The following is a 56514-nucleotide window of genomic DNA, read 5'->3' on the forward strand; positions in this document are numbered from 1 at the left end:
TGGGCCCGCTGGGGGGGTGGGGGGGGGGGGCGCGGCCGCAAGTGCGGCCCGCCCCCCCTCCCGGGCACGCCCCGGGCCGGGGCGGTGACGGGCCGCGCGGAGCGCCCGCGACGGGCGGGCGGCGTGCCCCCTTGCCGAACCCGCCGGTGGCAGGGTGAACAATGGGGGCGTGACCCGAGCCTCTCTGGACAAGCAGCCGCACGAAGTCGCCGCCATGTTCGACGACGTCGCGGCCAAGTACGACCGCACCAACGACGTGCTTTCCCTCGGCCAGGCCCGCGCCTGGCGCCGGGCGGTGGCCGAGGCGGTGGCCGCCGGTCCGGGCGACGTCGTGCTCGACCTCGGGGCCGGTACCGGCACCTCCTCGCTGCCCTTCGCCGAGGCGGGCGCCACGGTCGTCCCGTGCGACTTCTCGGTCGGCATGCTCGCGGAGGGCAAGCGCCGCCACCCCGAACTGCCGCTCACCGCGGGGGACGCGACCAGGCTGCCGTTCGCCGACGGCACCTTCGACTCGGTGACGATCTCCTTCGCGCTGCGCAACGTGCAGGACACCGACGCGGCGCTGAGCGAGATGTTCCGGGTCACCAAGCCCGGCGGCAAGCTGGTGATCTGCGAGTTCTCGACGCCGACCTGGACGCCGCTGCGGACGGTCTACACCGAGTACCTGATGCGCGCGCTGCCGCCGGTGGCCACCGCGGTCAGCAGCAACCCGGACGCCTACGTCTACCTCGCCGAGTCCATCCGGGAGTGGCCGGACCAGCCGGAGCTGGCCGCGAAGCTCCAGGAGGCCGGCTGGTCCAAGGTCGCCTGGCGCAACCTGACCGGCGGGATCGTCGCCCTGCACCGGGCGTACAAGGTCTCCTAGGGCCCGGTCCGACGGTCCGCGCGCTGGTGCGGCGCGAACGGTCGACCGGCCACGGCCTGCGCCGTTCGATGGTGGCGGCCGGGCTCCGCAGGGACACCACCGGGGACGCCACCGGGGTCGCCGCGCGGCTGACGCCGCGGACGCCGCCCTCGGGCCCCGCCCCGGGGGCGGCAACTAGACTGCCGGGGTCAACGCCTCCGTCCCCAGCCGTAGCTCCAGGAGAGTGCCCACCGTGTCCGAGACCGCAGCCGACCTGACGAAGCCGGACAGCCCCGTGGAGAGCACCGCGGACGTCATCGTGGTCGGCGCGGGCCCGGCCGGCGCCACCACCGCGTACTACCTCGCCCAGGCCGGGCTGGACGTGCTGCTGCTGGAGAAGACGTCGTTCCCCCGCGAGAAGGTCTGCGGCGACGGTCTGACGCCCCGTGCCACCAAGCAGCTGGTCGACATGGGGATCGACGTGTCGACCGGGAACGGCTGGCTGCACAACAAGGGCCTGCGGATCATCGGCGGCGGGGTCCGGCTGGAGCTGGACTGGCCGGAGCTGTCCGCGTTCCCCGACTACGGGCTGGTCCGCAAGCGCGCCGACTTCGACGAGCTGCTCGCCCGTCAGGCGGAGAAGGCCGGCGCCCGGCTGTACGAACGGTGCAACGTCAGCGGTCCGGTGCTGGACGACCGGACCGGCCGGATCGTCGGCGTCACCGCCCGGCTCGGCGACGAGAAGCGTGCGGTGACCTTCCGCGCCCCGCTGGTCGTCGCGGCCGACGGCAACTCCACCCGGCTCTCGCTGGCCATGGGCCTGCACCGCCGGGAGGACCGTCCGATGGGCGTCGCCTACCGGACGTACTTCAACTCCCCGCGCCACGACGACGACTACCTGGAGTCCTGGCTGGAGCTGTGGGACACCCGCGCAGGGGAGCGCAAGCTGCTGCCCGGCTACGGCTGGATCTTCGGCATGGGCGACGGCACCTCCAACGTCGGCCTCGGCATCCTCAACTCCTCGCCCGCCTTCGGCGAGCTGGACTGGCGCGACGTGCTCAAGGCCTGGTGCGCGAGCATGCCGGCGGAGTGGGGCTACACCCCCGAGAACATGACCGACCCGATCCGCGGCGCCGCCCTGCCGATGGCCTTCAACCGGCAGCCGCACTACACCCGCGGCCTGCTGCTGGTCGGTGACGCGGGCGGCATGGTCAACCCGTTCAACGGCGAGGGCATCGCCTATGCGATGGAATCCGGCCAGATCGCGGCCGGCGTCATCGTCCAGGCCAACGCCCGGGTGACGGAGGGCGGCCGCGAGCGCGCCCTCCAGGCGTACCCGCGCATCCTCAAGGACGTCTACGGCGGCTACTACACCCTCGGCCGCGCCTTCGTGAAGCTCATCGGCAACCCCAAGGTGATGCAGCTCGCCACCCAGCGCGGCCTGACCCACCCGATGCTGATGAAGTTCGTGCTCAAGATGCTGGCCAACCTGACGGACCCGCAGGGCGGCGACGCCATGGACCGCATCATCAACGGCCTCGCCCGGGTCGCCCCGAACGCCTGATCCGCCGCCGCCCGGAGCCGCCGGCGCTCCGGGCGGCCCGGGGTGGAGCCGCCGCTCCCGTACGGCTCGGTGACGCCGGCCGCCGTACGGGAGCGGGGTTCAGCGGGCGCTGATCCGCACGTTCCGGAACTTCACCGGGAGGGTCGGGAAGCCGTCGCCGGGGCCGTTCTGGTCGTCCTCGCCGCCCGCCGCGATCTTCTGCAGGACGTCCAGGCCGGCGGTCACCCGGCCGAACGGGGTGTAGGCGGGGGAGAGCTTGGTGTCCTTCCAGACGATGAAGAACTGGCTGCCGTTGGTGTTCGGCCCGGCGTTGGCCATGGCCACGGTGCCGGCGGGGTAGGTGGCACCGGTGAGGTTCTCGTCGGGGAACGAGTAGCCCGGGCCGCCGCTGCCGGTGCCGGTCGGGTCGCCGCACTGCAGGACGAAGATCCGCTGGGTGGTGAGCCGGTGGCAGTGGCTCCTGTCGAAGTAGTCGTGCTCGGCGAGGAAGCGGAACGAGAACGTCGTGCAGGGCGCCTCGGCGGTCAGGGCCCGGAAGGTGATCGCGCCCTGGCCGGTCTTCAGGGTCGCCTGGTAGGGCTTGGCGGCCTTCTTGGCGTCGAAGACCGGGATGCCCTTGAAGTTGTCGGCGGGCACGGCCGGGGTGTACGCGCAGCCGGGGGCCGCGGGCGGGGCCGGCGCGGGGTCCGCCGCGGCGGTGCCGGTGGTCGCGGCCAGCAGGAGGACGGTGGCGGCGGCGGGCAGCGCCCAGTGCTTGCGCCTCATGTGACGGGCCTTCCGGGGGGTGGTGGACGGCTGGATTGTCATGGCGACATCATCCATGGTCGGGCGGGGATCCGGTAGACGTCGGGGGCCGGTGGTGGGCGGTGGGCGGCAGGGGCGGGTGGCGCCCCCGTCGCCGTGGGCGTCCGGAGGGGAGGAGCGCGCCGAAAGCCGTTGATCGCGGGCGGTGCGGTGCGCGAGGATGGCGGACCTTGGCGCGGGTCCGTCCGAGCGGGCCCGCGGTGCTCCGAGATCCGTCCGACGCCGTACGGGAGTCTCCTCGTCCGCCCCGTTCGCTTTCGGAGAGGTCCCGCCCATGCGCCCGTCACCCGCCCTGCTCCGTGATGTACCCGTGCTGCTGGTGGCGGTGGTGTGGGGGTCGAGCTTCCTCGCGGTGCAGCAGGTGGCCGGGCCGGGGACGGTGGTGGCGATGCTGGTGCTGCGCTTCGGGCTGGTGCTGCCGCTGCTGGGGGTCCTCGCCCGGCGGGCGCTGCGGGGGATGGGCCGGGCCGAGTGGCTGGGCGGGGCGGTGCTGGGCCTGGTGCTCGGCGGGGTCTTCCTGCTGGAGACCTACGGCGCGGTGCACACCTCCGCGACCAACGCCGGGCTGGTCATCAGCCTCACGATGGTGTTCACCCCGCTCGCGGAGAGCGCGCTCACCCGGACACCGCTGCCGCGGGCCTTCCTCGCGGCGGCCGGGCTGGCCGTGCTGGGCGTCGCCCTGCTCACCGGCGGCGGCGGGCTGAAGGCGCCCACCTCCGGTGACCTGCTGGTGCTCGGCGCCGCCGTGGTGCGGACGGCGCACGTCCTGGCGATGTCCCGGGTCCGGGCCATCCGGAACACCGACAACCTGGGTCTCACCTGGGTCCAACTCGCCACCGCCACGGTGGTGTTCGCCATTGCCGCGCCGTTCGCCGGGCCGCTGCCGTGGACCGTCGCCGCCTCGTACGGGCCGACCGAGTGGGCCTGGCTGCTGCATCTGGCGCTGCTCTGCACGCTGTTCGCCTTCCTGGTGCAGATGTGGGCGGTCCGGGCCACCTCGCCGTCCCGGGTCGGCCTGCTGCTCGGCACCGAGCCGCTCTGGGCCGCCGTCTTCGGGATCGCCCTGGCCGGCAACCACTTGGGCCCGGTGGCGCTGGCCGGGGGCGCGCTCGTCCTGGTCGCCACCGAGTGGGGGCGCCGCACAGCCGTCGGCGCCGCGCGGCCCGAACCCCGGCCGGTGGAGCCGGCCCCGGCGTCGGTCTGACCGACTGCCCGCGACCGCCCGGCGCCGCAGCTGTGCGACGGCCCTGTGCGACGGCCCGGGCGGCAGCCCTGTGTGGCGGCCCTGTGCGGCAGTTCGTCGAGCCTTGGTCCCGGGGCGTGGAAACGGATGCTCGCGCGCTTGTGAACGAAGGGTCAAGCGGGTGTTCGGAGCCCCGCCACCCCTGCGGGTGAGACGCTATAACACGTCAACATGACGCCCGGAAATTTGCTCTTGGAGCTGCGTAGTTGATATAGGAGCGAAGCTCTGACCTGCCAGTTCGCAGATGAATGCGACGTGTTGTGACCATTTGACTGCTTTGCGTCGACAACTCTGGTCATGTTCACTTTCGGCAGCATTCCAGGGGTGGCGTAGATCACAAAGATCGCCCTGAACTGCGTGTCGCAGATCACAAGCCGACGGGCATAGGATGCGCTCGTTCCAGGCTTTGTGAACTGCCTCACATGGGGTGGATCTCGGGAACTGGAACGCGGGCCACCACAGCGTGACCCGGCGGTTCCGATCTGCAGTCAAGGACGACTGGACGGAGGGAGCGGGGGCTATGAATGCCTACGCGCCGATCCTCGTACTCGGTGCCATCGCGGCGGCGTTCGCGGTCGGCTCCGTCGTGATGGCCTCACTGACCGGGCCCAAGCGGTACAACCGGGCCAAGTTGGAGGCGTACGAGTGCGGCATCGAGCCGACCCCGCAGCCCGTGGGCGGTGGTCGGTTCCCGATCAAGTACTACCTGACGGCGATGCTCTTCATCGTCTTCGACATCGAGATCGTCTTCCTTTATCCGTGGGCGGTGAGCTTCGACGCCCTGGGGATCTTCGGGCTGGTCGAGATGCTCCTGTTCATCGCCACCGTCTTCGTCGCGTACGCCTACGTCTGGCGCCGCGGCGGTCTGGAGTGGGACTGAGGGCGGGGCGGCCGCTGACTTTGTGAACGGGCGGACAAGCCCGGGCGCGTGCAGAGGCCCGAACCAGCGTACGGACCACCGGACTTGAGGGCACTGAGGGCATTGAGAGGGATCTGATGGGAATCGAGGAGAAGCTGCCGAGCGGCTTTCTGCTCACGAGTGTGGAGACGGCCGCGGGCTGGGTGCGCAAGGCGTCGCTCTTCCCGGCCACCTTCGGACTCGCCTGCTGCGCGATCGAGATGATGACCACCGGGGCCGGCCGCTACGACCTGGCCCGGTTCGGGATGGAGGTCTTCCGGGGCTCCCCCCGGCAGGCCGACCTGATGATCGTGGCAGGCCGGGTGAGCCAGAAGATGGCGCCGGTGCTGCGCCAGGTGTACGACCAGATGCCCAACCCGAAGTGGGTCATCTCGATGGGGGTCTGCGCCTCCTCGGGCGGGATGTTCAACAACTACGCGATCGTGCAGGGCGTCGACCACATCGTCCCGGTGGACATCTACCTCCCCGGGTGTCCGCCCCGCCCGGAGATGCTGCTGGACGCCATCCTGAAGCTCCACGACAAGATCCAGCACGAGCCGCTGGGCGCGAACCGGCGCCGGGCCGAGGAGCTGGGCGAGGCACTGGCCCTCACGGCCACCCCGGTGAGCGAGATGCGGGGGCAGCTGCGATGAGCGACCAGGCACCCGGAACCCGCAGCGACCCGGAGCAGCCGCGCCGGGAGATCCCCGTCGAGGTGGTCGGCCGGCGCCAGGGCATGTTCGGCGCCCAGGGCAGCGGCGACACCTCCGGCTTCGGCGGGCTCAACACCACGGTCGTCCTGCCGTCCGCGAGCGAACGCCCCTACGGCGGCTGGTTCGACGAGGTCGCGGACGAGCTCGAGGGCGCGCTGGAGGAGCAGGGCCTCGACCCGGCGGACGTGATCGAGAAGACCGTCGTCGACCGCGCCGAGCTCACCTTCCACATCGCCCGCGAACACCTGCTGCGGACGGTGCGCATCCTGCGCGACGACCCCGCGCTCCGCTTCGAGCTCTGCCTCGGCGTGAGCGGCGTGCACCACCCCGGCGACCGGGGCCGGGAACTGCACGCGGTCTACCACCTGCGGTCGATCACCCACGGCCGGCTGATCAGGGTGGAGGTCAGCGCGCCGGACGCGGATCCGCGGATCCCGTCGGTGGTCACCGTCTACCCGACCAACGACTGGCACGAGCGCGAGGCCTACGACTTCTTCGGCCTGGTCTTCGAGGGCCACCCCGCGCTCACCCGGATCATGATGCCGGACGACTGGCTGGGCCACCCGCAGCGCAAGGACTACCCGCTCGGCGGCATCCCCGTCGAGTACAAGGGCGCCCAGATCCCGGCACCCGACCAGCGGAGGTCGTACAGCTGATGAGTACTCGGCACTACGAAGAGGCGGCGGCCGGCGAGGCCGCCCACGCCGGCGCCCGCGAGACCACCGAGGGCCGGGTCTTCACCGTCACCGGGGGCGACTGGGGCGAGGTGGTCGAAGCCGTCGGCCGGGCCGACGACGAGCGCATCATCGTCAACATGGGCCCCCAGCACCCCTCCACCCACGGGGTGCTGCGGCTGATCCTGGAGATCGACGGCGAGACGGTGAAGGAGGCCCGCTGCGGCATCGGCTACCTCCACACCGGCATCGAGAAGAACATGGAGTTCCGCAGCTGGGTCCAGGGCACCACCTTCGTGACCCGGATGGACTACCTGACGCCGCTGTTCAACGAGACCGCGTACTGCCTCGCGGTCGAGAAGCTGCTCGGCATCACCGACGACGTCCCGGACCGGGCCAGCGTCATCCGCGTCCTGATGATGGAGCTCAACCGGATCTCCTCGCACCTGGTCTGCCTGGCCACCGGCGGCATGGAGATCGGCTCCACCACGCTGATGATCTACGGCTTCCGGGACCGCGAACTCATCCTGGACATCTTCGAGCTGGTGACCGGCCTGCGGATGAACCACGCGTACGTCCGCCCCGGCGGCCTCGCCCAGGACCTCCCGCCCGGCGCCGTCGACCAGATCCACGAGGCGGTGAAGACCCTCCGCTCGCGGATGCACGAGTACGACAAGCTCGCCACCGGCAACCCGGTGTTCAAGGCCCGGCTGGTCGACGTCGGCTTCCTCGACCTGGCCGGCTGCCTGGCCCTCGGCGCCACCGGCCCGATCCTGCGCGCCACCGGCCTGCCGAACGACCTGCGCAAGAGCGACCCGTACTGCGGCTACGAGGACTACGACTTCGAGGTCGCGACCGCCGACAGCGCCGACTCCTACGGCCGGTTCCTGATCCGGCTGGAGGAGATGCGCCAGTCGCTGCGGATCGTCGAGCAGTGCCTGGAGCGGCTGCGCCCCGGCCCGGTCATGGTGGCCGACAAGAAGATCGCCTGGCCGGCCCAACTGGCCGTCGGCCCCGACGGCATGGGCAACTCGCTCGACCACATCCGCAAGATCATGGGCACCTCGATGGAAGCCCTGATCCACCACTTCAAGCTGGTCACCGAGGGCTTCCGGGTCCCGGCCGGCCAGGCGTACACGGCGGTCGAGTCGCCCAAGGGCGAACTGGGCGTGCACGTGGTCAGCGACGGCGGCACGCGCCCGTACCGGGTGCACTTCCGGGACCCGTCGTTCACCAATCTGCAGTCGATGGCGGCGATGTGCGAGGGCGGCCAGGTCGCCGACGTGATCGTCGCGGTGGCCGGGATCGACCCGGTGATGGGAGGCGTGGACCGGTGACAGACGTCCAGTTGGGGATGCCGGCACTGCCGGCCAGGCCGTACCCCGAGGAGGTGCGGGCCCGCCTCGCCGCCGACGCGAAGGAGCTGATCGGCCGCTACCCGGTGGCCCGGTCCGCACTCCTGCCGCTGCTGCACCTGGTGCAGGCCGAGGAGGGCTTCGTCAGCACGACCGGCATCCGGTTCTGCGCCGAGCAGTTGGACCTCACCACCGCCGAGGTCACCGCCGTCGCGACCTTCTACACCATGTACCGGCGCCGGCCGGCCGGGAAGTACCACGTCGGGGTCTGCACCAACACCCTGTGCGCGGTGCTCGGCGGCGACCAGATCTTCGACGAGCTCCAGCAGCACCTCGGGGTCGGCAACAACGAGACCACCGAGGACGGCGAGATCTCGATCGAGCACATCGAGTGCAACGCCGCCTGCGACTACGCCCCCGTGGTGATGGTGAACTGGGAGTTCTTCGACGACCAGACCCCGGAGAGCGCCCGGCGCCTGGTCGACGACCTGCGGGCCGGCCGGGAGGTCCACCCCACCCGCGGCGCCCGGCTCTGCAGCTTCAAGGAGTCCGCCCGCATCCTGGCCGGCTTCCCCGACGAGCGCCCCGGCGCCGTCGACGAGTCCGGTGCCGGCGGCGCGCCCTCGCTGGCCGGCCTGCGCCTCGCCAAGGGCGAGGCCCTGCCCGGGACCGGTGGCACCCGGGTCGTCTCGCCCCGTCACGAAGGGACCGAAGCGTGATGACCTCCGCCGAGCCGGCCGAGAAGTTGCTCACCCCCGTGCTCTCCGCGTCCTGGGACGACAGCCGCCCCTGGACGCTCGCCACCTACCGCCGCCACGCGGGGTACGAGGGGCTGAAGGCCGCCCTCGCGATGCCCCCGGACGACGTGATCGCGCTGGTCAAGGACTCCGGGCTGCGCGGTCGCGGCGGCGCCGGCTTCCCCACCGGCATGAAGTGGCAGTTCATCCCGCAGAACGACGGCAAGCCGCACTACCTGGTGGTCAACGCGGACGAGTCCGAGCCGGGCACCTGCAAGGACATCCCGCTGCTGTTCGCCAACCCGCACGCGCTGATCGAGGGCATGATCATCGCCTCCTACGCGATCCGCTGCGACCACGCGTTCATCTACCTGCGCGGCGAGGTCGTCCCGGTGCTGCGCCGGCTCCAGGCCGCGGTCGCCGAGGCGTACGGGGCCGGGCTGCTCGGCAAGAACATCCTGGGCTCCGGCACCGACCTCGACATCACCGTGCACGCCGGCGCCGGCGCCTACATCTGCGGCGAGGAGACGGCCCTGCTGGACTCGCTGGAGGGGCGCCGCGGCCAGCCCCGGCTGCGCCCGCCGTTCCCGGCGATCGCCGGCCTCTACGCCTGCCCGACGGTGGTCAACAACGTCGAGTCGATCGCCTCGGTGCCGCCGATCCTGGCCCGCGGCAAGGAGTGGTTCAAGAGCCTGGGCACCGAGAAGTCCCCCGGCTTCACGCTCTACTCGCTCTCCGGCCACGTCACCAACCCCGGCCAGTACGAGGCCCCGCTCGGCGTCACGCTGCGCCAGCTGCTGGAGATCAGCGGCGGCGTCCGGACCGGGCACCGGCTGAAGTTCTGGACCCCGGGCGGCTCCTCCACCCCGATGTTCACCGACGAGCACCTCGACGTCCCGCTCGACTACGAGGGCGTCGGCGCGGCCGGCTCGATGCTCGGCACCAAGGCCCTCCAGGTCTTCGACGAGACCACCTGCGTGGTCCGGGCCGTCACCCGCTGGACGGAGTTCTACGCCCACGAGTCCTGCGGCAAGTGCACGCCCTGCCGCGAGGGGACGTACTGGCTCGTCCAGCTGCTCAAGCGGATCGAGGCCGGCGAGGGCGTCGACGGCGACCTGGAGAAGCTGCTCGACATCGCCGACAACATCAACGGCAAGTCCTTCTGCGCGCTGGGGGACGGTGCGGCCAGCCCGATCGTCTCCTCGCTCCAGCACTTCCGGGCCGAGTACGAGCAGCACCTGGCCGAGCGCCGCTGCCCGTTCGACCCGGCCGCCTCCACCGTCTGGGCCGACGGCCCCCGCCCCGGCCACCAGTCCGCCACCGAAAGGGAGGTGCACGCGTGACGATCACAGAACCAGCCACCTCCAAGGCCGCGGTCGACCTGGTCACGCTCACCATCGACGGCATCGAAGTGCAGGTCCCCAAGGGGACGTTGGTGATCCGGGCGGCCGAGCAGATCGGCACCCAGATCCCGCGCTTCTGCGACCACCCGCTGCTCGACCCGGCCGGCGCCTGCCGGCAGTGCATCGTCGAGATCGAGGGCCAGCGCAAGCCCGTCGCCTCCTGCACCATCCCGGTCGCCGAGGGCATGGTGGTCCGCACGCAGGTCAGCTCGCCGGTCGCCGAGAAGGCCCAGCGCGGCGTGATGGAACTGCTGCTGATCAACCACCCGCTGGACTGCCCGGTCTGCGACAAGGGCGGCGAGTGCCCGCTGCAGAACCAGGCGATGTCCACCGGGGACACCGACTCCCGCTTCGAGGGGATGAAGCGGACGTACCAGAAGCCGGTGCCGATCAGCACCCAGGTGCTGCTGGACCGCGAACGCTGCGTGCTCTGCGCCCGCTGCACCCGCTTCTCGCAGCAGATCGCCGGGGACCCGTTCATCGACCTGGTCGAGCGCGGCGCCCTCCAGCAGGTCGGCACCGGCGCGGGGGACGACTTCGAGTCGTACTTCTCCGGCAACACCATCCAGATCTGCCCGGTCGGCGCGCTCACCTCGGCGGCTTATCGTTTCCGCTCCCGCCCGTTCGACCTGGTCTCCTCGCCGAGCGTCTGCGAGCACTGCTCCTCCGGCTGCGCGCAGCGCACCGACCACCGGCGCGGCAAGGTGCTGCGGCGCCTCGCCGGCGAGGACCCGGCGGTCAACGAGGAGTGGAACTGCGACAAGGGCCGGTTCGCCTTCCGCTACGCGCAGCAGCGCGACCGGCTCGCCACCCCGCTGGTCCGCGACCCGGCGACGGGTGAACTCGTCGCGGCCTCCTGGCCGGAGGCGCTGGCCCGGGCCGCCGAGGGGCTGCGCGGCGCCCGCGCCGGAGTGCTCACCGGCGGCCGGGTCACCGTCGAGGACGCCTACGCCTACGCCAAGTTCGCCCGGGTGGTGCTCGGCACCAACGACGTGGACTTCCGGGCCCGCCCGCACAGCGGCGAGGAGGCGGACTTCCTGGCCGCCGCCGTCGCCGGCCGGGGCACCGACCTCGGCCCGGGCGGCGTCGACTACGAGCAACTGGAGGCCGCCCCGGCGGTGCTGCTCGCGGGCTTCGAGCCCGAGGAGGAGTCGCCGATCGTCTTCCTGCGGCTGCGCAAGGCCACCCGGGCCACCGGCCTCAAGGTGTTCTCGATCGCCGCCTACGGCTCCCGGGGCCTGGGCAAGCTGCGCGGCGCCCTGCTGCCGGCCGCCCCCGGCACCGAGGCCGAGTGGCTCGGCGCCCTCGCCGCCGACGAGCCGCTGAACGACGACGCGGGCCGCGCCGCCGAACTGCTCCGCACCCCCGGCGCCGTCATCCTGGCCGGCGAGCGGCTGGCCGCCGCCCCCGGCGCGCTGACCGCCGCGCTGCGCCTCGCGCACGCCACCGGCGCCCGGCTCGCCTGGATCCCGCGCCGGGCCGGCGAACGCGGCGCCGTCGAGGCCGGCGCGCTGCCCGGGCTGCTGCCCGGCGGCCGCCCGGTCACCGCCCCGGCCGCCCGGGCCGAGGCCGCCGCCGCCTGGGGCGTGGCCGAACTCCCCGCCCGGCTCGGCCGGGACACCGACCAGATCCTCGCGGCCGCCGCCCACGGCGACCTGGACGCGCTGCTGGTCGGCGGCGTCGACCCGGACGACCTGCCGGACCCGGTGCTCGCCGAGGAGGCGCTGGCCACCGCGCGGTTCGTGGTCTCGCTGGAGCTGCGCCCGTCCGCCGTCACCGCCGTGGCCGACGTCGTCCTGCCGGTCGCCGCGGTGGCCGAGAAGGCCGGGACCTTCCTGGACTGGGAGGGCCGGGTGCGGATGTTCGAGGCCGCGCTCAAGCCCGACCAGCAGATGGGCCGCCACCTGTACCCGGACCTGCGGGTGCTGAACATGCTGGCGGACGCGCTGGGCCACCGGCTGGGCCTGCCCGACGTCCGGGCCGCCCGGCTGGAGCTGGACCGCTTCGAGCCGTGGACCGGCGACCACCCGGCCGCTCCCGCCGCGCACCCCGGACTGCTGCCCCGGCCGGCCACCGGCCAGGCGGTGCTCGCCGGCTGGCGCCAGCTGCTGGACAACGGGTCGCTCCAGCAGAGCGACCCGCACCTGGCAGGCACCCGGCACCCGGCGGTCGCCCGGATCTCACCGGCCACCGCCGAGGAGGTCGGCGCCACCGGGGTGCCCGCCGCGGCGCTGCGCCCGGCCCTGCGGCTGACCGGCCCGGCCGGGTCGCTCACCCTGCCGCTGGAGATCACCAAGGACATCCCGGACCGGACGGTCTGGATCCCGCTCAACTCCACCCCGGGCGGCGCCCACCGCGCCCTGGGCACCGCCGTGGGCCACCTGGTCACGATCGCGGCCGACACGATCGCCGTCGCCACCGAGGACGCCACCCCGGACGCCGGTGCCGACGCCGGTGCGGAGCCCCCGGCGACCACCGGCGCGGCGGCCGGCGCCCCGACCACCGCCCCGACCGCCCCGACCGCCGAGGGGGAGCACCGATGAACCTCGCCGCGTACGAGACCCTGGGCTTCTTCGGCCGCGACCCCTGGTGGCTGGTCCTGCTCAAGGCCGTCTTCTGCTTCGCGTTCCTGGTCGGCACGGTGCTGATCGCGATCGTCTGGGAGCGCAAGGTGGTGGCCTGGATGCAGCTGCGCATCGGCCCCAACCGGCACGGCCCCTGGGGCATGCTGCAGTCGCTCGCCGACGGCGTGAAGCTGGCGCTCAAGGAAGACCTGGTGGTCAAGGGCGCCGACAAGGTGGTCTACATCCTGGCCCCGATCGTCTGCGCCATCCCCGCGTTCATGGCCTTCGCGGTGATCCCCTTCGGCCCGGCCGGCGACGAGGTGTCGGTCTTCGGCACCCGGACCCCGCTGCAGCTGACGGACTTCCCGGTGGCGCTGCTGTACATCCTGGCCACCGCCTCGGTCGGGATCTACGGCATCGTGCTGGCCGGCTGGTCCTCCGGCTCGACCTACCCGCTGCTCGGCGGGCTGCGCTCCTCGGCGCAGATGATCAGCTACGAGATCGCGATGGGCCTGTCCTTCGCGGCGGTGTTCATCTACTCGGGGTCGATGTCCACCTCGGAGATCGTCTCCTCGCAGCAGCCGACCTGGTTCGCGGTGCTGCTGCCGGTCTCCTTCATCGTCTACATCATCGCCATGGTCGGCGAGACCAACCGGGCGCCGTTCGACCTCCCGGAGGCCGAGGGCGAGCTGGTCGGCGGCTTCAACACCGAGTACTCCTCGCTGAAGTTCGCGATGTTCATGCTGGCCGAGTACGTCAACATGGTCACCGTCTCGGCCGTCGCCTCCACGCTCTTCCTGGGCGGCTGGCGGGCGCCCTGGCCGGTCTCCACCTTCTGGGAGGGGGCCAACCACGGCTGGTGGCCGATGCTCTGGATCACGCTGAAGATCCAGCTGCTGCTCTTCTTCTTCATCTGGCTGCGCGGCACGCTGCCCCGGCTCCGCTACGACCAGTTCATGAAGCTCGGCTGGAAGGTCCTGATCCCGGTCTCGCTGGTCTGGCTGGTCATGGTGGCCAGCGTCCGGGCGCTGCGCAACGAGGGCTACGACTTCGGCGAGGTGGTGCTGTACGTCGGTGCGCCGGCCGGCGCCGTCCTGCTGCTGGCGCTGCTCCGGGACACCCTGAAGAAGGGGCCCGAACCGGCCGGCCCGGAGGCCGAGGGCGCGCCGCCCGGCGGCGAGTTCGACCCGATGGCCGGCGGCTACCCGGTGCCCCCGCTGCCCGGCCAGCAGCTCCCGCCGGTCCCGCGCCGGCCCAGCCGCGCCCCGAAGCAACTCCAGGACGCCCTCAACGGGTCCGACCATTCCGAAGGGAGCTGACCGCGATGTCGTCCGACCAGAACGACAGGACCGACAAGCCGTCCGTCCTCGGGCCGGCCGCCGGCTTCGGCGTGACCTTCAAGGCCATGTTCAAGAAGCGGCTCACCGAGCAGTACCCGGAGCAGAAGAAGCCCACCGCTCCGCGCTTCCACGGCCGCCACCAGCTGAACCGGCACCCGGACGGCCTGGAGAAGTGCGTCGGCTGCGAGCTCTGCGCCTGGGCCTGCCCGGCCGACGCGATCTACGTGGAGGGCGCCGACAACCGCGAGGACGAGCGCTACTCGCCGGGTGAGCGGTACGGGGCGGTCTACCAGATCAACTACGCCCGGTGCATCCTCTGCGGCCTCTGCATCGAGGCCTGCCCGACCCGCGCGCTCACCATGACCAACGAGTACGAACTCGCGGACTCCTCGCGCCAGGACCTCATCTTCACCAAGGACCAGCTGCTGGTCGGCCTCTCCGAAGGCATGGTCGACAGCCCGCACTCGATCTTCCCGGGCGCCGACGAAGGCGCCTACTACCGGGGCGAGATCACCGCGGCGGCGCCCGGGACGGTCCAGCAGGAGAGCACCGACCGGGACAAGGAGGCCCAGCAGTGACCGCCCTGAACCTCGCCGGGCACGGCGCGGCCCTCGCCGCCACCGGGACGACCTCCACCGGTGAGGCCGTCCAGTTCTGGGTGCTCGCGGTGATCGCCGTCGGCGGCGCGCTCGGCATGCTGCTGATGAAGAAGGCCGTGCACAGCGCGCTCTGCCTGGCCGCCACCATGCTCGCCCTGGCGGTCTGTTATATGGCCCAGGGCGCGGTCTTCCTGGGCGTGGTGCAGATCGTCGTCTACACCGGCGCGATCATGATGCTCTTCCTGTTCGTGGTGATGCTGGTCGGTGTCACCAGCGCGGACTCGCTGAAGGAGCAGCTGAAGGGCCAGCGGTTCGCCGCCGTCCTGTGCGGGCTCGGGTTCGGCGTGCTGCTGGTGGCCGGCATCGCCAACGCCAGGCTGGACACCTTCACCGGCCTCGCCGAGGCCAACGCCGAGGGCAACGTCCAGGGCCTGGCCCGGCTGATCTTCACCAAGTACGTCTGGGCCTTCGAGGTCACCGGCGCGCTGCTGATCACCGCCGCGATCGGCGCCATGGTGCTGACCCACCGCGAGCACGTGACGGCCCCGAAGACCCAGCGCGAGCTGGCCGCCCAGCGGGTCAAGGACAACATCCAGCTGCCGCCGCTGCCCGCGCCGGGCGTCTACGCCCGGCACAACGCGGTCGACGTCCCGGGCCTGTTGCCGGACGGCACCGTCGCCGAGGACTCGGTGATGGGGACCCTGCGCGACCGCGGCCAGATCCGCGACGTCAGCCAGGAGATGCTGCGGCGGATGGCCGAGCTGGAGAACACCACCGCCGACTGGCTGGGCCGCCCGTCGTCCGAGCGCCCGCCGGTCGCCGGCCCGCGCAAGGAGCTGGAGCCGGTCCCGCACGACCGGCCGGCGTCGGCCGGCCACGACGAGGAGGGCGCGGAGTGAATCCGGTCAACTACCTCTATCTCTCCGCCCTGTTGTTCACCATCGGCGCCTCCGGCGTGCTGATCCGGCGGAACGCGATCGTGCTGTTCATGTGCGTGGAGCTGATGCTCAACGCCTCGAACCTGGCCCTGGTCACGTTCTCCCGGCTGCACGGCAACCTGGACGGCCAGATCATCGCGTTCTTCACCATGGTGGTCGCGGCGGCCGAAGTAGTGGTCGGCCTCGCCATCATCGTGTCCATCTTCCGGACCAGGCACTCGGCTTCGGTCGATGACAGCAACCTGATGAAGCTGTAGGCGGAGGGCCTTCGGTGAACTCTCTCATTCCGCTGCTGGTGGCAGCGCCGCTGGCCGGCGCCGCCCTGCTGCTCCTCGGTGGCCGCCGCTTCGACCGGTTCGGCCACTGGCTGGCCACCGCTCTGGCCGCGCTCTCGTTCGGCTTCGGGCTCGCGCTGTTCTCGGAGCTGCTGGGCCGCGAGGCCGAGGACCGCTCGATCACCGAGCACCTGTTCAGCTGGATCCCGGTCAACGGGTTCCAGGCCGACGTCGCGTTCCAACTCGACCAGCTCTCGATCACCTTCGTCCTGCTGATCACCGGTGTGGGCACGCTGATCCACCTCTACTCGGTGGGGTACATGGCGCACGACGAGCGCCGGCGCCGCTTCTTCGCGTACCTGAACCTCTTCCTGGCGGCCATGCTGCTGCTGGTGCTCGCCGACAACTACCTGCTGCTGTACGTCGGCTGGGAGGGCGTCGGGCTCGCCTCGTACCTGCTGATCGGCTTCTGGCAGCACAAGCCGAGCGCCGCGACGGCCGCCAAGAAGGCGTTCATCGTCAACCGGGTCGGCGACATGGGCCTCTCCATCGCGATCATGCTGATGTTCGTGGAGTTCGGCTCCTTCGCCTTCGGCCCGATCCTCGGCACCGAGGGCGCGGCCGGGGCGGCCGGCCAGGCCAGTGAGGGCAAGCTGACCGCCATCGGGCTGATGCTGCTGCTGGCGGCCTGCGGCAAGTCCGCCCAGGTCCCGCTGCAGTCCTGGCTCGGAGACGCCATGGAGGGCCCGACCCCGGTCTCGGCCCTGATCCACGCGGCCACCATGGTGACCGCCGGCGTCTACCTGATCACCCGCTCCGGTGCCATCTTCAACCTGGCGCCGGACGCCCAGACCGCCGTGGTGGTGGTCGGCGCGGTCACCCTGCTGTTCGGGGCGATCGTCGGTTGCGCCAAGGACGACATCAAGAAGGCGCTGGCCGGCTCGACGATGTCGCAGATCGGCTACATGATCCTGGCGGCGGGCCTCGGCCCGATCGGCTACGCCTTCGCGATCATGCACCTGGTGACCCACGGCTTCTTCAAGGCCGGGCTCTTCCTCGGCGCCGGGTCGGTCATGCACGGCATGAACGACGAGGTGAACATGCGGCACTACGGCGGTCTGCGCAAGTACATGCCGATCACCTTCGTCACCTTCGGCCTCGGCTACCTGGCCATCATCGGGTTCCCCGGCCTGTCCGGCTTCTTCTCCAAGGACAAGATCATCGAAGCGGCCTTCGCCAAGGGCGGCACGGAGGGCTGGATCCTCGGCCTCTGCACCCTGGTCGGCGCCGCGATCACCGCGTTCTACATGACCCGGGTGATGATCCTGACCTTCTTCGGCGAGAAGCGCTGGCAGCCGGACGCGGACGGCAACGACCCGCACCCGCACGAGTCGCCCAGGACCATGACCATCCCGATGATCGTGCTCGCGTTCGGCTCGGTCTTCGCCGGCGGACTGTTCGCCCTGAACAGCTCCTTCGTCACCTGGCTGGAGCCGGTCACCGGGCACTCCGAGGGGGACTCCCCGCTCAGCCCGCTGGTGGTCACCCTGCTCACCATGGTCTGCATGCTGGCCGGTGTCGCGCTGTCGTACCTGATGTACGGCCGCTCCACCGTCCCCGTGGTGCCGCCGGTCGGCTCCCCGCTCACCCGGGCGGCCCGCCGGGACCTCCTCCAGGACGACTTCAACCACGCCGTCCTGGTGCGCCCCGGGTCCGCGCTCGCCGCGGCGCTGGTCTACTTCGACAGCCGCGGCCTGGACGGCTTCGTCAACGGCCTGGCCGCCACCATCGGCGGGATCTCCGGCCGGCTGCGGCGGATCCAGAACGGCTACGTCCGCACCTACGCACTCTCCATGTTCGGCGGCACGCTGGTGCTGGTCGCCACGACTCTCCTGATGAGGTCCGTCTGATGGACAGGGATTACACAGACCTTCGGGGAGGCGCGGCATGAGTGCCCTGCTGACCGCCACCTGCGCCGTCCCGGCGGCCGGCGCGGTGCTCACCGCCGCGCTGCCCGCCGGGACGACCGGGCCCCGGCGGCGGACCACCAAGCTCGTCGCCCTCGGCGTCTCGGCCGTCACGCTGGCCCTGGCGGCCACCGCGGCGGCCCGGTTCGACCCCGACGGGGCCCGTTACCAGCTGACCGAGTCCTACAGCTGGATCCGCTCCTTCGGCATCACCTTCTCGCTCGGCGTGGACGGCATCGGCGCCGTGCTGGCCCTGCTCACGGCCGTCCTGGTGCCGATCGTGATGCTCGCCTCCTGGCACGACGCCGACCCGCCCGCCGAACCGGCCCCCGCGCCCGACGGCAGCTTCGAGAACCGGCGCCGCACCCAGGGCTACTTCGCCCTGATCCTGGCCGTCGAGGCGATGGTGATCGTCTCCTTCTACGCCACCGACGTCTTCCTCTTCTACGTGTTCTTCGAAGCCATGCTGATCCCGATGTACTTCCTCATCGGCGGCTTCGGCGACAAGGCGGGCGGCCCCGAGTCGGCCCGCCAACGGTCCTACGCCGCGGTGAAGTTCCTGCTGTACAACCTGCTCGGCGGCCTGGTCATGCTGGCCGCCGTGATCGGGCTGTACGTGATCGCGCAGGACCAGGGGTTCGGCACCTTCGACCTCCGGACGCTGACCTCGGCGATCGCCGACGGCAAGCTGGTCCTCAGCGGCACCGCCGAGAAGGCGCTGTTCCTCGGCTTCTTCTTCGCCTTCGCCGTGAAGGCCCCGCTCTGGCCGCTGCACACCTGGCTGCCCAACGCGATGGGCGAGTCCACCGCCGGCACGGCCGTGCTGATCACCGCGGTGGTCGACAAGGTCGGCACCTTCGCGATGCTCCGCTTCTGCCTCGGGCTCTTCCCGGACGCCTCGAAGACCTTCGCCCCGGCGATCCTGGTCCTCTCGGTGATCGGGATCATCTACGGCGCGCTGCTGGCCATCGGCCAGAAGGACATCAAGCGGCTGGTCGCGTACGCCTCGATCTCGCACTTCGGCTTCATCATCATGGGCATCTTCGCGCTGACCAGCCAGGGCCAGAGCGGCGCCACCCTCTACATGGTCAACCACGGCATCTCCACCGCCGCGTGGATGCTGGTGGCCGGCTTCCTGATCTCCCGCCGCGGCTCGCGCCTGATCGCCGACTACGGCGGCGTGCAGAAGGTCGCCCCGGTGCTCGCCGGGACGTTCCTGATCGGTGGCCTGGCCACGCTGTCGCTGCCCGGGCTGGCGCCCTTCGTCAGCGAGTTCCTGGTCCTGGTCGGCACGTTCACCCGGTACCCGGCGATCGGCATCGTCGCCACCTTCGGCATCGTGCTCGCCGCGCTCTACGCGCTGCTGCTCTACCAGCGCACCATGACCGGACCGGTCAAGGAGGGCGTGCGCGGCATGCCCGACCTCAAGGCGCGCGAACTCGCGGTCGTCGCCCCGCTGGTGGCCCTGACCATCCTGCTCGGCGTCTACCCCAAGCCGCTCACCGACATCGTCAACCCGTCGGTGGACGCGACGCTCTCGCAGGTCCACGAGACCGACCCGGCGCCGGCCCACCCGGTCGCCGCCACCTCAGGAGGTGAGCACAAGTGAGCACCACCGGTTGGCTCGCCGCCGCGGGCGGCAACACGTCGAGTATCCCGGCCCCGCACGTCGAGTACGGCCAGCTCTCCCCGATGCTGGTGGTGTTCGGCGCCGCCGTGCTCGGCATCCTGCTGGAGGCCTTCCTGCCCCGCCGGTACCGCCACTGGGCCCAGGTCTCGGTGGCCCTGCTCGGCCTGGCCGGAGCGTTCACCGCCGTGGTGGTGCTCGCCGCCCAGGGCTACGGCTCCACCAAGGTCGACCTGCTCGCCATGGGCTCGGTCGCCCTGGACGGCCCCGCGCTGTTCCTGCAGGGCGTGATCCTGCTGGCCTCCGTGGTCGCCGTGCTCACCTACGCGGAGCGGAAGCTGGAGCCCAAGGCCGGCGGCGAGCCGGCCGACGCGTTCGCCGCGCAGGCCTCCGCCACGCCCGGCGGCGAGCAGGAGCGCGCCGCCGTCCGGGCCGGCTTCGCCACCAGCGAGGTCTTCCCGCTCACCATGTTCGCGGTCGGCGGCATGCTGCTGTTCCCCGCCGCCAACGACCTGCTGACCATGTTCGTGGCGCTGGAGGTCTTCTCCCTCCCGCTCTACCTGCTCTGCGCGCTGGCCCGCCGCCGCCGGCTGCTCTCCCAGGAGGCGGCGGTCAAGTACTTCCTGCTCGGCGCCTTCGCCTCGGCGTTCTTCCTGTTCGGCACCGCCCTGCTGTACGGGTACGCGGGCAGCGTCCGGCTCGGTGAGATCTCGGACGTCATCTCCGGCAAGGCCCTGGCCACCCCGGCGCTGCTCTCCACCACGCAGAACGACGCCCTGCTCCTGATCGGCCTGGCGATGCTCGCGGTCGGCCTGCTCTTCAAGGTCGGCGCGGTGCCCTTCCACTCCTGGACCCCGGACGTCTACCAGGGCGCCCCGACCCCGGTCACCGGGTTCATGGCGGCGGCGACCAAGGTGGCCGCCTTCGGGGCCATGCTCCGGCTGTTCTACGTCGCCTTCCCCGGCCTGCGGCTGGACTGGCGGCCGGTGATGTGGGGCGTGGCCATCCTGACCATGGTGGTCGGCGCGATCCTGGCCGTCACCCAGCAGGACGTGAAGCGGCTCCTCGCCTACTCCTCCGTCGCGCACGCCGGGTTCATCCTCACCGGCGTGATCGCCACCAACAAGCAGGGCCTCGGCTCGGTGCTGTTCTACCTGCTGGCGTACTCCTTCGTGACCCTCGGCGCCTTCGCCGTGGTCACCCTGGTGCGCGACTCCAAGGGCGAGGCCACCCACCTGTCCAGCTGGGCGGGGCTCGGCCGGCGGTCCCCGCTGGTCGCGGCGGTCTTCGCGCTCTTCCTGCTGGCCTTCGCGGGCATCCCGCTCACCTCGGGCTTCACCGGGAAGTTCGCGGTCTTCCAGGCCGCGGCGGCCGGCGGGGCGACCCCGCTGGTGATCGTGGGTGTGCTCAGCTCGGCGGTGGCCGCGTTCTTCTACATCCGGGTCATCGTGCTGATGTTCTTCTCGGACCCGCAGCCCGGCGGCCCCACCGTGGCCATCCCGAGCGCCTTCACGGCCACCGCGATCGGCATCGGCGTGGTGGTCACCATCGGTCTCGGGGTGCTGCCGCAGTACTTCCTGGACCTGGCGTCGAAGGCCTCGCTCTTCGTCCGCTGAGCCCGCCGTCCGGGCGCCGCCCGGACCCGCTCCACCGGCCGGAACCGCTCCGGCCGCGCCCCACCGTCCGGGCCGCGCACTCGTCCGCGCGGCCCGGACGTGTCGTCTCCGGACCGGCTCCCACCAGCGGGTCCGGCCCGATCATGACAGGATCCGCACGCCCGTGCAGTGATCCACTCGCGACCGGATACCCTGCCTGTATGGCCAGCGGCGGCACTCAGGGACCAGGCCGCTAGATCGACCAGGGACAGAGGAGTGGTCTTCGTGACCGTCGTGGGACCCTTTGGGCTCAACGTGCAGGACCGCGATCTGACCCGCGATGTCCAGTCCGGGATGGACGCGGTGGAGGTCGCGCTCACCGAGGCCGTGAAGAGTGACGTCCCGTTCATCACCGTCACCGCCAGCCATCTGATGGAGGCCGGCGGCAAGCGCTTCCGCCCGCTGCTGGTGATGCTCGCCGCGCAGTTCGGCGACGCCAACGCCCCGGGCGTGGTCCCGGCCGCCGTGGTGGTCGAGCTGACCCACCTCGCGACGCTCTACCACGACGACGTCATGGACGAGGCCCCCGTGCGCCGCGGCGCCCCCAGCGCCAACTCGCGCTGGGACAACTCGGTCGCCATCCTCACCGGCGACTTCCTCTTCTCCCGCGCCTCCCAGGTGCTCGCCGACCTCGGCCCGGAGGCCGTCCGGCTGCAGGCCGACGCGTTCGAACGGCTGGTCACCGGCCAGATCCTGGAGACCGCCGGCCCCCGCCCGGAGGACGACCCGCTCGACCACTACCTCGCCGTGCTGGCCGGCAAGACCGGCTCGCTGATCGCCGTCTCCTGCCGGATCGGCGCGCTGATGGCCGGCGCCGAGCCGTGGGTGACCGACATCCTCAGCGCGTACGGCGAGCGGATCGGCATCGCCTTCCAGCTGGCCGACGACGTGCTCGACATCGCCAGCGACGGCCACGAGTCCGGCAAGACCCCCGGCACCGACCTGCGCGAGGGCGTGCCGACGCTGCCCACGCTGCTGCTCCGGCAGATGCCGGTCGACGAGTCCGACCCGGCCGACCTGCGGCTGCGCGAGCTGGTCGAGAGCGACCTCGCCGACGACGACCTGCACGCCGAGGCGCTGCGCCTGCTCCGCCGCCACCCGGCACTGGAGCGCGCCCGCCGGGAGACCCTGCGGCACGCTGAGGAGGCCCGCGCGCTGCTCGACCCGCTGCCCGACAGCGCGGCCAAGGCGGCCCTCCAGGGCCTGTGCGACGCGGTGGCCATCCGCACCATGTGACCGGCGGCCCGCCGCATGTGCCCGGTCGGGCACCGGAGGTGACCGGCCGTCCGCCGCCTGTGTCCGGCCGTCCGGGGCCCTGCTCCGACCGGCCGGGCGCACCCGCCCGGCGGTCGGCGACCGCGGCCGGCGGGATTCTCCGCCCCGCGGACCGGGGCGTCCGCGGATAGGGAAGACTGACCTCGTCAGCACCGTCCGCAGCGCCGCCAACCGGAAGGCCACCATGCTTCGCGTCGTCATCGCCGAGGACTCCGTCCTGCTTCGGGAGGGCCTGACCAGGCTGCTGACCGACCGCGGTCTGGAGGTCGTGGCGGGGGTCGGCGACGGCGAGGCGCTGCTGAAGGCCGTCCACGACCTGGCCGGCGCCGGCGCCCTGCCCGACGTGGTGGTCGCCGACGTCCGGATGCCCCCGACCCACACCGACGAGGGGGTGCGCGCCTGCGTCACGCTGCGCGGCCTCTACCCCGAGGTGGGTGTCCTGGTGCTGTCGCAGTACGTCGAGGAGCGCTACGCCTCCGAGCTGCTGGCCGGCTCCACCCGGGGCGTCGGGTACCTGCTGAAGGACCGGGTGGCCGAGGTCCGGGAGTTCGTCGACGCCGTGGTGCGGGTGGCCGGGGGCGGCACCGCGCTGGACCCCGAGGTCGTCCAGCAGCTGCTCAGCCGCAGCCGCAAGGGCGACGTGCTGGCCGGGCTGACCCCGCGCGAGCGCGAGGTGCTCGGGCTGATGGCGGAGGGCCGGACCAACGCGGCGGTGGCCAAGCAGCTGGTGGTCTCGGACGGCGCGGTGGAGAAGCACGTCAGCAACATCTTCCTCAAGCTGGGCCTGGCCCAGAGCTCCGAGGACCACCGGCGGGTGCTCGCGGTGCTCACCTACCTGAACTCGTAGCGGGGCCGCCCGCGGGCCGACGGCGGGGGTGACAGCGGGGCGCGGGCGGTCTCCGGCCCGCCGGACGGCCTCCGGCCCGCGTGGGCGTCCCTGTCCGCGACACGCGGGGGCGGGGGCGCGCGAAGCCCGTCCGGGCGCCCGAGCAGGGGCGTTCCCGCCGGTGTCCGGCCGGCCACCTACCGTGTTTCCGTGACATCCGGCGGTGATTTCCCGCCGCATCGGGTAGTTCCGTCCAAGGCAATCCTTACCCGCATAGGATGCGAGAGGTGCACCAGGCGGACGGGGCACACGGCTCACGCCCGCGGCTGGTGCCCACGAGGAGGTCCGCGGCAGTGACCAGTCAGGTCGATCAGTCAGAAGCGGTGGACGGTCCGGACGGCGATGAGGGCCGCTCCGGGCCCGGTGAGGGCCGCTCCGGCCCCGCCGTGCCGGCCGGTCCGCAGCCCAGGCGAGCCAAGCCGATCCGCAGATTGGACCGGGTGATCATCCGCTTCGCCGGGGACTCCGGCGACGGCATGCAGCTCACCGGTGACCGCTTCACCTCGGAGACGGCGTCCTTCGGCAACGACCTCTCCACCCTGCCCAACTTCCCGGCCGAGATCCGGGCCCCCGCCGGCACGCTCCCGGGGGTCTCGTCCTTCCAGCTCCACTTCGCCGACCACGACATCCTGACCCCGGGGGACGCGCCCAACGTCCTGGTGGCGATGAACCCGGCCGCCCTGAAGGCCAACGTGCCGGACCTGCCGCGCGGCGCGGAGATCATCGTCAACACCGACGAGTTCACCAAGCGCGCCCTGGCCAAGGTCGGCTACCCGGCCGACCCGCTGGGGGACGGCTCGCTGGAGGCCTACCACCTGCACAAGGTGCCGCTGACCACGCTGACCCTGGAGGCGCTCAAGGACAGCGGGCTGACCCGCAAGGACGCCGAGCGCGCCAAGAACATGTTCGCGCTGGGCCTGCTCTCCTGGATGTACCACCGGCCCACCCACGGCACCGAGTCCTTCCTGCGTACCAAGTTCGCCAAGAAGCCGCTGATCGCCGAGGCCAACATCAGCGCCTTCCGGGCGGGCTGGAACTTCGGGGAGACCACGGAGTCCTTCGCCGTCTCGTACGAGGTGCCGCCGGCCCAGCTGCCACCGGGCCGCTACCGCAACATCTCCGGCAACCTCGCCCTGTCGTACGGACTGATCGCCGCCTCCGAGCGCTCCGGGCTGCCGCTCTACCTCGGCTCGTACCCGATCACCCCGGCCTCGGACATCCTGCACGAGCTGAGCAGACACAAGAACTTCGACGTACGGACCTTCCAGGCGGAGGACGAGATCGCCGGCATCGGCGCGGCGCTCGGTGCCTCGTTCGGCGGCGCGCTGGGCGTGACCACCACCTCCGGCCCGGGCGTGGCCCTGAAGAGCGAGACCATCGGCCTGGCCGTCTCGCTCGAACTGCCCCTGCTGGTGGTCGACATCCAGCGCGGCGGTCCGTCCACCGGCCTGCCGACCAAGACCGAGCAGGCGGACCTGCTGCAGGCGATGTTCGGCCGCAACGGCGAGGCGCCGGTGCCGATCGTCGCCCCGGCGACCCCGGCCGAGTGCTTCGACGCGGCCCTGGAGGCGGCCCGGATCGCCGTCACCTACCGCACCCCGGTGTTCCTGCTGTCGGACGGCTACCTGGCCAACGGGTCCGAACCCTGGCGGATCCCCGAGGTCGGCGAACTGCCCGAGATCACCCCGGACTTCGCGACCCGCCCGAACCGCGAGGACGGCGCGTTCTGGCCCTACCAGCGCGACCCGCAGACGCTGGCCCGCCCCTGGGCGGTGCCCGGCACGCCGGGCCTGGAGCACCGGATCGGCGGGATCGAGAAGCAGGACGGCACGGGGAACATCTCCTACGACCCCGCCAACCACGACTTCATGGTCCGCACCCGCCAGGCGAAGGTGGACGGCATCGCGGTGCCGGCGCTGGAGGTCGACGACCCCGGCGGCGAGGCACGGGTCCTGGTCCTCGGCTGGGGGTCGACGTACGGGCCGATCACCGCCGCCGTCCGCCGGGTCCGGGCCGACGGGGGGCAGGTCGCCCAGGCGCACCTGCGCAACCTCAATCCGTTTCCGGCCAATCTCGGTGCGGTGCTGAAGGGTTACGACAAGGTCATCGTTCCCGAGATGAACCTCGGGCAGCTGGCGCTGCTGCTGCGGGCCAAGTACCTGGTGGACGCGCAGTCCTACAACCAGGTGCGTGGACTGCCTTTCAAGGCGGCCCAGTTGGCGGACGTGCTGTGGGCGGCGATCGGCAGCCTGGACGAGGCGGGGGCTGCTTCGGGGGCTGCCTCGGATGCTGCTTCGGGTGCTGCTTCGGCGAACGAGGAGGACAACCGATGAGCGAGAAGTTCCCCTCCTTGAAGCTGGTGCCGAAGGCCGAAGGGCCCCAGACCGCCAAGGAGTTCAAGACCGACCAGGAGGTCCGCTGGTGTCCCGGCTGCGGGGACTACGCGATCCTGGCGGCGGTGCAGGCCTTCATGCCGGAGCTGGGGATCAAGCGGGAGAACACCGTCTTCGTCTCCGGCATCGGATGCTCCTCCCGTTTCCCGTACTACATGAATACCTATGGCGTGCACTCGATCCACGGGCGCGCACCGGCCATCGCCACCGGGCTGGCGTCCTCCCGGCAGGACCTGAGCGTCTGGGTGGTGACGGGTGACGGCGACGCCCTCTCGATCGGCGGCAACCATCTGATCCACGCGCTACGGCGGAACGTCAATCTGAAGATCCTGCTGTTCAACAACCGGATCTACGGCCTCACCAAGGGCCAGTACTCGCCGACCAGCGAGGTCGGCAAGATCACCAAGTCCACGCCGATGGGCTCACTGGACGCGCCCTTCAACCCGCTCTCGCTGGCCATCGGCGCGGAGGCCACCTTCGTCGCCCGGACCATCGACTCCGACCGCCAGCACCTCCAGTCCGTGCTGCGGGCGGCGGCGGAGCACGAGGGCACCGCGCTGGTGGAGATCTACCAGAACTGCAACATCTTCAACGACGGCGCCTTCGAGATCCTGAAGGAGTCCGGCACCCGGGACGAGGCCCTGATCCGCCTGGAGCACGGCCAGCCGATCCGCTTCGGCGCCGACGGGGCGCAGGGCGTCTTCCGGGACGCCGACGGCGAGCTGTACGTCGACACCGTCACGGCCGACAACGAGGCCTCGGTGGTGGTCCACGACGCCCACGCCGCAGGCTCCGCGGCGGCGTTCGCGCTCTCCCGGATCGCCGACGCCGACACCCTGCACCACACCCCGATCGGAGTCCTGCGCAGCGTCCGCCGGCCGGTCTACGACGAGCTGATGGCCGCCCAGCTGACCACCGCCGTGGCGCAGCGCGGTACCGGCGACCTGGCCGGCCTGCTGGCCGGCAGCGACACCTGGACGGTCGACTGACCGCCGCCGGGCGGACGACGGCGCCCCGGCGGGAGCGATCCCTCCCGCCGGGGGCCACCGCCGGGTCGATATGACAGGTGTCACCCCGAAGAGCTGCCCCCGGGCACTACGGGCCGACGGCCGCCCGGTCCTACCGTTCTTGCCATGACGAACACGAAGCTCGTTGACACCCGGACCGACGTCCACGTGAGCATCATCGGCGGCACCCGGCTGGCGGGCCGGGAGGTCCCCCGCCGCACCGTGACCGCCTCGCTGATCGGCGGTGCGGACATCGACCTGACGGATGTGGAGATCCCCGACGGCGCCGAGCTCCGGATCACCAAGCTGAGCCTGATCGGCGGGGTGAAGCTGAAGGTCCGCCCGAACGTGCGCGTGGTGGTCGGCGGTCTGCGCCTCGGCGGCGTCCGCGACGACGGCCGTACCGAACTCGGCGGTCCGACCGTGCACGTGGGGGCCTGGGGCCTGCTCGGCGGTGTGAGCGTCCGCCGCCGGTGAGCACCCGGGTTCGTGAGCGCCCGGTGGGTCGGGGGGAGGTCGGTCGGGGGGAGGTCGGCCGGTCCGTGGTCCGGTGCGGCTGGGTATCGTCCGGGTATGGCCGAACTGATCGCACCGACCACCCGTCTGCACGCCAACTGGCTTGAGGCGCACAAGGAATGGGGCCCGGGGAGCCATGAGGACGGCTTCGGGCTCACGCCGGGCGACGAGGTCGACTCCCCGGCCGGCTTCGCCGCCTGGATCTCCCGGCTGGCCGCCGAGGAGGCGCCGTCGCACCCGGCCGAGGCCGGGGCACTGGCCTTCCGCTACCGCTGGATCGTGGAGGACGGCCGGGTCCTGGGCGGCATCGTCCTGCGGTACGGAGTGCACGGCTTCGTCCCGTACTTCGGCCACATCGGCTACGGCATCCGGCCCTCCGCCCGCCGCCGCGGACTGGCGGCGTGGGCGTTGGGCCGGATGCTCGACGAAGCCCGCACGGTCGGCCTGGACCGCGTCCTGGTCGCCTGCGCGGTGGACAACATCGCCTCGGTCCGGACCATCGAGGGCCGGGGAGGTGTTCTCGAAAGCGTCCAGGACACCAAGTTCGGTGCCGTTCGCCGCTACTGGATCGGGCTCCAGGGCGACCCGGCGTCCGTCGCCCGGCCGTCGGCCGGGGTGTCGTCGCGGACGTCCGGTTCCTGTCGCCGGACTCCTACTGCTGGACCCACTCGACCAGCTGGATGACCACCCCGTTCGGGTCGGTGACCTGGAACAGCCGCTCGCCCCACGGCTCGTCGCGCAGCGGCATGGTGATCTCCACGCCGGCGGCCCGCAGGCGGGCCTCCTCGGCCGCCACGTCCGCCACGGTGAACGCCAGGATCAGCCCGGCGGCGTGCTGGTCCCGGAAGCCCTCGGGCAGCACGTCGAGGCCGCGGCGCAGGTAGACGACGTTCATCCCGGAGTCCGGGCGCCCGAGCGAGGCGAACCCGTCGGCCGCCATCTGCTCGGCGAACCCGAAGTGCTGCTGCAGGAAGGCGGCGGAGGCGGTGACGTCCTCGACGGTGAGTGAGACGGCGGCGCCGGTGATCTGCATGGAGGAGTGCCCTTTCGTCGGCGATTATCCCGTACGCAGTACACTATACATAGTACGGAGTATTGCGCCAGGGGTCTGCGAGGGGGAGTGGGCGGGGAGTGCGCGGGATCGGGGCTTGTGTTGGAGTGAACTCCAACTCATACCGTCGTCATGTCGGCCGGGGAGGACTCCTCCCGGGGCCGGAAGCCCGATCGCCCATCCCTGATTGCGGCCGTCCCGACGGCAGAAACGGATCACCCATGACGAACGCCATCGCCACCGCCTCCACCATTGCCGCCGCCACCGCGGCTGTCCGGCAGGAGCGCTTCGACCACGGCATGGGCGTCCTGGCCCGGATCGACGGCGAGAGCGGCCAGAAGGTCATCGAGGCGCTGGCGGACGTCTCGCCGGAGCTCGGCCACCAGGTCGTCGCCTGGGCCTTCGGTGACATCTACGACCGGCCGGGCCTGGCGCCGCGCGACCGGCAGCTGGTGACCCTCGGCATGCTCACCGCGCTCGGCGGCTGCGAGCCCCAGCTGGAGGTGCACATCAACGCGGCCCTCAACGTCGGGCTCGGTCGGGAGGAGATCGTCGAGGCGCTGTTGCACTCGGCCGTCTACTGCGGGATGCCCCGCGCCCTCAACGCGACGTTCGTCGCCAAGAAGGTCTTCGGGGAGCGCGGCCTGCTGCCCGTCGGAGTGCCGGCCGAGGGCTGACCCCGAGTGGGGCCGGGGGTCGGGGGCTGGGGGGTGGGGGTGCGGCGGGACGGGGCGGGGCGCGGCGGGGCGCGACGGGGCTTCAGGAGTCGGAGGCGCCCGGGTCGGAGCGGCGGGACGACTTGGCGAAGGCCTTGAAGGCGGCGAGGAGCCCGTCACGGGCGACCCCCGCGAACAGTGCGGCGACCCGCAGCGGGTAGTTCCGGGCGTACCGGGCCCGAACGGAGCGGACGGCACGCGGGGCCGCGGGGTCCTGGCGGGGCGTCGGGCGGTGGGGCTCGTTCATGAGGGGACGGTACCTCGGGGGGTCGGCGTGCGGCCGCGGCTGGTGCGGTCGGAGCGGTGGGTGCGGGCGCCGGGCCGGTGGGACCGGCCCGGCGACCGCACCTCGCACCACTACTTCCAGAAGATGGCGCCCCTGCCCAGGCTGTAGGGCGCGCCCCAGTATTCGGCGCCCGAGACCTTGGTGGCCGCCGGGGCGAGGGCGACGGCGCAGCCCTGGGCGGTCTGGCCGTTGGTGAAGCCCTTCGGCAGCGAGGGGTTCGCACACTTGGCGAAGCCGCCGATGATCATCAGTTCCTGTGCCTCGCTGCCGTCCGGCAGGAGGCCCTTGACGTGGTCCACGCTGGTGTAGGCCAGGTCCGTGGTGCCGGTGTTGGTGATCGAGTACCGCACGTAGTACGGGACGAGCCCCTTGGCCTTGTCGCCGAGCTTGAGCGCGGCCAGGTCCGCCGGGTCGCCGGCCTCGATCGTGGTGACCGACAGGGCGATGACGCCCTTGGTGCTGCCGGAGGTGAACTGCACCTGGGCGGGCTGGCCGATCTTGAAGGTCTGCCCGGGGGCGGCGTCGGTACCGCCGCCGGTGGCGGGAGCGGCTGCGGGCGCGGTGGTGGGCGCGGTGGTGGGTGTGCCGGTGGCGGCACCGGACGGGCTGGCCGCGGCCGGCGTGCTCGCGCTGGCGGCCGGGGTCGTCGGCGCGGCGGCCGGTGGCGGAGTGCTGCTCGCCGTGTCGGCCGCCGGGTCGTCGTTGCAGGCGGTGAGGGTCAGGGCGCCGACCGCCGCGAGACCGACGAGCGTCCACATGCGCTTGCGGGTGTGGATGCCGTTCATAGGAGGTTCCCCCGTGTTCCGGGCCGTCAGGCGGCGGCCCTGCTGAGATCTTGATAGCGGGGCCGGGGGTCGGGGGCCATGGCTTCGGCGCGGCTCGGCCCGGATGTGACGTGACCGCGTCGGAGTTGTCGACGAGCCGGTACAGAAGCGCCCCTTGCGCCCGGCCGCCCGGCTGCCGAACCGCAAGGCGCTGAACCGGCCCTGACGGAGGGACGCGGCGGGTGTCGGGCCCGTTGCGGAGGCGTCTCGGAGGCGTCTCGACCGGACGCCCCGCCCACGCGCCTGGCTACGGTGGTGGCCATGAGTACGGGGGGCGGATCGGCCTGGGCCGGGGTACGGCGGGTCTTGCTGACGTTGTCGGGCGTGGTCGTGGCCGGGGCGGTGATCCTCGTCGCGGTCGTCCTCTGGCAACTGCACGACCTCACCACCGTGCCCCCCGCGCCGGACGCGAGCGCGCTCGCCCGGGCCGCCGACACGCGTGCGGCCCACGACCGGGCGGTGGCGTTCGCCGACGAGCAGACCGGGCTGGTCCGGGCGGCCGCGCCCTGGGCGGAGGCGCTGGACAGCTCGGTCGCCGACCTGTGCGAGGCCCGGGCCGCCTCCGGCAGCTTCGGCAGCAAGCCGGTGTGGTCGGGGGTGATGTGCCGGCGGACGACGGTGCTGTACGCCGCGTTCGACGGTGAGATCGAGCCCCGGCTGGCCGAGCTGGACCGGGCGCTGGCCGGCGTCGGCTGGGAGCCGCGCAGCGGCGGCAGGGACTTGGTGCGGGAGCTGCACTACCAGCACAGCCCGGGTGGCGACGCCTCGGCCGAGCAGACGGCCGAGGCACTGGCCCGGCCGAACTCGGTCGCCGTCGACCACACGCGCGGCGCCGGGCAGAACTCCGTCACCCTGACCGTCGCGGTCACGGACGGCAAGGGTCTGCCCAGGATCAGGGGCAGTTGGGACGACTCGTCAACCCTGCGCGGGCCGGACGCGAAGCCCTACACGGACGATGAGTCCGAGCGGGTCGTGTACCAGGACTGGCGGCGCGTGGACGCCGAGGCACTTCAGGCGAAGGCCTACGCGAACCACCGGTACCTGCTGGCGATCGGCGTGACTCAGCTCTACGCCGCCGGCTGCCCGGGCGCCACGTGCGACGGGAGCGCACCGAGCTGGTGACGGCCGGCCCGGAAGGCCCCGGGCCGGAGTGGGAAGTCGGCCGGTCCGACTTCCTGCTCCGCGACCCATTGCCCCTGCGTCGCCTCGGGCTGTGGTGACTGGGGCGGCTCGTTCGTGGTGTGTTCCGGCTGGGGCCGGTGCCCTCGGCCGGCCCCGGGCCGGAGTGGGAAGTCGGCCGGTCCGACTTCCTGCTCCGCGCGTTAGCGCCCCTGCGTCACCTCAGGAGGCGGAGCCGGAACCCTGCGGGGTGGAGATGGAGCCGGGTGTTGCGGTTCCGGCCGATGCGGTCGGTCACCGGGACGGGCCGAAGCCGGGCAACGGGTCCTGGTCGACCTCGTGGCGGGCGACCCGTTCGGTCGGGTCCCGGCACTCCGGGCCCAGCCGCAGGATGCGGGATTCCGGGTCGTGCAGCGGGCGGTGGCAGCGGCGGCAGGTGACTCGGGAGCGGACGACCTCTGCCGAGTCGGTGCCGGGGAGTGGCTCGGGGGCGCGGTCGGTCATGGGTCGACCCTAGGGCTTGCCCGACGGTGCCCGCCGGGGGCCCGCCCGGCCCCGCAGTCCGGACGTGCCGCTGTTCTCCTCCCGGTGCGCTCCGGCGGTACGCCCGGCAGGCCCTGTCCGGGCGGGCGCGTGAAAGGATTCCCCCATGGCGAGTGAACGCAGCAGTGCGGGGGACCCGGCGCGGACGCTGGCACTGCTCTGGGGCGTGTCGACCGAGGAGAAGCCGGGCCGTCGTGGTCCCCGGCAGGCGAAGTCGCCCGCGGAGATCGCGGCCGTGGCGATCGCGCTGGCCGACGCCGACGGCGTGGACGCGGTGACGATGCGGCGGGTGGCGCAGGAGCTGGGCGTCTCCCCGATGGCGCTCTACACGTACGTCCCCGGCAAGGCCGAGCTGCTCGACCTGATGCTGGACACCGTCTACGCGACCATGCCGCGCAGCGCCCCCTCCGACGGTGGCTGGCGGGCCAGGGTGGCCGCGGTCGCGGACGACAACCGCGCGCTCTACCGCGCCCACCCCTGGGTGGCGAGCATCTCGACCAGCCGTCCGCCGCTGGGGCCGGGGCTGATGGCCAAGTACGAGTACGAGTTGTGCGCCCTGGAGGGCACCGGGCTGCCGGACGTGGAGCTGGACGCCGCGCTCACCCACCTGCTGGGTTTCGTCCAGACCTGTGCCCGGATGGGTGCCGACGACCGCGCCGCGCAGCAGGACAGTGCGATGACCGACGAGCAGTGGTGGGCGGCCAACGCGGACCTGCTGGCCCGGGTCTTCGACGCCGAGCGGTACCCGGTCGCCGCCCGTGTCGGTGCGGCCGCCGGCGAGGTGCACGGCGGCGCGTACAGCGCGGACCACGCGTACGCCTTCGGCCTGGCCCGAGTGCTGGACGGGTTCGCGGCGCTGATCGCGGAGCGGTAGCCACCCGGCGGGGCCGCGAATCTGTAGACCGGTCGGTTGATTCTGGACACCTTAGGTAGACCGGTCTGCATATTCGCCAGCTTTGCGGGCCCGGAATCGCTAGACCGGTCTACAGAAACACCCCTTGAGGCCCGTCTCTGTAGACCGATCGACATATGTAGACCGACCGACATAAAACGCGCCGGCCCCGCCCTCCCGACCCCCGGAGCCCGCCCCGCCTCAGCGCGGGCGGGCGTCGTACCCGGCGCGGGCCTCCTGGACGACGGGGACGCGCTGCTCGGACCAGCGGGCGAGGGCCGCCACCAGGTGGGCGGCCTCCCGGCCGAGCGGGGTGAGGCTGTAGTCCACCCGTGGCGGGATCACCGGATGGGCCTCGCGGAGGACGAAGCCGTCGCGCTCCAGGGTCTGCAGGGTCTGCGCGAGCATCTTCTCGCTCACCCCGGACACCCGTCGGCGCAGCTCGCTGAACCGGTAGCCGCGTTCGTCCAGCGCCGCAAGCACCAGGACGCCCCACCGGCTGGTGACGTGCTCCAGCACGCCGCGGGAGGGGCACATGCGGTCGTAGACGTCCGGCGGCGGCAGCTCGCCGAGCGGCACGGCCGGCCGGGCCGTGGAGGGGGCGGCGGCGTCGGAAGCGGCGGGGGCAGCAGGGGCGGCGCCCTGGGTCATTACCTGCATGTCATTACCTGCATGTCAGTACCCTACTTTGAAGTGCGTACTTTCGAGAAGTAAGTGCCCCTCCTAGGGTGAGTGTCGAGGCCGAGATGAATCGGCCGTCCGACCGCGAGTTCAACGGGCAACGGCCCGGACCGAACCGACCTGACCCGACCCAGGGAGCAGCAACATGTACGTCGTCACCGGTGCCACCGGACAGCTCGGCCGGCTGGTCGTCGAGGGCCTGCTGGCCGAGGTCCCCGCCGGCGAGGTGGCGGTGGTCGTCCGCTCCGCCGAGAAGGCCGCCGACCTCGCCGCCCGCGGCGTGACCGTCCGGGTGGCCGACTACGACCGTCCGGAGAGCCTGGCGGGCTCCTTCGCGGCCGGCGACCGGGTGCTGTTCATCTCGGGCAGCGAGGTCGGCCGCCGCATCCCGCAGCACACCGCCGTGATCGAGGCGGCGCGCGCCGCCGGCGTCGCGCTGCTCGCGTACACCAGTGCGCCCGGCGCGGCCACCTTCCGGCTGGCGGACGAGCACAAGGCCACCGAGGCGGCGATCCGGGAGTCCGGGCTGCCCTTCTCGTTCCTCCGCAACGGCTGGTACACCGAGAACTACCTGGGCGACGCCGCCGGCACGGTGGCGCGCGGTGTGGTGATCGGCAGCGCCGGGCAGGGGCGGGTGGCCACCGCCCCGCGTGCGGACTACGCCGCCGCGGCGGTCGCGGTGCTGCTCGGTGCGGGGCACGAGGGCGGTCACGCGGACACCGTGTACGAGCTCAGCGGTGACGTCGCGTGGAGCCTGCCGGAGCTGGCCGCCGAGCTGGCGCGGGTCTCGGGCCGACCCGTCGAGCACCGCGAGGTGACCCCGGCCGAGCACCGCGCGGTCCTGGTCGGCGCGGGCCTGCCGGAGGGTTTCGCCGACGTCCTGGTGGACGTGGACGCCGGTATCGCGCGTGGCGAACTGGCCGGCACCCCGGGTGACCTGGCCCGGCTGATCGGCCGTCCGACCGTCCCGCTGGCGGAGAGCGTGCGCACGGCGCTGGGCGCCTGACGCACGGGGCGCCGCCCGGGTCGACCGCGAAACCGCAGGTCGGTCGGGCGGCGTCTCATGTCATGAGCAAAATGCGAATACGGAGATGACAGCCGGCCCCCGCGCCCGCTACCGTCGGCACGACATTGGTGCGCGCGGAGGGCAGGCCGTCGATGGCGGAGACAACCCAGCAGGAGGCCGGCCGGGGCCTTTGGTACGGCCTGGCGGCGTACGGGATGTGGGGGCTCTTCCCGTTGTTCTGGCCGCTGCTGGAGCCGGCCGCCGCCGACGACATCCTCGCCAACCGGATGGTCTGGTCACTGGTCGCCGTCGTCGTACTGCTGCTCGCCCAGCGGCACTGGGGGTGGATACGCCCGCTGCTGCGCCAGCCCCGCCAGCTCGCCATGCTGGGCGGGGCCGCCGCCGTGATCTCGGTCAACTGGGGCGTCTACATCTGGGGGGTCAACGCCGGGCACGTCGTCGAGACCAGCCTCGGCTACTTCATCAACCCGCTGGTCACCATCGCCTTCGGCGTGGTGGTGCTCAAGGAGCGGCTGCGGCCCGCGCAGTGGGCTGCCGTCGGCATCGGCGCCCTCGCGGTGGCGGTGCTGACCGTCGGCTACGGACGGCTGCCCTGGATCGCGCTGACCCTGGCCTTCTCCTTCGGGACGTACGGGCTGCTCAAGAAGACGGTCGGGCTGAGCGGGCTGGAGAGCCTGGCCGCCGAGAGCGCCTTCATGTTCCCGTTCGCCCTCGGGTACCTGGTCTACCTGGGGCTCGTCGGCCGCGGCACCTTCGGGCACACCGTGGCGGGGTCGTTCGGCTGGGGGCACTCCGGGCTGCTGATGCTCAGCGGGGTGATCACCGCGATCCCGCTGCTCTGCTTCGGCGCGGCGGCGGTCCGGGTGCCGCTCACCGTGCTCGGGCTGCTGCAGTACCTGGCGCCGTTGTTCCAGTTCCTGATCGGTGTCACGGTGTTCCACGAGTCCATGCCGCCCGCCCGCTGGGCCGGCTTCTCGCTGGTCTGGGCCGCGCTGGCGCTGCTGACCTGGGACGCGCTGCGCCGGGTGCGGACCGATCGGGCGGAGCGGGCCGCCGTCCTGGCCCGGTCGGCCGACGCCGTCCCGGCCGACGCCCTGGGCCCGGCCGGCGCCCCGGCCGCCCCGGCCACCACGTCCAGCCCGGCCACCGCACCCACCCCGCCCCTCGACGCGGCCCCGGCGCCCACCCGCTGACGGGGGCGCGCGTAGCGGGCCGGCCGGCGGGGCGGCCCCGGCCCCCGCCGGCCCGCTACGCGGTGATGTCCCGGCTGGTGAAGCGCGACCACGCGGCCGAGCCGAAGACGGCGACGTACGCGGCCTGCAGTCCGAGGTTCTCCAGCACGCCGTCCCAGTACATCGGTTCGCGCAGCAGGTCCCCGAAGCTCAGCCAGTGGTGGGTGAAGAGGAACGGCTGGATCGCGTGCAGCTGGGGGAAGCTGTCGAGGATCTGGACGGTGATCACCAGGCTGACGGTGGCGGCCATCGCCGCGATGCCGCTGCCGGTGAGCGTCGAGATGAAGAGCCCGATCGCGACCAGTCCGGACAGCGAGGCGGCCACGACCAGCGCCACCAGCACCGCCCGCAGCAGCGCCGGGCCGAGGCCGATGGTCTCCCCGGAGATCAGCGTGACCTCCCCGAGCGGGAACAGCGCGGCGCCGGTGGCGAGCGCCGCCAGTGCGACCGTCGCCGTCGCCGCCAGGCAGAACGCCAGACCGGCCGTGAACTTGGCGGCCAGCAGCCTGGTCCGCCCGGCCGGCGCGACCAGCAGGTAGCGCAGGGTGCCGCCGGCCGCCTCGCCGGCCACCGAGTCGCCGGCGACCACCCCGACCGTCATCGGCAGGAAGATCGGCAGGGCCACCGCGAGCGAGGTGAAGACCAGGAAGAGGCCGTTCTGCGTCACCTGCGCGATGAAGGCCGGGCCCCCGCCGCCCTGCGACCCGTCGGTCTCGATCCTGACCACCACACCGATCAGGACCGGCAGCACCGCGAGGATCCCCAGCAGCACGATCGTCCGCATCCGGCGGAAGGTCAGCAGCAACTCGCTGCGGAACAGCGCCAGGAACCCGGCCGTCGTCTGTGCCCGGCGCCCGGTCACCCGGGGAACACCCGGCAGGCCCGGCGTACCCACCGCACCCGCTGTCCCCGCTGTCCCCACCGTCCCCGGTACGGCCGGAGCCTCAGCCCGCGACATCGAAGCCCTCCCCGGTCAGCGCCACGAAGGCGTCCTCCAACGTGCCGCGCTCCACTCCGAAGCTCCGCACCCGCACCCCGGCCGCGACCAGCGCGGCGCAGAGTTCCGGCAGGCCGTCCTCGGCGAGCGCGTCCGGCGCCCCCTCGACCCGGTCCTCGCCCGGCAGCACGTCGCGGACCCGGTGCGCCGCCAGCACCCCGGCGGCCAGCGCCACGTCGGGGGTGCGGACCACCAGCCGCCCCTGGGCCCGGGCGGCCAGCTCGGCCACGGTGCCCTGCACCAGCAGCCGGCCGCGCGACATCACCGCGGCGTGCGTGCAGACCTGCTCGATCTCGTCCAGCAGGTGGGAGGAGAGGAAGACCGTCGTTCCCTCGGCCGCGACCTCCCGGATCAGCGCCCGGATCTCCCGCATGCCCTGCGGGTCGAGGCCGTTGGTCGGCTCGTCCAGTACCAGCAGCTCGCGCGGCTGGAGCAGGGCCGAGGCCAGGCCGAGCCGCTGCTTCATGCCGAGCGAGTACGCCCGCGCCTTCTTTCCGGCCGCGGCGGTCAGCCCCACCCGGTCCAGCGCTTCGGTGACCCGCTGCCGGCGGGTGCGCGGGTCGGCGGTCGGATCGGCCGCGTCAAACCGGGCCAGGTTGTCCCGGCCGGAGAGGAAGCCGTACAGCGCCGGGCCCTCGATCAGCGCGCCGACCCGCGGCAGCACCGCGGTGACGGACTGCGGCATCGACGCGCCGAGCACGGTGGCCACCCCCGAGGTGGGCGCGATCAGGCCCATCAGCATGCGGATGGTGGTGGTCTTGCCGGAGCCGTTGGGCCCGAGGAAGCCGAAGACCGAACCGCGGGGGACGGTCAGGTCCAGCCCGTCCACGGCGAGCTGCCCGCCCCGGAACCGCTTGGTCAGCCCCCGGGTGCTGATCACGGCATCGGACGGGGACCAGGACGGATCGGCGGACCAGGACGGATCGGCGGACCCGGAGGGAGCGGCGGACCCGGACCGGCCGTCGCCGGTGGCGGGAGCAGTGGACGGGGCGACGGCGGGTACGGCCACGGGGGCCGGGCGCACCTCGGCGCCCCGGCCCCCGGCCGGCTCCGTAACGTCCCCCGTCACAGGAGCCCGGGTCATTACTTCACCCCGGCCGCACTCTGCAGCACCGGCAGCGTCACCGCACCGGCGAACACCCGGCCGTCATCCGTGACCAGCACGTTCAGCACCTTGGTGCTGATCAGGCTGCCGCCCTGGACGGGCTTGCCGAGAGACTTGACCAGGCCCTGCACGCTCTGGCCCGGCGCCCGGCCCTCGCCCCCGTGCCGGCCCTGCTTGCCGGACTCCGCCGGTGCCGGGGCGGCGTCGCCGCCGGGCAGCCGGGTGCTCAGCACCGTCGTCCAGCCCTCGCCGACGACGTTCAGGCCGTCGGCGCCCGCCTGCTCCGGCGCGCCGCCGGGCGCCTGCCGGCCCTCGCCGCCGGCCTCCGCCCGCTGCTCCGTCACCTTGGCGCCCTTGGGGGCCGAGAACTCGAAGGACTTGGCGGTCGGCCTGGCGAAGGAGACGTCCTTGAAGTGGACGTCCAGCACGGCGGAGCCGTCCGTCCCCTTGACCACCACCGCGAGCGGCACGCCGTTGTCGGCGGCCACCGCGATCCGCACCTCGCCGATGGTGGAGCCGGACTGGGTGGGCTTCACGCTGAGCTGGTACGCCTTCTGCCCGGCGACGTTCGCCGTGCCGTCGACGGTGACGGCGGTGGTGCCCGCGCCCGCCGCGAGGAACTCCTTGGCCGCCTCGGCCGGCGTGGTCGGCACCCCGGTGAGCGGCGCCCCGCCCCGGTGGCCCTCGGGCCGGGCGCCCTGCGGGGCCGTCAGGTGCACGGCCTCGTTGGTGGAGCTGTCCCAGGCCCAGACCTGGTCGCCGTTGTGCACCAGCTCGTACTCGGAGAGGTTCTCGATCAGGCCGACGCGCTGGCGGTCCGGACCGTCCACCGCGACCCGCAGGGTGTGGTCCCCGCCGAGCAGGCCGGCCAGCTTGGCCTCCGGCGCGGCCGAGGAGCCCCGGCCGGCGCCGCCGGAGCCGAGTCCGCCGCCCGCGGCCGAGAACAGCTGGCTGGGCACCCCGAGGTCCGCGGAGACCGAGACCGTCCCCGAGAGCGTCTGGGCCTGCGAGCCGAGCGCCTTCGCCACCACCTGCTCCGCCGTCAGCGCGGGCAGGTTCGGCGGGGCGTCGTCCGCCAGCGCGGGCACCAGCCCGATGCCCGCGGCGATCGTGCCCGCCACCGCCAGCGGCACCGCCACCCGCACCGCGGTGCGCCGGCCCGAGCGGTAGGGCACGCCGCCGCCCGGGTGTCGTTCAGTCGTCGTGTCGTCCGTCATAGCGTCCAACCCCTCCGTAACCGTGACCGACTGCCTGTCCGCTCCATTACACGGCCCCGGGGCGTCCGAGTCATCGCTCTGCAGGGCCAGATCGGGGTCGGTCTCCCGGCGCAGACGACCCTGACAGGCCCTCAGGGTCACCTCCTCCGGAGGTACCGGAACTGGCGTAGGGTCGCGCCATGGACGCAACCTTCACCCCGACTGCGAACGCGATGCGGCGCGCCCTGCGCCGTGCCCGGGACGGTGTCGCGCTGGACGCGGCAGAGGCTGCGGTGCTGCTCCGGGCCAGAGGCGCGGACCTGACGGACCTCTGCGCGAGTGCGGCCCGGGTGCGCGACGCGGGCCTCGCGACGGCGGGCCGGCCCGGCGTCATCACCTACTCCAAGAGCGTGTTCATCCCGCTCACCCGGCTCTGCCGCGACAAGTGCCACTACTGCACCTTCGCCACCGTCCCCGGCAAGCTGCGCCGGGCCGCGCAGGGCACGGCGCGGGAGCTCCCCGGGCGCAGCCACGGGATGTTCATGTCGCCCGACGAGGTGCTGGAGGTGGCCCGGCGCGGGGCCGAACTGGGGTGCAAGGAAGCGCTGATCACCCTCGGGGACAAGCCCGAGGACCGCTGGCCCGAGGCCCGCGAGTGGCTGGACGCGCACGGCTACGACGACACCATCGCCTACGTCAGGGCGATGTCCATCCGCATCCTGGAGGAGACCGGTCTGCTGCCGCACCTCAATCCCGGGGTGCTGAGCTGGACGGACTTCCAGCGGCTCAAGCCGGTCTCGGCCTCCATGGGCATGATGCTGGAGACCACCGCGACCCGGCTCTGGAGCGAGCCCGGCGGCCCTCACTACGGCTCGCCGGACAAGGAGCCGGCCGTCCGGCTCCGGGTCCTGGAGGACGCCGGACGCAGCTCGGTGCCGTTCACCAGCGGGCTGCTGATCGGCATCGGCGAGACGTACGAGGAGCGCGCGGAGTCGCTCTTCGCGCTGCGCCGGGTCTCCCGCGCCTACCACGGCATCCAGGAGCTGATCCTGCAGAACTTCCGCGCCAAGCCGGACACGGCGATGCGCGGCATGCCCGACGCCGAGCTGGACGAGCTGGTCGCCACCGTCGCGGTGGCCCGGCACATCATGGGCCCGGCGGCCTGCCTCCAGGCGCCGCCGAACCTGGTGGACGGCGAGTACGAGCGGCTCATCGGCGCGGGGATCGACGACTGGGGCGGCGTCTCGCCGCTGACGCCCGACCACGTGAACCCCGAGCGCCCCTGGCCGCAGATCGACCGGCTGGCGGAGCGTTCGGCGGCGGCCGGCTTCGAGCTGCGCGAGCGGCTCGCCGTCTATCCCGAGTACGTCCGGCACGGCGAGCCGTGGCTGGATCCGCGGGTGCTGCCGCACGTCCGGGCGCTGTCCGACCCGGAGACCGGCCTGGCCCGCCCGGACGCCGTGGTGCAGGGCCTCCCCTGGCAGGAGCCGGAGGACCTGCCCGCCTCGTACGGGCGGACGGACCTGCACGCCACCATCGACACCGAGGGCCGCACCGGTGACCGCCGGGCCGACTTCGAGGACGTGTACGGGGACTGGCAGGTGCTGCGCGAGCAGGTGCTCGCCAAGGGCGCCCCGGAGCGCCTCGCCGGCGATCTGCGCGGGGCGCTGGCGACGGCCGCCGACGACCCCGCCCGGCTGACGGACGACCAGGCGCTGGCGCTGTTCCACGCGGACGGCCCGGCCCTGGACGCGCTCTGCCGGATCGCCGACGACGTGCGCCGCGCCGCGGTAGGCGAGGACGTCACCTACTGCGTCACCCGGAACATCAACTTCACCAACGTCTGCTACACCGGCTGCCGGTTCTGCGCCTTCGCCCAGCGCCGCACCGACGCGGACGCCTACACCCTCTCCCTGGAGCAGGTGGCCGACCGGGCCGCGCAGGCCTGGGAGGTCGGCGCCACCGAGGTCTGCATGCAGGGCGGCATCCACCCCGACCTGCCCGGGACGGCCTACTTCGACATCGCGCGCGCGGTGAGGGAGCGGGTGCCCGGCATCCACGTGCACGCCTTCTCGCCGATGGAGGTGGTCAACGGCGCGACCCGGACCGGCCTCTCGATCCGCGACTGGCTCCAGGAGGCGAAGGCGGCGGGGCTGGACAGCATCCCGGGCACGGCAGCCGAGATCCTGGACGACGACGTCCGCTGGGTGCTGACCAAGGGCAAGCTGCCCGCCGCGACCTGGGTGGAGGTCGTCACCACCGCGCACGAGCTGGGCATCCGCTCCTCGTCCACGATGATGTACGGCCACGTGGACAACCCGGGCCACTGGCTGGGCCACCTGCGGCTGCTGGCGGAGATCCAGCAGCGCACCGGCGGGTTCACCGAGTTCGTGACGCTGCCGTTCATCCACACCAACGCCCCGGTCTACCTGGCCGGCATCGCCCGGCCCGGGCCGACCGCGCGGGACAACCGGGCGGTGGTCGCGATGGCGCGGCTGCTCCTGCACCCGCACATCCCCAACATCCAGACCAGCTGGGTGAAGCTGGGGGCCGAGGGCGCGGCGGAGATGCTCCGCTCGGGCGCCAACGACCTGGGCGGCACGCTGATGGAGGAGACCATCTCGCGAATGGCCGGGTCGGCGTACGGCAGTTACAAGTCGGTCCGGGACCTGCGGGCGATCGCCGAGGCGGCGGGGCGCCCGCACCGGCAGCGCACCACCACCTACGGCGAGGTGCCCGCCGAGCGGCTGGCCGCGGCCCTGGCCTCGGACGGCCACCTGCCGGAGCTGCTGCCGGTCCTGGACTGACCTCCCCACCCGGTACCGGTGACGGCCTGCCGGGCTCCCCTGCCCGGCGGACCGCCGGCGGCACGGCCTGCCGGCCCGGAGACGGGCGCGGCCCGGCCCGGCAGGGAGCCCGGGGCGGCCGGCCGCGGCCTGCGCGTGGCGGGTCGGCACCATCGTGTCGAAGTGCGGTGTTCGAGGGAATCGCTCGACTTGTTCGGTCATTCGAATACAGTGCGAGGGCGCGCGGCCGGCCGAGCGTCGCGCTCCCCGGTTCCCGGACGAAAGGCGCTCCGTCGTGATGCCACTGTGGTCACGAGCCCAGCAGCAGGACTTCCGCAGCCGGGTGCGGGGCTGTCTGCTCGGCGGGGCGATCGGTGACGCGCTCGGCGCGGGCGTCGAGTTCGAGTCGCTGGAGAAGATCCGAGCCGCGCACGGCCCGCTCGGCGTGACCGGCTACATACCCGCCTACGGCCGGCTCGGGGCGGTCACCGACGACACCCAGATGGTGCTCTTCACCGTGGACGGGCTGATCCGCGCCCACATCCGGCGGGACACCGGCAGCTGGCACCCGCCCACCGACCTCCACCTCGCCTATCTGCGCTGGGCCGCCACCCAGCGGGACTGGGGCCCGGACGAGCGCCGCACCGACCTCGGCTGGCTCGGCCGCGAGGAGTGGCTGTACGCCCAGCGCGCCCCCGGCCAGGCCTGCCTGTCCGGCCTCTCCGGCCCGGACGCGGACCGCCTCGGCACCGTGGAGGTGCCCAAGAACCCGCACTCCAAGGGCTGCGGCACGGTGATGCGGGCGGCGCCGTTCGGGCTGCTCACCACCTGGGAGCCGGGCCTGGTGTTCCAGCTGGCCGTGGAGTGCTCGGTGCTGACGCACGGCCACCCCACCGGCTACCTCTCGGCCGGCGCCCTGGCGGTGATCGTCCAGACGGTGGCCCGCGGCGGCACCCTGGAGGAGGGCGTCCACCTGGCGCTCGCCCTGCTCTCCGAGCGGCCGGCGCACGAGGAGACCACGGCGGCGCTGCGGGCGGCGCTGGACGCGGTACGGGCCGGCGAGCCGTCGGCGGAGCGGGTCGAGGCGCTGGGCGAGGGCTGGGTCGCCGAGGAGGCGCTGGCGATCGGGGTGTACTGCGCGCTGGTCGCCCACGACGTGCGCTCGGGCCTGCTGCTGGCGGTGAACCACTCGGGGGACAGCGACTCCACCGGCGCCATCTGCGGCAACCTGCTCGGGGTGCTGCACGGGGACAGCGCCCTGCCGCCCGGCCTGGTGGCCGCGCTGGAGGGGCGCGGCGCCCTGCTCGAACTGGCCGACGACTTCGTCCTGGAGCTGATGCACGGGCCGGAGCTGCACGGCCTGGACACCCCGGAGGGCGCCGCCTGGGCGGACCGCTACCCGGTGCTGCGCTGACGTTCCGCCCGGCCCGGTGGGCCCGATCGGCCCGGTCCGCCGGCGCGCGGCCGCGTAGGTGCCGGTAGCGGCGCCCGCGGCCCCGGGGGAGGGCGGCGGACACCGCTACGGGCGACTGCGCCGAGAACGGCGCGGTGGCTCAGAAGCCGCCGAACACCCCTGCTCCGGCATCGACGGCGAACGCCTTCCAGGCCTCGGCCGAGAAGTTCAGCTGAGGACCCTGGGGATCCTTGGAGTCCCGCACCGCGACGGCGCCCGCAGCCGGCGTGGCGATCTCCACACAGGCGCCGTTGCCGCCGCTGTGGGTGCTCTTCCGCCAGGTCGTCCCGTTCTCGAAGGTGGTGCTCATGCGTGGTATCCCTCTTCAATCGTGGCTATCAGTGACCGGCTCTCGACCACTCCGAGCGCCGCTGCCCGCAGGTGGTCGTAGAGACTGGTATAGCGGCGCACGTCGGCTTCCTTCTCCAGGTAGAGATCGCTCGTCACCCCTTCGAAGTAGACAACCGTGGAATCGGCTGACTCGGGGAACTCCAGCAGGGAGAATGTCCCGGTCATGCCGGGGTGGGCGCCGTGCGAGAACGGGATCACCTGGATCGTGATGTTCGGGCGCTGGCTCAGCTCCAGCATGTGCTTCAGCTGATCGGCCATCACCGCCCGGTTGCCCACTTCGCGGCGCAGCACCGCCTCGTCTATGACGGTCCAGAGGCTGCCCAGCGGGTTCTCGCCGTGGACGCGGTCCTGGCGCTTCATCCGGACCTGCACCCGCCGCTGGACGGAGAGCGCGTCGGTGTCCGGCTGGGTGCCCTCCACGACGGCCTGGGCGTACTGCTCGGTCTGCAGCAGCCCCGGGACGAACGAGGACTCGTAGGCGCGGATCGACGAGGCCTCGGCCTCCAGGCCGATGTACACGCTGTACGGGGTCGGCATGTCGTTGAAGTCGTGCCACCAGCCGCGCTGGCGGGACTCCCGCGCCATCTCCATCAGACTGGCCCGCATGGCCTCGTCGGTCACGTTGTAGACGTCGCAGAGGTCGCGCACGTCGCGCTGGCTGATGCTGCGGCGCCCGTTCTCCAGTCGGCTGATCTTCGACTGGGAGACCATCAGCCGGCCGGCCACCTCCTCCGCCGTCATGGCCAGGCCCTCCCGCAGCTTGCGGAGTTCGGAGCCCAGGCGCCTGCGGCGCACGGTGGGGTTGATGTTCGCGGACACGTCGACCTCCGGCCGGACCTCTGGTGATCGTTGGAACGGCAGTCCTCGGAACACAGTGGAAATTGGGACCAACCCCCCTGACTTGGAGCAGCATGACACCTTGGATCAGGTCGGCGCCGGGGAATCGCAGGAGCGCAGTAGAACACATCATCGGAAAAGCGCTTTGGCGAGACGGCGGGCCTTCCCGCGTGGTAAGGCGACGGTGCGGCTCGATCCGGTAGTGCTGCGGTGGCGGTGCGATGGGTCGTACGGGCGCGGCAGGCGCCCGTACACGTGCCGGTGGCACGTGCTCGGGCGGGCGGGACGGGTCTCCGCACGGGTTGCCCGGCCCCGCCCGCGGGGTACGGCGGAGGGGCGGCCGCCCGGCGACTTCCGTCGCGGGCGACCGCCCCTGCTTCCTGCCGGCTGTTCACCGCCGGGTGGCGGCGTGAGCTGTGCGGCGTGCGCCGCGCGTGGTGGGTCCGGGTCAGCGGACGCCGACGCGGGGCGGTGCGACCCGGCCACCGGTCCCGCCGCGGCTCGCCGCCGCACGCGGTCCCGGTCGGTCCGCGCCGACCGGAGCGCCGCCACCACCTTGGGATGAACGGTTCTGCTGCGACGGCAGACCGTTCTGCACGTCCATCACCGCGTGCGCGACCATCCCGCCCAGTGGGTCGTAACGGATCAGGTCGCGCAGCCGGGACCGTGAGGACCGGCCCTCGTTGCCCGGGTACAGGTGCTTGCCCAGGCCCACCGAGTGGGCCAGCGCGGCCAGCGCGGCCGTCCGCGGGTCCGGCGGCACGCCGGTGCGGATCGCGGTGTCCAGCCGCTGCTTGATCGCGGCGTTGGTGCAGTCGTCGGACGCCTGGTAGCGCGTCGTCGGCAGCACACCGCACATCTGGCCCGGCACGGCCGTGACCATGCCGCACCGCTCCAGGTGCGCCAGATAGGTCTGCCTGAGCCCCAGTCTGGGCCCACCGATCCAGTGGGCCGCGCGAACCGGGCTGCCGCGTCGGCGCAGCAGTTCCAGTGCGTGGTCCAGGGTCGGGTCGCCTGTCGGCCGTGGCAGTACCACGGCGATCCGATCGCCCTCCGGGACGATCCGTCCGGCCAGGGACAGCTCGACGAGCTGGGCCCCGGCGAGTCCGAGGTCGAGGGTCTGCGGCTGCGCAGTGGTACCCGTGGTCGGGTCCAAAGCGAGCAGCAAGAGTTCCTCGGGAACAGTTCTGCGGCTCTTGCCCATCCAAGCCTCCCCGCGTGGATGAATGACAGCGTGACGCCTCTCACACGGGCTTGTCGAGTACGCCTCCGAATCGTGACCTTGCGACCGCGGCGGGGAACCGGCGGAGGCGGGCCCGGCGTCTGACCGGTGGAGGGACCGCGGTGCGGCCGTGCGGCGGCAATACGCGCCGGTCGGGCGGGGTGTGGGCGGCCGGAACGGTCGCCGGTGGCGGAGACTGTACAGGTACACGGGGCGGGGCGTCGGCTTCCCGAAATCGGGTCTGCCGGTGCCCCGCCGGGCGTTGAGGAGGCTGGGTTACGTGGGCGAGTCCCCCGACAGGGTGCTGCGGGACGGCGAGCGGAGGCGGGAGCGGGACGGGGCGCGGAGCGGTTCCGGCGCCGGTGCCGACGCGACGGCGGCGGCCGTGGAACCGGCCGGGCGCGAGGACGCCGACGCTGCCGGGGCGGGCGCGCGGGCGGGTGCGCGGGCGGGCGCCGGGGCCGGGGCCGAGGCCGCTTCGGACGAGGCCGGGAGCCCCGCGGCGGCTTCGGAGGCCGGCTCCGACGATGCCTCGGACGCTGGGTCGGAGGCCGCCTCCGCCGCCACCGGGGAGCCCGCCGCCGATGGCGCGGGCGCGCCCAGGACGGGGTCGACCGTCCAGCTCCGTGTCCGGGATACGGACTCCAGGACCACCATGCTCCGCCTTCCCGTGGACAACGCGACCACCGCGCTCCGCCTCCCCGCGGACAGCGCGACGACCTCGTTGCGACTGCCCGCGGACAACGCGACCACCGCGTTGCGGCTGCCCGAGGAGCTCCGTTCCCCGGCGGACGGCGGTGCCGGCCGGGGCGCTCCGCCGGTCGAGCCGCCGGCCGACGCCCCCGCCGGGAAGCCGGGGCGCCCGACCGGGCCGGACCCGCGTCTCGCCATGCGGACGGACTCGGCGGCCCCCGGAAAGCCTGCGGCCGAGCCCGCGAAGCCCTCGGCCGAGCCCGCCGAGCCCGCCGAGCCCGCCGCACCCGCCGAGCCCGCCGAGCCCGCCGCACCCGCCGAGCCCGGCGAGGAGCCGAAGGGCGCCGGCGAGGAGCCGAAGGGCGCCGCCGGGCCGGAGACCCCCGCGCGGCCCGCGCCGCCCGCGCCGCCCGCCGACCGGGCCGGGCAGGCCGAGAAGCTGGAGAAGCCCCGCGCCCCGCGGGCACCCGGTGCGGGCACCGTGCCCGAGCCGGTCCCCGAGCCGCATCCGGCCCCCAGGCCCGTCCCCGAGCCGGAGCCGGCACCCGAGCCGGAGCCCGTCCCGGCCCCGAAGCCTGCGCCCACCCCGGCCCCCGAGCCGCTCCCCACCCCCGACCCCCGGCCCCTGCCGCCCCCGCCGCCGCTGCCGAAGCCCGCGCCGCTGCCCGCCCCCGAGCCCGCGCCCGCGCCGGCCCCGGAGACGACGGCCGAGGCGATGCAGGTGCTGGCGACGCTGAACGCTCGCCCCGTCTCGCCGTTTCGCCGCGCACTCAAGCGGATCACCATCTGGACGGTCTTCCTGGCCGTCGTGCTCGGTGCGGTGGCGGTCGCGCAGCTGCTCCGCCCGCTGCCGGACGCCAAGGTGAAGCAGACCGCCGCGGGCAGCTACAGCTTCGGCGGCGACCCGCTCGACCTGGCCTGGCCGGCCAAGGGCCAGTCGGCCGCCCAGGTCGTCGGCGTCGGCAGTCTCGGCAGCTCCGGCCCGGAGACGCCGGCCTCGATCGCCAGTGTCACCAAGGTCATGAACGCCTACCTGATCCTCCAGTCGCACCCGCTCAAGAAGGGGGAGAGCGGCCCGAAGATCACCGTCGACAAGCAGGCCGCCCAGGAGTCCGGCAACGTCGACGAGTCCAGGGTCACCCTCACCGAGGGCCAGCAGCTCACCCAGTACCAGGCACTGGAGCTGCTGATGCTGCCGTCGGCCAACAACGTGGCCCGGCTGCTGGCCCGCTGGGACGCCGGTTCGGAGGAGGCGTTCGTCAAGAAGATGAACGACACCGCCGCCAGGTTCGGCATGGCCGCCACCACCTACACCGACCCGGCGGGCTTCAGCCCGGACACCAAGAGCACCGCCAAGGACCAGCTGAAGCTGGCCGAGCAGGTGATGCAGGACGCGATCTTCCGGCAGATCGTCTCGACGCCGGAGACCAACTTCAACAATCAGAAGATCTCCAACACCAACACCCTGATCTCCCCGAAGAACGGCATCATCGGCGTCAAGACCGGCTCCAGCACCCCGGCCGGCGGCTGCCTGATGTGGGCCGCCTACAAGGAGGTCGGCGGGGTCCAGCGGCTCATCCTCGGGGTCACCCTGGGCCAGCCGGCGACCACCGCCGAGCCGAGCATCCTCAAGATCGTCCAGAACGTCAGCGCCCTGCAGATCCAGGCGGCCCAGAACGGGCTGACCGGCCAGACCCTCGCCAAGCAGGGCGACGTCGTCGGCCGGGTCGACGACGGGCTCGGCGGCACGGTCCCGGTCGTCGCCGCCAAGGACCTCACCGCGGCCGGCTTCCCCGGCATCAGCGGCACCCTCACCCTGGACCCTGCCAAGCTCGGCCACACGGCCAAGGCCGGTGCCCAGGTCGGCGTGCTGAGCGTGGGGGCGGGCGACGGCAAGGTGGAGGTCCCGGTCGTGCTCCAGACGGACCTGGCCCCGCCGTCCATCCTGTCCCGGCTGACCCGCCTGCTCTGACCTCGGCCGTCCGGCCCGCCCGCGGGCCTCGCACACCCCTCGGCGGGGGAACCGGCCACCGGTTCCCCCGCCGAGGCGCGTCAGCCGCCGTCCGCGCCGTCGGGGTCCGGTCCGCCCGCGTCCCCCGCCGCCTCGCCCGCCTCCTCCGCCGTGAGCGGGGCGCCGCCCCAGACGCCCGGCTCGGTCCGGGTGCCCAGCCAGTGCGCGACCGACTCCTCCTCCGACACCACCCGGCCCAGCGCGATCGCCAGCGTCAGCCCGGCGAACATCACGATCAGCCAGGAGAGGCCGGTGAACACCACCCCGTACGGCCCGAACTGCGTCACGCTGTGCGCCATCGCCCGCGGCAGGTAGATCCGGGAGGCGATCCCCAGGCCCACCACCACCGCCCCGCAGAGCAGCGCCCCCGGCAGCAGCGGCAGCCAGCGCACCCGGCCGACCAGCAGCAGGTGCTGGGTCCACCACCAGATCGCCGTCCCGCCGACGAAGGTCAGCGGAATCCCCAGCCAGGCACCCAGGCCGAAGCCGTCCCGCAGCGGCGTCTGGAACATCAGGCAGACCAGCCAGACCAGCAGCCAGACCAGCCAGCGCCAGGCCACCACCCGCGACCCCGCCCTCGGCAGCTCCCAGCAGCGCTCGCAGACGCGTTGCATCGCCCGGCTCAGCGCCGTCGCCGAGGCCAGGGTCACCAGGGCGCCGAACACGCCGATCGTGGTCTCCTGGTCATGGCTGCTCTGCAGCATCTGCTGCACCGACTGCTGCGCCGCACCCTCCAGGCCCAGCTCCTTGCGGAGCGAGCGCATCACGTTCTCGCGGACCGCGGCCGGGGTGAACACGGCCACCACGAAGAGCGCGGGCAGGGCGCTCAGGAAGGCCTGGGCGGCCAGCCGGGTCGCGCAGTCGAGGAGGTTCACCCGCAGCAGGTGGCCGAGCGCCCGGCCCACCAGCGGCACCTGCTCGGGCAGCTCGCGAGCGCGCCGGGCCAGCTTCGCCGACCGCTTCTTCAGCCGGGTCACCCGCCCGGCCGGGTGCTCGCTCACAGGTGTCCTCCCGGGCAGTCCCGACCGTCGAGGGGCGGGCGGCCGGAGGCCGGAGGCGCCCCGGTCACCGTGCTCCATGGTCACCCGGTCGCCGGACGGCCGCATCCGGGCGGACCGCCGCCACGCGGGCGCCGGACCGGGCGGCGCGGCAGCCGGCTCAGCCGGTGGTGGAGTCCAGCAGCGCGAGCGTCACCCCGCCGAGCGGCGTCACCCGGTCGGGCGGGCCGTACCTGGCCCGGAGGGCCCGCGCCTGCTCCGCGGGCATCGCGGTCAGCGGCTCGGCGGTGTCCCCGAGGACGAGCAGCCAGGTCCGCTGCCCCGGCCCCAGGCACGCGTCCACCTGGGGGCAGGTGGTCGGGAAGAGGTCCTCGGCCTGGAGGGCGCTGCGTTCGACGAAGACCGGGAACGGCCGGACGTCGCTCGGCAGGTAGTAGGAGACACCCGGCCCGACCATCGCCCAGCCCTGGTCGCCGAGCGGGGCCGCCAGTCCGTCGCCGGGCCGGTACCCGGCCCCGATCAGCTCGGCGGCCGCCCGGTACGGCTCACGGGAGAAGGAGTGCGAGCCCGCGGAGCGCACCGAGGACTGCTTGGGCAGCGCGACCAGGGCGGGGACCGCGATCAGCCCGACGGCCAGCAGCGCGCCCGCGGCCCGGACCTGCCCCGGCGTCCGGCTGCGTCGCGCGGCCGCCGCGACCGTCGTGTAGACCGCCTGCACCCCGCCGCCGGCCAGCGCCGCCCAGGCCGGCACCGTGAAGAGCAGGTAGCGGTCGACGAAGTACGAGGTGCTGCCGCGCGACACCAGCCAGACGCCGAGCACCGGCAGCACCGCGAGCAGCAGCAGCTGGAGCGCGGGCAGGCGGCGCCCGGGCAGGACCAGGGCCAGCAGGGCCAGCAGGGCGAAGACGTGGAACACCCCGGGCGAGCCGAACAGCGGCTCACCGAAGTGCCGCAGCTGGTAGAAGGTCGGCTTGCCGATCCAGCCCAGCTGGCGCCCGGACTGCCGGCTGCCCAGCAGCACCACCGGCAGCACCGGCAGGGCCGCGACCAGCACGGCGAGTGGGTACTGCCAGAGCACCCGCCGCTCGGTGGCCGGGCGGGTCCGCCACAGGTGCAGCGCCACCACGGCCAGCTGGCCGGCCAGCGTCGCGAAGGAGATCAGGTGCCCGGCGCCGGCCGCCGCCATCGCCACGCAGTACGGCGCCCACCGCCGCAGCGACGGGCGCTCCAGCGCGCGCAGCAGGAACCAGGTGGCAGCGACGACCGCGCAGGTCACCAGGGCGTACGAGCGGGCCTCCTGCGCGTACCGCGAGATCAGCGGCACCACGGAGAACAGCAGCCCGCCGCCGATCGCCGCCACCCGGCCGCCGAACAAACGCTGGGCGGTCAGCGCCACGAACGCGGCCGCGCCGGCCATCGCCAGCACGGAGGGCAGCCGCAGCGCGATCGCGGAGTCGCCGAACACCGACGTCCAGCCGTGCATCAGCAGGTAGTACGCGCCGTTGCTGGCGTCGATGTGCTGGAGCAGTCCGAGCAGATCACCGAGCGAGCGGGTCGCCACCGTCCAGGTCGCCACCTCGTCCCGCCACAGCTCGGGCGTCCCGAGCCGGTAGGCGCCGACGCAGAGCATCACCAGTGCCGGCCAGAGCCACACCTGGCCCAGTACGCGGAGGGCCGGGTGCCGTCTGCCGGCTGATGTCATGGTGAAGCGCCTCGTCCTTGCGGTGATGCGTTGCTGCAGGCGTGCCAGGGCCGGCGGGGGCACCGACGCCCCGCACCGGAACACCGGTTCGCTCCAGGCTACTGGAGCAGGATGTGACGCCCCGTCGCCGGGCACCATCGGCACCCTGCCCATGATCCCATCTTCCCGCACACGATTCGCACGCGGACTCCCCTCACCGCACACCCCGCCACCTCCGCCCGGCCGACGGCCCGACCCGGCGTGGCCACCCCCCGATCCGCTAGGCTGTCAGCGGTCGTCGCGCCACACGCGCGCCCGACCGCGAACGACCCCGCCTCAGTAGCTCAGGGGATAGAGCACGGCTCTCCTAAAGCCGGTGTCGCAGGTTCGAATCCTGCCTGGGGCACAGCGCGGTACGCAGTGAAGGCCCAGGTCCGGGGGTTCCCCCGGACCTGGGCCTTCGTCGTTCCCGACCGCCGCCCCCGCCCGTGTCCCTCTTGCGCCGCGTCCGTGTCGCGTCCGTGCCGCGTCCGTGCCGCGTTCACGGCCGTGGGGCCGCCTGCCCGGCGGGTCCACGGTGGGCACGAGGACCGGCGCCCCGGGGTGGTGGAGTCGGCCGGGCGCGTTCGGGGCCGCCGGCGTGTGACGGGCCGTCGGGGGCGCGCTCAGCCGAGACCGAGGGCGTGCCGGTCGCGCGGGGTGGTGCAGGGCTGGGAGGCGAGGTCGGCGAGGAGGCTCTCGGCCTCCCGGGTGGTGCGCAGGACCTCCGGGTCGAGGTCGGCGACGACCAGCTCGCGGCGGTCCGGGCCGGCCTCGGCGAGGAGGCGGCCGTCGGGGGACCAGACGGCGCTGGCGCCGCAGGTGTGCCAGCCGCCGGTGGTGCCGATGTGGTTGGCGAGCACCGTGTAGAGGGTGTTGTCGAGCGCGCGGGCCGGGAACCAGGTCCGGGACTCGTGGTGGCCGTGGCCCACGCTGAACAGCGCGCCGACCAGGTAGGCGTGGCAGCCGTCGAGGGCGGCGGCGCGGGCGTGCTCGGGGAAGCCGGAGTCGTAGCAGATGCCCAGTCCGAGCCGCCAGCCGTCGAGTTGGAGGGTGCAGCCCGTCGTCCCGGGGCGGTAGGTGTCCCGTTCGGTCTTGAAGAGGTACTGCTTGTCGTACCGGGTGGTGAGCGCACCGTCGGGGCCGAAGACCAGCGCGGAGATGCGCAGTTCGCCGTCGGCGTCCCGGACGGCCGCGCCGACCACGGCGGCGGTGCCGGTCTCCCGACAGGCGTCGGCGATCGGTGCGAGCCGGGGATCGCCGGGCTGGACGCTGTACTTGAGGGGGTCGGTCCGGATCAGCTCGGGCTCGTAGCCGGACAGGAACTTCTCGGCGAAGAGCACCAGGCGGACGCCGTCCGAGGCGGCCTCGCGGATCAGGTCGGCGACGGTCGCGACGTTGGCGGGGATGTCGCCCGCCACCGCCTGGGCCTGCGCGGCGGCGATCCGCAGCGGCCGGTCGGGGAAGTCGGGGGCGGGAGCGGGTCGGTCGGGCGTCGAGGGAAGCGGCATGAAGGCCAGGCTAGGCGGGCCCGGCGGACCGGCCCGAGGCCGGGGGACCCGCGCTAGGGCTTGACCGCGCCGTCCGGTCGGTCGCAGGCCCGCTCGGCGGCCTCCTCGAAGGCCTCCTCGAAGGCCGGATCGAAGGCCGGATCGAAGGCCGGATCAAAAGCCGGATCAAAAGCCGGGTCGAAGACCGGGTCGTAGGGCGCGGGGGCGGTCTGGGAAACGAGGACGCGCTGGACCCTCGGCCTGGTCCGCCAGTTGACCCGCCGGACGTCCCGGGCCAGCGCGCCGGGCCGGCAGAGCTCGACGGCCACGGTGACCGCGCCCAGGACGATCCCGGCCGCCAGCCAGCCGCCCAGCACGTCGCTCGGCCAGTGGACGGCGAGGGCGACCCTCGTCCAGCCGATCGTCAGCACGGTCAGCGCGGCGATCGAACAGGCGGTGATCCGCCCGCCGCGCGAGGACCGGTGCCAGACCAGCCCGACCAGGACGGCGCAGGTGATCACGGAGGCCATGGCATGCCCGGACGGGAGGGCCGGGCCGCCGGCGTGGGCGACCGGGTCGGGGAAGTGCGGCCGCAGGCGGTCGAGGCAGAGCTTCAGGACCCACAGGAAGCCCCAGCCGACCAGCGCCTGGGCCGCCGCCCAACAGGCCAGCACCCGGGCCCCGATCAGCCAGAGCCAGAGCGTGGCGGCGCCGAGCAGCGTGCGCATGGTGATCGTGCCGCCGATGTCGGTGAGCATCTGCACCGAGGCGACCCAGACTCTTCGGCCCTGGGCGTAGCGGTGCATGTCGTCCACCCAGCCCTGGTCCAGGCGGGCGAGGGGGGACCAGCCGGTCTGCACCAGGGTGGCCAGGACCACGAACAGCGCGGTACAGCCCGCCGCGAGCGCCACGTGCCGGAGCAGGTGGCGACTACGCGGGGTGAGGAGAGGCGAGCTGTTGGTCAGGTGCATGGCTGACACCTTCCCCGTGCGTTGTGCTGATCGGACGCCTGCGCGATAGCGATTTGGCATCTTTTGTGCGGAGGATCTGCGTGCGCCGGGGTGCGGGCGCGGGGCGGCTCCGGGGTGCGGAACCGGTGGCAGCGGCGGCTCCGGCGGGGCCGGGCGGGAACGCGCGCGGCTGCCCGCGGGTTCTCCGGAGTGAAGGGTCCGCAAAGGAGTGCGTCGACGGCCCCGGCATGGGCGGCCGCGCAGCGGCAAGGCGCCGGAGGGCCGCACCCGCGGTCCCGCCGACCGCATTCGGTGGACCGCGCCGTGTGGACCGCGCCGCGTGAACCGCCCGGCCGGCACCTGTGGTGCCGGCCCGGTCACGCTCCGTCCAGGGGCGCGGTGAAAACCGGCAGCATACTGCATCGGCGGAAGAATCTGAGCGACTTGGGAATGTTGTCCGGAATCTGTTCGTTGGATCGTTACGTGTGAGCCCCGCGGGGCCCGCATTCTTGCCCTCTTGGGGGCAGGCAGGCAGACCTCGGCAATTCCAGCAAAGGGAGCAAGCATGGCCACCCGTGCCGTCGTTCGCGACAGGGCCGACCGGACTCGCGCGGCCCGCCCGACCAACCTTGAGGCCGACCGTGACCTGGTCGGTATGTATCTCGACGAGATCGCCAGGACGCCCCTGCTCGATGCCGCCGAGGAGGTCGAGCTCTCGCTGCGGATCGAGGCCGGTGTGTACGCCCAGCACCTGCTGGAGGAGGCGGAGTTCCCCAAGGGTGTGAAGCGTGAGGAGCTGGAGGCGATAGCCGAGGACGCCGAGCGCGCCAAGGACGTCTTCATCCGCTCCAACCTCCGGCTGGTCGTCGCCGTCGCGCGGCGTTACCCGCGCAGCGGCCTTCCGTTGCTCGACCTCATCCAGGAGGGCAACGCCGGCCTGGTGCGGGCGGTGGAGAAGTTCGACTACGCCAAGGGTTTCAAGTTCTCCACCTATGCCACCTGGTGGATCCGGCAGGCGATCACCCGGTCCATCGCCGACCAGTCGCGCACCATCCGGCTGCCCGTTCACCTGGTCGAGGAGCTGGGCCGGATCCGGCGCGTCCAGCGGGAGAAGTCCAAGGAGCTGGGCCGTGAGCCGGAGCCGGCCGAGATCGCGGCCGAGCTGGACACCACCGAGGCGCGGATCAAGGACGTCCTGGACTGGGCGCGTGACCCGGTGAGCCTCAACATGTCCGTCGACGACGAGGGCGAGACCCAGTTCGGCGACCTGGTCGAGGACACCGGGGCGACGTCCCCGGAGGACGCCGTGATGGTCATGCTCCGCCGCGAGGAGCTGGACGGTCTGATCGGGCGCCTGGACGACCGGACGGCCTCGATCATCCGGTCGCGCTACGGGATGGAGGACGGCCGTGAGCGGACGCTCACCGAGGTGGGCAAGCAGCACGGGCTGACGCGGGAGCGGATCCGCCAGATCGAGAAGCACGCGCTGGCCGAGCTGAAGCGGATCGCCGACCACGCGGGCTTCGAAGCCGCCTGACGGCCTCCCCGCCGCCACCTCGCCGGCGTAGCGGGGCCCCGGGTGCGGAATCGCTCCGCGCCGGGGCCCTCACGCGTCCCCGGCGGCGGTCGGCGCGGGCGCGGGGAGCTTCTAGGCTGGAGGAGTGGACGATGTGCGAGACGGAGGCGGGCCGGTGACCGAGCGGGAGCCCAGGCAGGACGACGGGGACAGGACGGACGCCGCGGAGGCCGTGAAGGCGTCCGACGACCCCAAGGCCGCGACGAAGGCCCGGCTGGTCTTCCGGGACCCGCTGGACCAGCAGTCCAGTGACGACACCGACGCCGGCTGGGGCGGGCGCCCGGGAACGGCGGACAGTGGTGGACGGGGGCTGGACTGGTACCTGAGTCAGCGCCCGCCGCACCACGGCGACTGACGGGGAGTGCTCAGCGCTGCCGCGTGACCAGCGCGTCGCGGATCTCGGTCAGCAGCAGGACCTCCTTGGCCTCGGCCTCCGCCTGGACCTCGGCGAGGCTCTTGCGCCGGGCGGCGAACCTGGTCATCGGCAGGATCAGGCAGAAGTAGACGACGGCCGCGGTGATGACGAACTGCAGGAGGGCGCTCAGCACCGAGCCCCACAGGATGAGGATCCCGGACGTGACCTCGCCGGTCGCGCTCAGCTCGCAGGGGCCCTTGAGGCAGGAACTGTAGGCGCTCAGGTCCTTGGCTCCGAAGGCGCCGACGATCGGGTTGATCACGCCCTTGACGAAGGCGTTGATGATGTTGGTGAACGCCGCGCCGATGACGACGGCGACGGCGAGCTCGACGACATTTCCGCGCAGCAGGAATTCCTTGAAGCCTTTCATGCCGCGTGAACGACGAAGTCGTCGTCCGGTCACGGGTGATCTTCGAGGGGCCCCGATTGACAACCCGATCGGCCGACCGAGGCGGCGCCCGGCGGGGAGAGACCCGCCCGCGCGGGCCCGACGGCCAGCGCGGCCGACAGGGCGACCAGCAGCAGGGCGAGCACCCCGAACCGGTGCCGGGCGGCCCGGCGGAGCCGGTGGAGGCGGCCACCGCCACGCCGGATCGGCGCGAAGGGCGGCACCTCCCGCCGGGGCGGAACGGCCGGGGCGGGGAGCGGCGGGAACCGTGAGGGGAGGCTCGTGGTCGACATGGGCACCACCGGTGGTCGCAGGGCGCCGGCCCGGGGTGCGGGCCGGTTCTTCCGACGCACACTCTGGGCGGCCCAGGGGTCGGGTGGAAGTCCTGTCCCCAGGCCTGTGGACAACTCGGCCCTGTGGACAACTCCGTACACCCGAACGGGGTAGTGGGCCCATCGGCGGTTGACCGCGAGCGGCCTGCCCCCGCCCGGGCACGCGAAAGGCCCGCGGGCCGCGCGATGGCGCGGGCCCACGGGCCTTGCGAAGTCTGGTCTCAGCCGGCCGGCTTCGCCGCCGGAGCCGAGCTCGCGGCAGCGGTCGAGCCGCCCGAGGACGACGAGGACGAGGTCGAAGCAGCCGACGACGAGCCGGACGAGGACGAACCCGACGAGGTCGAGT

Annotated in this window: 50 protein-coding genes, 1 tRNA gene and 1 pseudogene (1 of these 52 only partly in view); 34 read left to right on the plus strand and 18 right to left on the minus strand. The window is 73.0% G+C overall.

Annotated features, from left to right (window positions below):
* Positions 1-169 precede the first annotated feature (169 nt).
* Entirely contained in the window at positions 170-865 is a 696-nt protein-coding gene (locus ABT263_RS13090) for a demethylmenaquinone methyltransferase (protein ID WP_329489232.1), read from the plus strand.
* Positions 866-1118: 253 nt separating this feature from the next.
* The gene (locus tag ABT263_RS13095) at positions 1119-2408 is read left to right on the plus strand and encodes a geranylgeranyl reductase family protein (RefSeq protein ID WP_329492213.1); all 1290 of its coding nucleotides are present in this window, start codon (positions 1119-1121) and stop codon (positions 2406-2408) included.
* A gap of 99 nt (positions 2409-2507) precedes the next feature.
* Here the strand turns inward: ABT263_RS13095 and ABT263_RS13100 are convergent, their stop codons facing one another.
* On the minus strand, positions 2508-3215 hold the full coding sequence (locus tag ABT263_RS13100) for a peptidylprolyl isomerase (protein ID WP_352290584.1): 708 nt from the start codon (positions 3213-3215) through the stop codon (positions 2508-2510).
* A 271-nt stretch (positions 3216-3486) separates the two neighbouring features.
* Here ABT263_RS13100 and ABT263_RS13105 point away from each other — a divergent pair, with 271 nt between their 5' ends.
* The 21 genes and pseudogenes from ABT263_RS13105 (at position 3487) to ABT263_RS13205 (ending at position 27961) form a co-directional block, all read left to right on the plus strand.
* Positions 3487-4416: a DMT family transporter gene (locus ABT263_RS13105; protein WP_352290586.1), complete on the plus strand. Its 930-nt coding sequence runs from the start codon at positions 3487-3489 to the stop codon at positions 4414-4416.
* Positions 4417-4975: 559 nt separating this feature from the next.
* Positions 4976-5335 (plus strand): NADH-quinone oxidoreductase subunit A, encoded by a 360-nt coding sequence (locus tag ABT263_RS13110; protein WP_014137597.1) that lies wholly within the window; start codon positions 4976-4978, stop codon positions 5333-5335.
* Positions 5336-5451: 116 nt separating this feature from the next.
* Positions 5452-6006 carry a NuoB/complex I 20 kDa subunit family protein gene (locus ABT263_RS13115; protein WP_329489235.1) on the plus strand — a complete coding sequence of 185 codons (555 nt, stop codon included), beginning with the start codon at positions 5452-5454 and terminating at the stop codon, positions 6004-6006.
* Positions 6003-6722: an NADH-quinone oxidoreductase subunit C gene (locus ABT263_RS13120; RefSeq protein ID WP_352290588.1), complete on the plus strand. Its 720-nt coding sequence runs from the start codon at positions 6003-6005 to the stop codon at positions 6720-6722. The genes ABT263_RS13115 and ABT263_RS13120 overlap by 4 nt, the downstream gene beginning before the upstream one ends.
* Positions 6722-8077 carry an NADH-quinone oxidoreductase subunit D gene (locus ABT263_RS13125; RefSeq protein ID WP_352290590.1) on the plus strand — a complete coding sequence of 452 codons (1356 nt, stop codon included), beginning with the start codon at positions 6722-6724 and terminating at the stop codon, positions 8075-8077. Before ABT263_RS13120 ends, ABT263_RS13125 begins: the two co-directional genes overlap by 1 nt.
* On the plus strand, positions 8074-8814 hold the full coding sequence (gene nuoE, locus ABT263_RS13130) for an NADH-quinone oxidoreductase subunit NuoE (protein ID WP_352290592.1): 741 nt from the start codon (positions 8074-8076) through the stop codon (positions 8812-8814). The genes ABT263_RS13125 and nuoE overlap by 4 nt, the downstream gene beginning before the upstream one ends.
* Positions 8814-10175 carry an NADH-quinone oxidoreductase subunit NuoF gene (nuoF, locus tag ABT263_RS13135; protein WP_329489239.1) on the plus strand — a complete coding sequence of 454 codons (1362 nt, stop codon included), beginning with the start codon at positions 8814-8816 and terminating at the stop codon, positions 10173-10175. Before nuoE ends, nuoF begins: the two co-directional genes overlap by 1 nt.
* Positions 10172-12778 carry an NADH-quinone oxidoreductase subunit G gene (locus tag ABT263_RS13140; protein WP_352290594.1) on the plus strand — a complete coding sequence of 869 codons (2607 nt, stop codon included), beginning with the start codon at positions 10172-10174 and terminating at the stop codon, positions 12776-12778. The genes nuoF and ABT263_RS13140 overlap by 4 nt, the downstream gene beginning before the upstream one ends.
* A complete protein-coding gene (nuoH, locus tag ABT263_RS13145) occupies positions 12775-14118 on the plus strand; it encodes an NADH-quinone oxidoreductase subunit NuoH (RefSeq protein ID WP_329489241.1) in 1344 nt (447 codons plus the stop codon). Before ABT263_RS13140 ends, nuoH begins: the two co-directional genes overlap by 4 nt.
* Before the next feature lie 5 nt (positions 14119-14123).
* Entirely contained in the window at positions 14124-14717 is a 594-nt protein-coding gene (gene nuoI / locus ABT263_RS13150) for an NADH-quinone oxidoreductase subunit NuoI (protein WP_329489242.1), read from the plus strand.
* Between the two features lie 5 nt (positions 14718-14722).
* A complete protein-coding gene (locus ABT263_RS13155) occupies positions 14723-15637 on the plus strand; it encodes an NADH-quinone oxidoreductase subunit J (RefSeq protein WP_352290671.1) in 915 nt (304 codons plus the stop codon).
* Entirely contained in the window at positions 15634-15933 is a 300-nt protein-coding gene (gene nuoK / locus ABT263_RS13160; RefSeq protein ID WP_209412994.1) for an NADH-quinone oxidoreductase subunit NuoK, read from the plus strand. Before ABT263_RS13155 ends, nuoK begins: the two co-directional genes overlap by 4 nt.
* Positions 15934-15947: 14 nt before the next feature.
* The gene (gene nuoL, locus ABT263_RS13165; protein WP_352290596.1) at positions 15948-17861 is read left to right on the plus strand and encodes an NADH-quinone oxidoreductase subunit L; all 1914 of its coding nucleotides are present in this window, start codon (positions 15948-15950) and stop codon (positions 17859-17861) included.
* A gap of 37 nt (positions 17862-17898) precedes the next feature.
* On the plus strand, positions 17899-19527 hold the full coding sequence (locus ABT263_RS13170) for an NADH-quinone oxidoreductase subunit M (protein ID WP_352290598.1): 1629 nt from the start codon (positions 17899-17901) through the stop codon (positions 19525-19527).
* Positions 19524-21161 carry an NADH-quinone oxidoreductase subunit NuoN gene (gene nuoN, locus ABT263_RS13175; protein ID WP_329489246.1) on the plus strand — a complete coding sequence of 546 codons (1638 nt, stop codon included), beginning with the start codon at positions 19524-19526 and terminating at the stop codon, positions 21159-21161. The genes ABT263_RS13170 and nuoN overlap by 4 nt, the downstream gene beginning before the upstream one ends.
* A 264-nt stretch (positions 21162-21425) precedes the next feature.
* The gene (locus ABT263_RS13180) at positions 21426-22436 is read left to right on the plus strand and encodes a polyprenyl synthetase family protein (RefSeq protein ID WP_329489247.1); all 1011 of its coding nucleotides are present in this window, start codon (positions 21426-21428) and stop codon (positions 22434-22436) included.
* 223 nt (positions 22437-22659) lie between these two features.
* The gene (locus ABT263_RS13185; RefSeq protein WP_329489248.1) at positions 22660-23322 is read left to right on the plus strand and encodes a LuxR C-terminal-related transcriptional regulator; all 663 of its coding nucleotides are present in this window, start codon (positions 22660-22662) and stop codon (positions 23320-23322) included.
* 257 nt (positions 23323-23579) lie between these two features.
* Positions 23580-25604 (plus strand): annotated as a pseudogene (locus ABT263_RS13190) (2-oxoacid:acceptor oxidoreductase subunit alpha); the annotation flags it as partial.
* 86 nt (positions 25605-25690) lie between these two features.
* Positions 25691-26743, plus strand: coding sequence for a 2-oxoacid:ferredoxin oxidoreductase subunit beta (locus tag ABT263_RS13195; protein ID WP_329489249.1), 1053 nt, complete (start codon positions 25691-25693; stop codon positions 26741-26743).
* A gap of 144 nt (positions 26744-26887) precedes the next feature.
* The gene (locus ABT263_RS13200) at positions 26888-27238 is read left to right on the plus strand and encodes a hypothetical protein (protein WP_352290600.1); all 351 of its coding nucleotides are present in this window, start codon (positions 26888-26890) and stop codon (positions 27236-27238) included.
* A gap of 96 nt (positions 27239-27334) precedes the next feature.
* Positions 27335-27961 carry a GNAT family N-acetyltransferase gene (locus ABT263_RS13205; RefSeq protein WP_352290602.1) on the plus strand — a complete coding sequence of 209 codons (627 nt, stop codon included), beginning with the start codon at positions 27335-27337 and terminating at the stop codon, positions 27959-27961.
* Here ABT263_RS13205 and ABT263_RS13210 read toward each other — a convergent pair.
* A complete protein-coding gene (locus ABT263_RS13210; RefSeq protein ID WP_329489252.1) occupies positions 27930-28310 on the minus strand; it encodes a VOC family protein in 381 nt (126 codons plus the stop codon). The two genes, ABT263_RS13205 and ABT263_RS13210, sit on opposite strands and share 32 nt — an antisense overlap.
* Positions 28311-28627: 317 nt before the next feature.
* Here ABT263_RS13210 and ABT263_RS13215 point away from each other — a divergent pair, with 317 nt between their 5' ends.
* A complete protein-coding gene (locus tag ABT263_RS13215) occupies positions 28628-29005 on the plus strand; it encodes a carboxymuconolactone decarboxylase family protein (RefSeq protein WP_502885801.1) in 378 nt (125 codons plus the stop codon).
* An 82-nt stretch (positions 29006-29087) separates the two neighbouring features.
* Here the strand turns inward: ABT263_RS13215 and ABT263_RS13220 are convergent, their stop codons facing one another.
* On the minus strand, positions 29088-29291 hold the full coding sequence (locus ABT263_RS13220; protein ID WP_352290606.1) for a hypothetical protein: 204 nt from the start codon (positions 29289-29291) through the stop codon (positions 29088-29090).
* 110 nt (positions 29292-29401) lie between these two features.
* A complete protein-coding gene (locus ABT263_RS13225; RefSeq protein ID WP_352290608.1) occupies positions 29402-30115 on the minus strand; it encodes a hypothetical protein in 714 nt (237 codons plus the stop codon).
* A gap of 300 nt (positions 30116-30415) precedes the next feature.
* Here ABT263_RS13225 and ABT263_RS13230 point away from each other — a divergent pair, with 300 nt between their 5' ends.
* A complete protein-coding gene (locus ABT263_RS13230; RefSeq protein ID WP_352290610.1) occupies positions 30416-31276 on the plus strand; it encodes a hypothetical protein in 861 nt (286 codons plus the stop codon).
* A gap of 291 nt (positions 31277-31567) precedes the next feature.
* On the opposite strand, the gene ABT263_RS13235 is transcribed toward ABT263_RS13230, so the two are convergent.
* On the minus strand, positions 31568-31777 hold the full coding sequence (locus ABT263_RS13235; protein WP_329489256.1) for a DUF6011 domain-containing protein: 210 nt from the start codon (positions 31775-31777) through the stop codon (positions 31568-31570).
* A gap of 145 nt (positions 31778-31922) precedes the next feature.
* Between ABT263_RS13235 and ABT263_RS13240 the strand changes: the two genes are divergently transcribed.
* Positions 31923-32690, plus strand: coding sequence for a TetR/AcrR family transcriptional regulator (locus ABT263_RS13240; RefSeq protein WP_352290612.1), 768 nt, complete (start codon positions 31923-31925; stop codon positions 32688-32690).
* Between the two features lie 219 nt (positions 32691-32909).
* On the opposite strand, the gene ABT263_RS13245 is transcribed toward ABT263_RS13240, so the two are convergent.
* The gene (locus ABT263_RS13245) at positions 32910-33245 is read right to left on the minus strand and encodes a winged helix-turn-helix transcriptional regulator (RefSeq protein ID WP_352290672.1); all 336 of its coding nucleotides are present in this window, start codon (positions 33243-33245) and stop codon (positions 32910-32912) included.
* 289 nt (positions 33246-33534) lie between these two features.
* Here ABT263_RS13245 and ABT263_RS13250 point away from each other — a divergent pair, with 289 nt between their 5' ends.
* Positions 33535-34395 carry an SDR family oxidoreductase gene (locus ABT263_RS13250; protein ID WP_352290614.1) on the plus strand — a complete coding sequence of 287 codons (861 nt, stop codon included), beginning with the start codon at positions 33535-33537 and terminating at the stop codon, positions 34393-34395.
* A 152-nt stretch (positions 34396-34547) separates the two neighbouring features.
* On the plus strand, positions 34548-35609 hold the full coding sequence (rarD, locus tag ABT263_RS13255) for an EamA family transporter RarD (RefSeq protein WP_352290616.1): 1062 nt from the start codon (positions 34548-34550) through the stop codon (positions 35607-35609).
* A gap of 55 nt (positions 35610-35664) precedes the next feature.
* Here the strand turns inward: rarD and ABT263_RS13260 are convergent, their stop codons facing one another.
* The 3 genes from ABT263_RS13260 to ABT263_RS13270 all read right to left on the minus strand — a co-directional run bounded on the left by ABT263_RS13260 (position 35665) and on the right by ABT263_RS13270 (position 38967).
* The gene (locus tag ABT263_RS13260; RefSeq protein ID WP_502885797.1) at positions 35665-36606 is read right to left on the minus strand and encodes an ABC transporter permease; all 942 of its coding nucleotides are present in this window, start codon (positions 36604-36606) and stop codon (positions 35665-35667) included.
* Positions 36593-37654 carry an ABC transporter ATP-binding protein gene (locus tag ABT263_RS13265; protein ID WP_502885798.1) on the minus strand — a complete coding sequence of 354 codons (1062 nt, stop codon included), beginning with the start codon at positions 37652-37654 and terminating at the stop codon, positions 36593-36595. The genes ABT263_RS13260 and ABT263_RS13265 overlap by 14 nt, the downstream gene beginning before the upstream one ends.
* A gap of 74 nt (positions 37655-37728) precedes the next feature.
* Complete coding sequence (locus ABT263_RS13270; protein WP_352290619.1) at positions 37729-38967, minus strand: LolA family protein; 1239 nt, start codon at positions 38965-38967, stop codon at positions 37729-37731.
* 179 nt (positions 38968-39146) lie between these two features.
* Between ABT263_RS13270 and ABT263_RS13275 the strand changes: the two genes are divergently transcribed.
* Positions 39147-41753, plus strand: coding sequence for a bifunctional FO biosynthesis protein CofGH (locus tag ABT263_RS13275; RefSeq protein WP_352290621.1), 2607 nt, complete (start codon positions 39147-39149; stop codon positions 41751-41753).
* A gap of 277 nt (positions 41754-42030) precedes the next feature.
* Positions 42031-43146, plus strand: coding sequence for an ADP-ribosylglycohydrolase family protein (locus ABT263_RS13280; protein WP_329489264.1), 1116 nt, complete (start codon positions 42031-42033; stop codon positions 43144-43146).
* Between the two features lie 139 nt (positions 43147-43285).
* Here ABT263_RS13280 and ABT263_RS13285 read toward each other — a convergent pair whose 3' ends face one another.
* From ABT263_RS13285 to ABT263_RS13295, 3 genes are all read right to left on the minus strand, one after another.
* Positions 43286-43495, minus strand: coding sequence for a DUF397 domain-containing protein (locus tag ABT263_RS13285; protein WP_329489265.1), 210 nt, complete (start codon positions 43493-43495; stop codon positions 43286-43288).
* Positions 43492-44355 carry a helix-turn-helix domain-containing protein gene (locus tag ABT263_RS13290; protein WP_329489266.1) on the minus strand — a complete coding sequence of 288 codons (864 nt, stop codon included), beginning with the start codon at positions 44353-44355 and terminating at the stop codon, positions 43492-43494. Before ABT263_RS13290 ends, ABT263_RS13285 begins: the two co-directional genes overlap by 4 nt.
* A gap of 466 nt (positions 44356-44821) precedes the next feature.
* On the minus strand, positions 44822-45577 hold the full coding sequence (locus tag ABT263_RS13295; RefSeq protein ID WP_329489267.1) for a GOLPH3/VPS74 family protein: 756 nt from the start codon (positions 45575-45577) through the stop codon (positions 44822-44824).
* Positions 45578-46250: 673 nt separating this feature from the next.
* Here ABT263_RS13295 and ABT263_RS13300 point away from each other — a divergent pair.
* Positions 46251-48260, plus strand: a complete 2010-nt coding sequence (locus tag ABT263_RS13300; protein WP_352290622.1) for a D-alanyl-D-alanine carboxypeptidase — start codon at positions 46251-46253, stop codon at positions 48258-48260.
* Between the two features lie 80 nt (positions 48261-48340).
* Here the strand turns inward: ABT263_RS13300 and ABT263_RS13305 are convergent, their stop codons facing one another.
* Positions 48341-49300 (minus strand): YhjD/YihY/BrkB family envelope integrity protein, encoded by a 960-nt coding sequence (locus tag ABT263_RS13305; protein WP_352290623.1) that lies wholly within the window; start codon positions 49298-49300, stop codon positions 48341-48343.
* 157 nt (positions 49301-49457) lie between these two features.
* On the minus strand, positions 49458-50999 hold the full coding sequence (locus tag ABT263_RS13310) for a glycosyltransferase family 39 protein (protein ID WP_352290624.1): 1542 nt from the start codon (positions 50997-50999) through the stop codon (positions 49458-49460).
* 312 nt (positions 51000-51311) lie between these two features.
* Between ABT263_RS13310 and ABT263_RS13315 the strand changes: the two genes are divergently transcribed.
* Positions 51312-51384, plus strand: a tRNA-Arg gene (locus ABT263_RS13315).
* Between the two features lie 259 nt (positions 51385-51643).
* Here ABT263_RS13315 and ABT263_RS13320 read toward each other — a convergent pair.
* Together ABT263_RS13320 and ABT263_RS13325 are read right to left on the minus strand one after the other, a co-directional pair.
* A complete protein-coding gene (locus ABT263_RS13320) occupies positions 51644-52528 on the minus strand; it encodes a carbon-nitrogen hydrolase family protein (protein ID WP_352290625.1) in 885 nt (294 codons plus the stop codon).
* Positions 52529-52581: 53 nt separating this feature from the next.
* Positions 52582-53478 carry a phosphatase PAP2 family protein gene (locus ABT263_RS13325; protein WP_352290626.1) on the minus strand — a complete coding sequence of 299 codons (897 nt, stop codon included), beginning with the start codon at positions 53476-53478 and terminating at the stop codon, positions 52582-52584.
* Positions 53479-54022: 544 nt separating this feature from the next.
* Between ABT263_RS13325 and ABT263_RS13330 the strand changes: the two genes are divergently transcribed.
* Both ABT263_RS13330 and ABT263_RS13335 read left to right on the plus strand, forming a co-directional pair.
* Positions 54023-54994, plus strand: a complete 972-nt coding sequence (locus tag ABT263_RS13330) for a sigma-70 family RNA polymerase sigma factor (protein ID WP_352290627.1) — start codon at positions 54023-54025, stop codon at positions 54992-54994.
* Positions 54995-55118: 124 nt separating this feature from the next.
* Positions 55119-55388, plus strand: a complete 270-nt coding sequence (locus ABT263_RS13335) for a hypothetical protein (protein ID WP_502885799.1) — start codon at positions 55119-55121, stop codon at positions 55386-55388.
* Between the two features lie 10 nt (positions 55389-55398).
* Here the strand turns inward: ABT263_RS13335 and mscL are convergent, their stop codons facing one another.
* Together mscL and ABT263_RS13345 are read right to left on the minus strand one after the other, a co-directional pair.
* Positions 55399-55818, minus strand: a complete 420-nt coding sequence (gene mscL, locus ABT263_RS13340; RefSeq protein WP_352290628.1) for a large conductance mechanosensitive channel protein MscL — start codon at positions 55816-55818, stop codon at positions 55399-55401.
* A gap of 571 nt (positions 55819-56389) precedes the next feature.
* Positions 56390-56514: the final stretch of an FmdB family zinc ribbon protein gene (locus ABT263_RS13345; RefSeq protein ID WP_352290629.1), read on the minus strand. The gene runs 214 nt beyond the window's last position; only the last 125 of its 339 coding nucleotides appear in the window; its start codon lies off the right edge, out of view; its stop codon occupies positions 56390-56392.

Source organism: Kitasatospora sp. NPDC001603 (assembly GCF_040298365.1).
Classification (GTDB): Bacteria; Actinomycetota; Actinomycetes; order Streptomycetales; family Streptomycetaceae; genus Kitasatospora.

Coding starts and splice junctions, on each gene's coding strand:
- ABT263_RS13250 (WP_352290614.1), top strand. CDS start 33,535: ATGTACGTCGTCACCGGTGCCACCGGACAGCTCGGCCGGCTGGTCGTC.
- ABT263_RS13105 (WP_352290586.1), top strand. CDS start 3,487: ATGCGCCCGTCACCCGCCCTGCTCCGTGATGTACCCGTGCTGCTGGTG.
- ABT263_RS13310 (WP_352290624.1), bottom strand. CDS start 50,999: ATGACATCAGCCGGCAGACGGCACCCGGCCCTCCGCGTACTGGGCCAG.
- ABT263_RS13200 (WP_352290600.1), top strand. CDS start 26,888: ATGACGAACACGAAGCTCGTTGACACCCGGACCGACGTCCACGTGAGC.
- ABT263_RS13125 (WP_352290590.1), top strand. CDS start 6,722: ATGAGTACTCGGCACTACGAAGAGGCGGCGGCCGGCGAGGCCGCCCAC.
- ABT263_RS13275 (WP_352290621.1), top strand. CDS start 39,147: ATGGACGCAACCTTCACCCCGACTGCGAACGCGATGCGGCGCGCCCTG.
- ABT263_RS13325 (WP_352290626.1), bottom strand. CDS start 53,478: ATGCACCTGACCAACAGCTCGCCTCTCCTCACCCCGCGTAGTCGCCAC.
- ABT263_RS13220 (WP_352290606.1), bottom strand. CDS start 29,291: ATGAACGAGCCCCACCGCCCGACGCCCCGCCAGGACCCCGCGGCCCCG.
- nuoF (WP_329489239.1), top strand. CDS start 8,814: ATGACCTCCGCCGAGCCGGCCGAGAAGTTGCTCACCCCCGTGCTCTCC.
- ABT263_RS13330 (WP_352290627.1), top strand. CDS start 54,023: ATGGCCACCCGTGCCGTCGTTCGCGACAGGGCCGACCGGACTCGCGCG.
- ABT263_RS13205 (WP_352290602.1), top strand. CDS start 27,335: ATGGCCGAACTGATCGCACCGACCACCCGTCTGCACGCCAACTGGCTT.
- ABT263_RS13120 (WP_352290588.1), top strand. CDS start 6,003: ATGAGCGACCAGGCACCCGGAACCCGCAGCGACCCGGAGCAGCCGCGC.
- ABT263_RS13240 (WP_352290612.1), top strand. CDS start 31,923: ATGGCGAGTGAACGCAGCAGTGCGGGGGACCCGGCGCGGACGCTGGCA.
- nuoH (WP_329489241.1), top strand. CDS start 12,775: ATGAACCTCGCCGCGTACGAGACCCTGGGCTTCTTCGGCCGCGACCCC.
- ABT263_RS13210 (WP_329489252.1), bottom strand. CDS start 28,310: ATGCAGATCACCGGCGCCGCCGTCTCACTCACCGTCGAGGACGTCACC.
- ABT263_RS13260 (WP_502885797.1), bottom strand. CDS start 36,606: ATGTCGCGGGCTGAGGCTCCGGCCGTACCGGGGACGGTGGGGACAGCG.
- ABT263_RS13195 (WP_329489249.1), top strand. CDS start 25,691: ATGAGCGAGAAGTTCCCCTCCTTGAAGCTGGTGCCGAAGGCCGAAGGG.
- ABT263_RS13285 (WP_329489265.1), bottom strand. CDS start 43,495: ATGAGCACCACCTTCGAGAACGGGACGACCTGGCGGAAGAGCACCCAC.
- ABT263_RS13300 (WP_352290622.1), top strand. CDS start 46,251: ATGCTCCGCCTTCCCGTGGACAACGCGACCACCGCGCTCCGCCTCCCC.
- ABT263_RS13215 (WP_502885801.1), top strand. CDS start 28,628: ATGGGCGTCCTGGCCCGGATCGACGGCGAGAGCGGCCAGAAGGTCATC.
- ABT263_RS13225 (WP_352290608.1), bottom strand. CDS start 30,115: ATGAACGGCATCCACACCCGCAAGCGCATGTGGACGCTCGTCGGTCTC.
- mscL (WP_352290628.1), bottom strand. CDS start 55,818: ATGAAAGGCTTCAAGGAATTCCTGCTGCGCGGAAATGTCGTCGAGCTC.
- ABT263_RS13295 (WP_329489267.1), bottom strand. CDS start 45,577: ATGGGCAAGAGCCGCAGAACTGTTCCCGAGGAACTCTTGCTGCTCGCT.
- ABT263_RS13170 (WP_352290598.1), top strand. CDS start 17,899: ATGAGTGCCCTGCTGACCGCCACCTGCGCCGTCCCGGCGGCCGGCGCG.
- ABT263_RS13110 (WP_014137597.1), top strand. CDS start 4,976: ATGAATGCCTACGCGCCGATCCTCGTACTCGGTGCCATCGCGGCGGCG.
- nuoI (WP_329489242.1), top strand. CDS start 14,124: ATGTCGTCCGACCAGAACGACAGGACCGACAAGCCGTCCGTCCTCGGG.
- ABT263_RS13245 (WP_352290672.1), bottom strand. CDS start 33,245: ATGTGCCCCTCCCGCGGCGTGCTGGAGCACGTCACCAGCCGGTGGGGC.
- ABT263_RS13280 (WP_329489264.1), top strand. CDS start 42,031: ATGCCACTGTGGTCACGAGCCCAGCAGCAGGACTTCCGCAGCCGGGTG.
- ABT263_RS13115 (WP_329489235.1), top strand. CDS start 5,452: ATGGGAATCGAGGAGAAGCTGCCGAGCGGCTTTCTGCTCACGAGTGTG.
- ABT263_RS13235 (WP_329489256.1), bottom strand. CDS start 31,777: ATGACCGACCGCGCCCCCGAGCCACTCCCCGGCACCGACTCGGCAGAG.
- ABT263_RS13100 (WP_352290584.1), bottom strand. CDS start 3,215: ATGACAATCCAGCCGTCCACCACCCCCCGGAAGGCCCGTCACATGAGG.
- ABT263_RS13320 (WP_352290625.1), bottom strand. CDS start 52,528: ATGCCGCTTCCCTCGACGCCCGACCGACCCGCTCCCGCCCCCGACTTC.
- ABT263_RS13185 (WP_329489248.1), top strand. CDS start 22,660: ATGCTTCGCGTCGTCATCGCCGAGGACTCCGTCCTGCTTCGGGAGGGC.
- ABT263_RS13270 (WP_352290619.1), bottom strand. CDS start 38,967: ATGACGGACGACACGACGACTGAACGACACCCGGGCGGCGGCGTGCCC.
- rarD (WP_352290616.1), top strand. CDS start 34,548: ATGGCGGAGACAACCCAGCAGGAGGCCGGCCGGGGCCTTTGGTACGGC.
- ABT263_RS13230 (WP_352290610.1), top strand. CDS start 30,416: ATGAGTACGGGGGGCGGATCGGCCTGGGCCGGGGTACGGCGGGTCTTG.